At 67.2% G+C, this 55,203-nt stretch carries 57 protein-coding genes (2 of these 57 only partly in view); 12 read left to right on the top strand and 45 right to left on the bottom strand.

Annotated features, from left to right (window positions below; translation table 11 throughout):
* From J2X65_RS20970 to J2X65_RS20930, 9 genes are all read right to left on the bottom strand, one after another.
* Positions 1–595 carry the 5' portion of a lyase family protein gene (locus J2X65_RS20970; protein ID WP_310205259.1) on the bottom strand. 509 nt of this gene lie to the left of the window's left edge, so 595 of the gene's 1,104 nt are visible here — the first part of the coding sequence; its start codon is at positions 593–595; its stop codon lies beyond the left edge, outside the window.
* A 38-nt stretch (positions 596–633) separates the two neighbouring features.
* A complete protein-coding gene (pcaG, locus tag J2X65_RS20965; protein ID WP_310205256.1) occupies positions 634–1,329 on the bottom strand; it encodes a protocatechuate 3,4-dioxygenase subunit alpha in 696 nt (231 codons plus the stop codon).
* A complete protein-coding gene (gene pcaH, locus J2X65_RS20960; RefSeq protein WP_310205253.1) occupies positions 1,319–2,050 on the bottom strand; it encodes a protocatechuate 3,4-dioxygenase subunit beta in 732 nt (243 codons plus the stop codon). Before pcaH ends, pcaG begins: the two co-directional genes overlap by 11 nt.
* 45 nt (positions 2,051–2,095) lie before the next feature.
* Positions 2,096–4,000 carry a TIM barrel protein gene (locus J2X65_RS20955; RefSeq protein ID WP_310205250.1) on the bottom strand — a complete coding sequence of 635 codons (1,905 nt, stop codon included), beginning with the start codon at positions 3,998–4,000 and terminating at the stop codon, positions 2,096–2,098.
* Between the two features lie 12 nt (positions 4,001–4,012).
* On the bottom strand, positions 4,013–4,843 hold the full coding sequence (locus tag J2X65_RS20950; RefSeq protein ID WP_310205247.1) for a ThiF family adenylyltransferase: 831 nt from the start codon (positions 4,841–4,843) through the stop codon (positions 4,013–4,015).
* A 61-nt stretch (positions 4,844–4,904) separates the two neighbouring features.
* Complete coding sequence (locus tag J2X65_RS20945; RefSeq protein ID WP_310205351.1) at positions 4,905–5,681, bottom strand: amino acid ABC transporter ATP-binding protein; 777 nt, start codon at positions 5,679–5,681, stop codon at positions 4,905–4,907.
* A gap of 40 nt (positions 5,682–5,721) precedes the next feature.
* A complete protein-coding gene (locus J2X65_RS20940) occupies positions 5,722–6,555 on the bottom strand; it encodes a transporter substrate-binding domain-containing protein (protein ID WP_310205245.1) in 834 nt (277 codons plus the stop codon).
* Positions 6,556–6,605: 50 nt separating this feature from the next.
* Positions 6,606–7,247 (bottom strand): amino acid ABC transporter permease, encoded by a 642-nt coding sequence (locus J2X65_RS20935; protein WP_310205242.1) that lies wholly within the window; start codon positions 7,245–7,247, stop codon positions 6,606–6,608.
* Between the two features lie 7 nt (positions 7,248–7,254).
* Complete coding sequence (locus tag J2X65_RS20930) at positions 7,255–7,923, bottom strand: amino acid ABC transporter permease (protein ID WP_310205239.1); 669 nt, start codon at positions 7,921–7,923, stop codon at positions 7,255–7,257.
* Positions 7,924–8,138: 215 nt separating this feature from the next.
* Between J2X65_RS20930 and J2X65_RS20925 the strand changes: the two genes are divergently transcribed.
* Positions 8,139–8,801: a TetR/AcrR family transcriptional regulator gene (locus tag J2X65_RS20925; protein WP_310205235.1), complete on the top strand. Its 663-nt coding sequence runs from the start codon at positions 8,139–8,141 to the stop codon at positions 8,799–8,801.
* Between the two features lie 47 nt (positions 8,802–8,848).
* Here the strand turns inward: J2X65_RS20925 and aroQ are convergent, their stop codons facing one another.
* Genes aroQ through J2X65_RS20905 form a run of 4 tightly spaced genes read right to left on the bottom strand, consistent with a single transcriptional unit; the run spans position 8,849 to position 11,934 of the window.
* Positions 8,849–9,292 carry a type II 3-dehydroquinate dehydratase gene (aroQ, locus tag J2X65_RS20920; protein ID WP_310205232.1) on the bottom strand — a complete coding sequence of 148 codons (444 nt, stop codon included), beginning with the start codon at positions 9,290–9,292 and terminating at the stop codon, positions 8,849–8,851.
* A 31-nt stretch (positions 9,293–9,323) separates the two neighbouring features.
* A complete protein-coding gene (gene pcaF, locus J2X65_RS20915) occupies positions 9,324–10,529 on the bottom strand; it encodes a 3-oxoadipyl-CoA thiolase (protein ID WP_310205229.1) in 1,206 nt (401 codons plus the stop codon).
* Between the two features lie 11 nt (positions 10,530–10,540).
* The gene (locus tag J2X65_RS20910) at positions 10,541–11,230 is read right to left on the bottom strand and encodes a 3-oxoacid CoA-transferase subunit B (protein ID WP_310205226.1); all 690 of its coding nucleotides are present in this window, start codon (positions 11,228–11,230) and stop codon (positions 10,541–10,543) included.
* Entirely contained in the window at positions 11,227–11,934 is a 708-nt protein-coding gene (locus J2X65_RS20905; RefSeq protein WP_310205223.1) for a 3-oxoacid CoA-transferase subunit A, read from the bottom strand. Before J2X65_RS20905 ends, J2X65_RS20910 begins: the two co-directional genes overlap by 4 nt.
* 135 nt (positions 11,935–12,069) lie before the next feature.
* On the opposite strand from J2X65_RS20905, the gene J2X65_RS20900 reads away from it, so the two are divergent.
* Complete coding sequence (locus J2X65_RS20900) at positions 12,070–12,834, top strand: IclR family transcriptional regulator C-terminal domain-containing protein (RefSeq protein WP_310205220.1); 765 nt, start codon at positions 12,070–12,072, stop codon at positions 12,832–12,834.
* 36 nt (positions 12,835–12,870) lie between these two features.
* On the opposite strand, the gene J2X65_RS20895 is transcribed toward J2X65_RS20900, so the two are convergent.
* Positions 12,871–13,884, bottom strand: coding sequence for an LLM class flavin-dependent oxidoreductase (locus tag J2X65_RS20895; protein ID WP_310205216.1), 1,014 nt, complete (start codon positions 13,882–13,884; stop codon positions 12,871–12,873).
* A gap of 144 nt (positions 13,885–14,028) precedes the next feature.
* Between J2X65_RS20895 and J2X65_RS20890 the strand changes: the two genes are divergently transcribed.
* Positions 14,029–14,694 carry a helix-turn-helix domain-containing protein gene (locus tag J2X65_RS20890; RefSeq protein ID WP_310205213.1) on the top strand — a complete coding sequence of 222 codons (666 nt, stop codon included), beginning with the start codon at positions 14,029–14,031 and terminating at the stop codon, positions 14,692–14,694.
* A 48-nt stretch (positions 14,695–14,742) separates the two neighbouring features.
* Here J2X65_RS20890 and hydA read toward each other — a convergent pair whose 3' ends face one another.
* The 6 genes from hydA to J2X65_RS20860 form a co-directional block, all read right to left on the bottom strand.
* Complete coding sequence (hydA, locus tag J2X65_RS20885; RefSeq protein WP_310205210.1) at positions 14,743–16,200, bottom strand: dihydropyrimidinase; 1,458 nt, start codon at positions 16,198–16,200, stop codon at positions 14,743–14,745.
* A gap of 362 nt (positions 16,201–16,562) precedes the next feature.
* On the bottom strand, positions 16,563–17,351 hold the full coding sequence (gene hpaI, locus J2X65_RS20880; protein ID WP_310205207.1) for a 4-hydroxy-2-oxoheptanedioate aldolase: 789 nt from the start codon (positions 17,349–17,351) through the stop codon (positions 16,563–16,565).
* Between the two features lie 9 nt (positions 17,352–17,360).
* A complete protein-coding gene (hpaH, locus tag J2X65_RS20875; protein WP_310205204.1) occupies positions 17,361–18,143 on the bottom strand; it encodes a 2-oxo-hept-4-ene-1,7-dioate hydratase in 783 nt (260 codons plus the stop codon).
* A gap of 17 nt (positions 18,144–18,160) precedes the next feature.
* The gene (locus J2X65_RS20870; protein WP_310205201.1) at positions 18,161–18,997 is read right to left on the bottom strand and encodes a cyclase family protein; all 837 of its coding nucleotides are present in this window, start codon (positions 18,995–18,997) and stop codon (positions 18,161–18,163) included.
* The gene (locus tag J2X65_RS20865) at positions 18,994–20,256 is read right to left on the bottom strand and encodes an MFS transporter (protein ID WP_310205198.1); all 1,263 of its coding nucleotides are present in this window, start codon (positions 20,254–20,256) and stop codon (positions 18,994–18,996) included. The genes J2X65_RS20870 and J2X65_RS20865 overlap by 4 nt, the downstream gene beginning before the upstream one ends.
* Positions 20,253–20,498, bottom strand: a complete 246-nt coding sequence (locus J2X65_RS20860; protein WP_310205195.1) for a hypothetical protein — start codon at positions 20,496–20,498, stop codon at positions 20,253–20,255. The genes J2X65_RS20865 and J2X65_RS20860 overlap by 4 nt, the downstream gene beginning before the upstream one ends.
* Here J2X65_RS20860 and J2X65_RS20855 point away from each other — a divergent pair.
* The 3 genes from J2X65_RS20855 (at position 20,497) to J2X65_RS20845 (ending at position 23,127) form a co-directional block, all read left to right on the top strand.
* Entirely contained in the window at positions 20,497–21,429 is a 933-nt protein-coding gene (locus J2X65_RS20855) for a LysR substrate-binding domain-containing protein (protein WP_310205192.1), read from the top strand. The two genes, J2X65_RS20860 and J2X65_RS20855, sit on opposite strands and share 2 nt — an antisense overlap.
* Positions 21,430–21,601: 172 nt before the next feature.
* Positions 21,602–22,684 carry an SGNH/GDSL hydrolase family protein gene (locus J2X65_RS20850; RefSeq protein WP_310205189.1) on the top strand — a complete coding sequence of 361 codons (1,083 nt, stop codon included), beginning with the start codon at positions 21,602–21,604 and terminating at the stop codon, positions 22,682–22,684.
* Between the two features lie 155 nt (positions 22,685–22,839).
* Positions 22,840–23,127: a hypothetical protein gene (locus J2X65_RS20845; protein WP_310205186.1), complete on the top strand. Its 288-nt coding sequence runs from the start codon at positions 22,840–22,842 to the stop codon at positions 23,125–23,127.
* Between the two features lie 6 nt (positions 23,128–23,133).
* On the opposite strand, the gene J2X65_RS20840 is transcribed toward J2X65_RS20845, so the two are convergent.
* Together J2X65_RS20840 and J2X65_RS20835 are read right to left on the bottom strand one after the other, a co-directional pair.
* Complete coding sequence (locus J2X65_RS20840; RefSeq protein ID WP_310205182.1) at positions 23,134–23,325, bottom strand: hypothetical protein; 192 nt, start codon at positions 23,323–23,325, stop codon at positions 23,134–23,136.
* Between the two features lie 34 nt (positions 23,326–23,359).
* Positions 23,360–24,117 (bottom strand): IS5 family transposase gene (locus J2X65_RS20835; RefSeq protein WP_310205179.1). Its coding sequence is split into 2 segments (ribosomal slippage): positions 23,360–23,805 and positions 23,805–24,117, totalling 759 coding nucleotides; the frame shifts between segments, so codons are not numbered across the junction.
* Positions 24,118–24,453: 336 nt separating this feature from the next.
* On the opposite strand from J2X65_RS20835, the gene J2X65_RS20830 reads away from it, so the two are divergent.
* Complete coding sequence (locus tag J2X65_RS20830; protein ID WP_310205177.1) at positions 24,454–26,376, top strand: M10 family metallopeptidase C-terminal domain-containing protein; 1,923 nt, start codon at positions 24,454–24,456, stop codon at positions 26,374–26,376.
* A 457-nt stretch (positions 26,377–26,833) separates the two neighbouring features.
* Here J2X65_RS20830 and J2X65_RS20825 read toward each other — a convergent pair whose 3' ends face one another.
* The 13 genes from J2X65_RS20825 to J2X65_RS20765 form a co-directional block, all read right to left on the bottom strand.
* A complete protein-coding gene (locus J2X65_RS20825; protein WP_310205173.1) occupies positions 26,834–27,613 on the bottom strand; it encodes a cytochrome c in 780 nt (259 codons plus the stop codon).
* Between the two features lie 79 nt (positions 27,614–27,692).
* Positions 27,693–28,664, bottom strand: a complete 972-nt coding sequence (locus J2X65_RS20820) for a YncE family protein (RefSeq protein WP_310205170.1) — start codon at positions 28,662–28,664, stop codon at positions 27,693–27,695.
* Complete coding sequence (locus J2X65_RS20815) at positions 28,661–29,188, bottom strand: SRPBCC family protein (RefSeq protein ID WP_310205167.1); 528 nt, start codon at positions 29,186–29,188, stop codon at positions 28,661–28,663. Before J2X65_RS20815 ends, J2X65_RS20820 begins: the two co-directional genes overlap by 4 nt.
* 16 nt (positions 29,189–29,204) lie before the next feature.
* On the bottom strand, positions 29,205–30,182 hold the full coding sequence (locus J2X65_RS20810; RefSeq protein WP_310205164.1) for a VWA domain-containing protein: 978 nt from the start codon (positions 30,180–30,182) through the stop codon (positions 29,205–29,207).
* Positions 30,179–30,751 carry a hypothetical protein gene (locus J2X65_RS20805; RefSeq protein WP_310205161.1) on the bottom strand — a complete coding sequence of 191 codons (573 nt, stop codon included), beginning with the start codon at positions 30,749–30,751 and terminating at the stop codon, positions 30,179–30,181. Before J2X65_RS20805 ends, J2X65_RS20810 begins: the two co-directional genes overlap by 4 nt.
* Complete coding sequence (locus J2X65_RS20800; RefSeq protein WP_310205158.1) at positions 30,748–31,821, bottom strand: vWA domain-containing protein; 1,074 nt, start codon at positions 31,819–31,821, stop codon at positions 30,748–30,750. Before J2X65_RS20800 ends, J2X65_RS20805 begins: the two co-directional genes overlap by 4 nt.
* Entirely contained in the window at positions 31,818–32,720 is a 903-nt protein-coding gene (locus tag J2X65_RS20795; protein WP_310205155.1) for a nonribosomal peptide synthetase MxaA, read from the bottom strand. Before J2X65_RS20795 ends, J2X65_RS20800 begins: the two co-directional genes overlap by 4 nt.
* Positions 32,721–32,759: 39 nt before the next feature.
* Complete coding sequence (locus J2X65_RS20790) at positions 32,760–33,620, bottom strand: hypothetical protein (RefSeq protein ID WP_310205152.1); 861 nt, start codon at positions 33,618–33,620, stop codon at positions 32,760–32,762.
* Positions 33,617–34,648: a MoxR family ATPase gene (locus J2X65_RS20785; RefSeq protein WP_310205148.1), complete on the bottom strand. Its 1,032-nt coding sequence runs from the start codon at positions 34,646–34,648 to the stop codon at positions 33,617–33,619. Before J2X65_RS20785 ends, J2X65_RS20790 begins: the two co-directional genes overlap by 4 nt.
* 226 nt (positions 34,649–34,874) lie before the next feature.
* On the bottom strand, positions 34,875–35,192 hold the full coding sequence (locus J2X65_RS20780; protein WP_404977768.1) for a methanol dehydrogenase [cytochrome c] subunit: 318 nt from the start codon (positions 35,190–35,192) through the stop codon (positions 34,875–34,877).
* Between the two features lie 46 nt (positions 35,193–35,238).
* Positions 35,239–35,817, bottom strand: a complete 579-nt coding sequence (gene moxG, locus J2X65_RS20775; protein ID WP_310205145.1) for a cytochrome c(L), periplasmic — start codon at positions 35,815–35,817, stop codon at positions 35,239–35,241.
* Positions 35,818–35,906: 89 nt separating this feature from the next.
* The gene (moxJ, locus tag J2X65_RS20770; protein ID WP_310205142.1) at positions 35,907–36,794 is read right to left on the bottom strand and encodes a methanol oxidation system protein MoxJ; all 888 of its coding nucleotides are present in this window, start codon (positions 36,792–36,794) and stop codon (positions 35,907–35,909) included.
* 95 nt (positions 36,795–36,889) lie between these two features.
* Positions 36,890–38,794, bottom strand: a complete 1,905-nt coding sequence (locus tag J2X65_RS20765) for a methanol/ethanol family PQQ-dependent dehydrogenase (RefSeq protein ID WP_310205139.1) — start codon at positions 38,792–38,794, stop codon at positions 36,890–36,892.
* Between the two features lie 450 nt (positions 38,795–39,244).
* Between J2X65_RS20765 and J2X65_RS20760 the strand changes: the two genes are divergently transcribed.
* The 3 genes from J2X65_RS20760 to J2X65_RS20750 are packed head-to-tail and all read left to right on the top strand — an operon-like array spanning position 39,245 to position 41,900.
* Positions 39,245–39,793, top strand: coding sequence for a hypothetical protein (locus tag J2X65_RS20760; RefSeq protein ID WP_310205137.1), 549 nt, complete (start codon positions 39,245–39,247; stop codon positions 39,791–39,793).
* Complete coding sequence (locus tag J2X65_RS20755; RefSeq protein ID WP_310205132.1) at positions 39,790–41,241, top strand: ATP-binding protein; 1,452 nt, start codon at positions 39,790–39,792, stop codon at positions 41,239–41,241. The genes J2X65_RS20760 and J2X65_RS20755 overlap by 4 nt, the downstream gene beginning before the upstream one ends.
* A complete protein-coding gene (locus J2X65_RS20750) occupies positions 41,238–41,900 on the top strand; it encodes a response regulator transcription factor (protein WP_310205129.1) in 663 nt (220 codons plus the stop codon). Before J2X65_RS20755 ends, J2X65_RS20750 begins: the two co-directional genes overlap by 4 nt.
* A gap of 39 nt (positions 41,901–41,939) precedes the next feature.
* Here the strand turns inward: J2X65_RS20750 and J2X65_RS20745 are convergent, their stop codons facing one another.
* The 4 genes from J2X65_RS20745 to J2X65_RS20730 all read right to left on the bottom strand — a co-directional run bounded on the left by J2X65_RS20745 (position 41,940) and on the right by J2X65_RS20730 (position 46,398).
* Positions 41,940–42,641: a glutathione S-transferase gene (locus J2X65_RS20745; RefSeq protein ID WP_310205127.1), complete on the bottom strand. Its 702-nt coding sequence runs from the start codon at positions 42,639–42,641 to the stop codon at positions 41,940–41,942.
* Between the two features lie 382 nt (positions 42,642–43,023).
* The gene (zigA, locus tag J2X65_RS20740; RefSeq protein WP_310205124.1) at positions 43,024–44,244 is read right to left on the bottom strand and encodes a zinc metallochaperone GTPase ZigA; all 1,221 of its coding nucleotides are present in this window, start codon (positions 44,242–44,244) and stop codon (positions 43,024–43,026) included.
* A gap of 343 nt (positions 44,245–44,587) precedes the next feature.
* Positions 44,588–45,928, bottom strand: a complete 1,341-nt coding sequence (locus J2X65_RS20735) for a GAF domain-containing protein (protein ID WP_310205121.1) — start codon at positions 45,926–45,928, stop codon at positions 44,588–44,590.
* Positions 45,925–46,398, bottom strand: a complete 474-nt coding sequence (locus J2X65_RS20730; protein ID WP_310205118.1) for a pyridoxamine 5'-phosphate oxidase family protein — start codon at positions 46,396–46,398, stop codon at positions 45,925–45,927. The genes J2X65_RS20735 and J2X65_RS20730 overlap by 4 nt, the downstream gene beginning before the upstream one ends.
* A gap of 269 nt (positions 46,399–46,667) precedes the next feature.
* On the opposite strand from J2X65_RS20730, the gene J2X65_RS20725 reads away from it, so the two are divergent.
* Both J2X65_RS20725 and J2X65_RS20720 read left to right on the top strand, forming a co-directional pair.
* A complete protein-coding gene (locus J2X65_RS20725; RefSeq protein ID WP_310205345.1) occupies positions 46,668–47,513 on the top strand; it encodes an arylamine N-acetyltransferase in 846 nt (281 codons plus the stop codon).
* 338 nt (positions 47,514–47,851) lie between these two features.
* Positions 47,852–49,159 carry an amidase gene (locus J2X65_RS20720; RefSeq protein ID WP_310205115.1) on the top strand — a complete coding sequence of 436 codons (1,308 nt, stop codon included), beginning with the start codon at positions 47,852–47,854 and terminating at the stop codon, positions 49,157–49,159.
* A 2-nt stretch (positions 49,160–49,161) separates the two neighbouring features.
* Here J2X65_RS20720 and J2X65_RS20715 read toward each other — a convergent pair whose 3' ends face one another.
* The 6 genes in view from J2X65_RS20715 to J2X65_RS20690 are tightly spaced (at most 42 nt apart) and all read right to left on the bottom strand, a layout consistent with a single transcriptional unit that may run on beyond the window.
* On the bottom strand, positions 49,162–50,217 hold the full coding sequence (locus J2X65_RS20715) for a low specificity L-threonine aldolase (protein WP_310205112.1): 1,056 nt from the start codon (positions 50,215–50,217) through the stop codon (positions 49,162–49,164).
* A gap of 42 nt (positions 50,218–50,259) precedes the next feature.
* Positions 50,260–51,795 carry a hydantoinase/oxoprolinase family protein gene (locus J2X65_RS20710; protein ID WP_310205110.1) on the bottom strand — a complete coding sequence of 512 codons (1,536 nt, stop codon included), beginning with the start codon at positions 51,793–51,795 and terminating at the stop codon, positions 50,260–50,262.
* Positions 51,792–52,874 carry a DUF917 domain-containing protein gene (locus J2X65_RS20705; RefSeq protein WP_310205107.1) on the bottom strand — a complete coding sequence of 361 codons (1,083 nt, stop codon included), beginning with the start codon at positions 52,872–52,874 and terminating at the stop codon, positions 51,792–51,794. Before J2X65_RS20705 ends, J2X65_RS20710 begins: the two co-directional genes overlap by 4 nt.
* Positions 52,875–52,894: 20 nt before the next feature.
* Entirely contained in the window at positions 52,895–53,977 is a 1,083-nt protein-coding gene (locus J2X65_RS20700; protein WP_310205104.1) for an ABC transporter ATP-binding protein, read from the bottom strand.
* 3 nt (positions 53,978–53,980) lie between these two features.
* Positions 53,981–54,778: an ABC transporter permease gene (locus tag J2X65_RS20695; RefSeq protein ID WP_310205102.1), complete on the bottom strand. Its 798-nt coding sequence runs from the start codon at positions 54,776–54,778 to the stop codon at positions 53,981–53,983.
* A protein-coding gene (locus J2X65_RS20690; RefSeq protein ID WP_310205099.1) for an ABC transporter permease crosses the window boundary here: on the bottom strand, positions 54,775–55,203 show its 3' portion. Its footprint extends 453 nt past the window's final position; only the last 429 of its 882 coding nucleotides appear in the window; the start codon falls outside the window, past its right edge; the stop codon is at positions 54,775–54,777. Before J2X65_RS20690 ends, J2X65_RS20695 begins: the two co-directional genes overlap by 4 nt.

The following is a 55,203-nucleotide window of genomic DNA, read 5'->3' as shown; positions in this document are numbered from 1 at the left end:
CACCGCCCAGCCGGGCGGCGACGGCCGCGCCCTTGCCCTCCAGCCCCTCCCGCGTCCCGCCGGCGCCGCCGAACTGGAGCACCGCATGGCGGGCGACCTCGGCCTCAAGCCGCTCGGCGGCCGCGCAGATGCCGGCCCGCCACTGCGCGAGGCGCAGGCCGAAGCCGATCGGCCGCGCATCCTGCAGCAGCGTGCGGCCGAGCGCCGGAGTCGTCGCATGCCGCGCCGCCAGCCCGGAAAGGCAGGCCGTGATCCCGGCGACGTCCCGCCCCAGCAGCACGGCGCCGTCGCGAATCTGGCAGCACAGCACCGTGTCGGCGAGGTCCTGGCTGGTGGCGCCCTTATGCACCACCGCGGCGGCGGCCTGCGGCAGCCCGGCCCGCAACCGCGCGACCAGCGGAATGGCCAGCGTGCCGGCATGCGCCGCCTCGGCCGCGAGCTCCGCTGGATCGAGGGCTATGGTGGCGCACAGAAGGGCGATCGCGGCCGCCGCCTCGGGTGATACCAGTGCCTCGGCCGCCTCGGCATTGGCGAGAGCGGCCTCGAAGCCGAGGGCATGGCGCAGCGTCGACGTATCGTCGAAGATGGCTAGCATGGCGTCGGTGGTTGCCGGCCGGGTTCGCAACCACTGGCTCATAGGTCGAAGAACACGGTTTCGTTGTCCCCTTGCAGCACGATGTCGAACCACCAGACGCCATCGGACCGGCGTTGCGCAATCAGCGTATGCCGGCGTTCCTGCGGCACCAACGCCAGGATCGGGTCTTCCCCGTTGCCCTCCCCGTCGGCGAAATAGAGCCGGGTCGCCAATCGCTTCAGCAATCCCCGCCCGAGCACGGAAAGCGCGACATGCGGCGCCTGCAGCGCGTTGCCCGGGCCCGGCACCCGGCCGGGGCGGATGGTGCGAAAACGCCATATGCCGCTCGCATCGGCGGCGGCACGACCGAAGCCGACGAAATGCGGATCGAGCGGCACCTCCTCGCGCCCGTCCTCGGCGCTGGCATAGCGGCCGGCGGCATTGGCGTGCCAGATCTCGATCATGACGTCGTTCAGCGGCGTGCCATGGCCGTCATAGACACGGCCGGCGATCTCGATCACCTCGCCTTGCGGCGTGCCGGTCGTGCCGGATTCCGCGAGCAGGAAATGCTCCGGCGGCATGAGGTCGGGCCGCGCGCCCATGTCGGAACGGCCGACCAGATCGGCGCCCCCCTTCCAGGGCAATCCATAGTGAAAGAACGGCCCCACCGTCTGTGATGGTGTCTGGCCGAACAGCGCCGGATCCTGGTTGTCAAAACGCGGCGCGGCGTTGAGAGCTTCGAGATCAGTGGTCATCGTGATGCTCCTCGAACGGGGTCTGGCCACGGCCCTTGAGCACGATGTCGAAGCGGTATCCGAGCGCCCAATTCGGCTCGGTAATGCCGATGTCGAAGCGGGCGACCAGCCGCTGGCGATAGGGCATCGGCACCGCATTGGCGACAGGATCGATCTCGATCAGCGGATCGTCGGGGAAATACATCTGCGTGACCAGCCGGGTCGCGAAGGCTGGGCCGAGCAGCGAGAGATGGATATGGGCGGGCCGCCACGCATTCTTGTGGTTGCCCCAGGGATAGGCGCCGGGCCGGATGGTGACGAAGCGGTATCGCCCCTCGACGTCGGTGACCACCCGGCCGACGCCGGTGAAATTGGGATCGAGCGGCGCCGGCCAGTCGTCGCGGGCATGGATGTAGCGACCGGCGGCATTGGCCTGCCAGATTTCGATGATGGTGTGCGGCACCGGCCGCGCCCTCTCGTCGAGAACCAGGCCGGCGACCACGATGCGCTGCCCGTGGGGGGCGCCGCGATGCTGCACGGTGAGATCCGTCATCGCCGGGCCCATCAGCCGGTCCCAGGCTTCGTCGGGGCCGGTGACCTCGGTCAGCGTCGCGGGAATGGCGAGCGGGGCAAGCCGGGGGGCGCGCAGCACGGTGGAGCGGTAGTCCGGATGCAGCGAGGGCGGCGCGCCTGCGTCCTCTCGACTATAGGGAAGGATCAGTCGGCTGGTCACGAGGCTCATGGCACCACCTCCATCAAGCGGCCACGGGAAGGGAGCGGCGTTCGCTCATTGACCGGCAAATGCCGGGGGCGCGAATGCGTGCAGATTGGCCTGCGCGGTAAGGCGGATAGCGGCATTTGCCGCGCCATAGCCGGCATAGCCGTCGCGCTGGACGATCTCGAAGAAGAAGCCGCCATTGAGCGGCGCGGTGTAGGCGTGGCGGAACTCCCCCGTGGCATCGCGGTCGTAGAGGATGCTCAGCGTCCTGAGCTCGTCGATCTGTCCGACGGTAAGGTCGGATCGAGCCTCGAGATCGTCATAGTAGTTCTCGGGAATGGGCAGCATGGCCACGCCGCCGGCCACGAGGCGCGTCACGGTGGAGGCGATGTCGCGGGTAGCGAATGCGATGTGCTGCACGCCCGAGCCGAACAGCTCGTTGACGAAGCGGGCGGAAAGCGTGCGATGGCTCTGGGAGCCGTTGAGGATCAGGCGCAGCCCGTGGCCGGCGCCATCGACCGGGCCGCTCTCGATGACCTGGCTCTGCACCACCCCGCCGGGGTCGATCACCGCCTGTGTCGGCGATTTATGGGTGTCGAACAGCGAGGAATAGAACAGCAGCCAGGTCAGCATCTCCTCGTACTGCATGCTCTGCGAAACGTGGTCGACACCGAGAAGTCCGGTGCCCGGAACAGCTTCGCCGGTCGGCTCGAAATCCACCTCGGACCAGCGGCCGAGCGCCGAGGCGCGGTCGAGGAAATAAACCAGGCTGCCGCCGACGCCGCGCACGGCGGGAATGTCGAGTTCGCCGGCGCCGACGGCCCCGGCATGCGGCACGTCCAGCAGCGCCCGCGCCCTGAGCGTCGCCTCCTGCGCGTCCGGCACGCGCAGGGCCAGCGCGCAGACCGAGGTGCCGTGGGTGATCTGGTAGCTGTGCGCGAAGCCCTCCGCATCGCTGTTCAGCACGATGCGGATGTCGCCCTGGCTCCAGAGGTCGACATCCTTCGAGTGGTGCCGGCCGGTTCGCCCGAAGCCGAACGTGCGCAGCAATGTTTCGAGGCCGGGCCGCTCCGCCTCGGCCACCGCGAATTCGATGAACTCCACCGCCTCGACGGGCCGTGGCAACGGCATCGGCACCGCACCGGGCACCGGTCGGCCGAGACGGCGCGCGGTCGCATCCAGCAGCCAGATCAGCGAGCGATGGCCATCGAGCGCCACCGAGCGGGCCGATCCGGCGCGGAACCGGTCGTTGAAGATCTCCAGCGACAGCACGCCGTCATAGCCGGTCGAGACCAACGCATCCATGAAGCCGGCGAGATCGAGGTCGCCCTGCCCCGGCAGGCAGCGCCAATGCCGGCTCCAGGACAGCGGGTCGAGTTGCAGCAGCGGCGCATCCGCCATCTGCACCATGGCGATCTTGTCACGCGGGATAGTGCCGATGGTCGAGAGTTCGAGCTTGCGGGCCAGGATATGGAAGCTGTCGAGGACCACGCCGACCTCCTGCCGACCCGCACGCCGAACGATCTCCCACGCATCGCGGTAATCGTAGACATGCCGCCCCCAGGCCAGTGCCTCATAGCCGACGCGCAGGCCGCGCCGCCCGGCCCGGTCGCCGAGTTCGACGAAGTCGGCGGCCAGCCGGTCGATACCGCTCCGGGCCTCGGGGGAGACGTTGGAACAAACGAAAAGCAACTCGCTGCCGAGTTCCTGCAACAAATCGAACTTGCGTTCCGCCCGGTCGAAGATCCGCTGCCGGCGGGCTTCCGGCATGCCCTCGAAATCGCGGAAGGGCTGGCAGGTGACGATGGACAGGCCGAGATCACCGCAGATGCGCCGGACCTCGGCCGGCGAGCCGGGAAAGGCGATGAGATCGTTCTCGAAGATTTCGACCGCCGGGAAGCCCGCCGCCGCAATGGCCTCCAGCTTCTCCACGAGGGTCCCCGATACGCAGACGGTCGCGATGGAGGGGATCATGACGTGCTCCTTTCAGCGAAGCCGCGCGATGGCGCGCAAATCGTCCGGCGTTGTGGATGGCAGGCCGAAGAATTCGAGATAGGCGGGGATCTGCTCGAACAGCATGTCGGTGCCGATCTGGAAGGCGCAGCCGCGCGCGCGCGCCGCAGCGAGGAACGGCGTGATCTCATGCGTCAGCACCACCTCGCCGACGAAGGCCGAGGGGGAAAGCCTGGCGACGTCGACCGGCAGCGGATCGCCATGGCGCATCCCGAGCGGGGTGGCGTTGACGACGATGTCGTAGCCGGCCGGATCATTCGATCCGGTGACGACCCGCAAGGCGGGATAGTGACCGACGAGGCGCCGGCGGAGTTCGTCCGCCGCCGCCGCGTGGCTGTCGAACAGGCCAAGCTCGGCGATGCCGGCCCGGGCGAGCGACGCGGCGATGGCCGAGCCGACCCCGCCGGCGCCGACGACCAGCCCGCGCCGGCCGGCCACCTCACGCCCCTTGCGCAGCAGGCCGCGCACGAAACCCTCCCCATCGAACATCTCACCGATCAGCCGCCCATCCGCCTCCCTCCGGACCGCGTTGCAGGCACCGGCGATCGCCGCCGTCGGCCGCACCTCGTCGACAATGGCGAGGGTCACGACCTTATGCGGCATGGTAACCAGCGCGCCGAGTGCATTGGAAAGACAGAAGAATATCCTCAAGAATCCCGGATAGTCCTCGCTGCGGCAGCCCATCGGCACAACGATGGCATCGATGGCCTCGCGCTCGAAATAGGGGTTGTAGATCATCGGCGACTTGAAGCTCTCGGTCGGAAAACCGAGATGGCCGATGAGTTTGGTGGTCCCGGTGATCATCTCGCGTCTCGATCTGTGTCAGACGGCTCGTGCGACGGCGCGGCGTTGCGCGTGGCGAAGTTCAATGCGGGCGCAGGATCTCGCCGAGGAATTTGCGGGTGCGCTCGTGGCGCGGGTGCGTGAAGAAGGTCTCGGGCGGCGCCTCCTCGACGATCGTGCCGCCGGCCATGAAGATGACGCGGTCGGCGACCTGCCGCGCGAAGCCCATCTCATGGGTGACGCAGATCATCGTCATCCCCTCCTCGGCGAGGCCGATCATGGTGTCGAGCACCTCCTTGACCATTTCCGGGTCAAGCGCCGAGGTCGGCTCGTCGAACAGCATGACGCTCGGCCGCATGCACAGGGCGCGGGCAATGGCGACCCGCTGCTGCTGGCCGCCGGAAAGCTGCGCGGGGTATTTGTCGGCCTGCTCCAGGATCCGGACGCGGTCGAGCAGCCGCCGCGCCGTCGCCTCGGCCTCGCCGCGGCTCACCTTCAGCGCGCGCATCGGCGCCAGCATGCAATTCTCCAGCACGGTCATGTGCGGAAACAGGTTGAAATGCTGGAACACCATGCCGACCTCGCGTCGAATGGCGTCGACGGTGCGGCTGTCGTCGCCGAGCCTTGTGCCGCCGACGCGGATCTCGCCCTTCTGGCAGGCCTCCAGCCGGTTGATGCAGCGGATCAGCGTCGACTTGCCGGAGCCCGACGGTCCGCAGAGGACGATCTTCTCGCCCCGGCGGACCGACAGGTTGATCTCGGAAAGCGCCTTGAAGCCGCCGTACCACTTCTCGACATCGGCCATGACGATCATGGGATCCGTCGTCGCTTCTTTGGCGATGGAGACAGGTGTCGTCATGGCATGCGTCGTCATGGCCAGGGCTCCCATGGTGCCGTCGTCAGCTTGCCGAGAAGGGAATGCCTTCGAGACTGTCGGGGAACTGGTGCACCGGCACCTTCATCCACTTGTCGTAGAGCTTCTTCAGCTCGCCATTGGCCCTGATCTTGTCGATGAAGGCGTTGAGCGAGGCATTGACCTCCTTCTCGCCGAGGCGTGTGCAGGCGCCGTTATAGAGCTTCTGGAACTCGAGCTTGTTCTCGAACTCGCCGGGGCGGGCCTGCTCGATGCGCTGCAGGTAGAAGATGTTGCCGCCAATGGCCTCCACCTGGCCGGAGACGAGCGCCTGGATGCTCGGCGCATCGCCGTCATAGCGGCGGATGGTGGTGCCGGCCGGGGCGTTCTTGGTCACCTGGGTGTCCTGCGCAGCGCCCTTGGCGACGCCGATCGAGACCTTGGCCATGTCGGCATTGGTCTTGATGTCCACCTTCTTCGGCGCGATCAGCACGATGGCGTTGGCGACATAGGGCTTGCTGAACTGCACCGCCTTGGCGCGCTCGGGCAGCATCGCCATGGTGGCGAACAGCACGTCGACGCGGCCGGAGGTCAGCGCCGGGATGCGGTTGCTGACCTCGAGCGGCACGAACTCGACCCCGACACCCAGTTCCTTGGCATAGAGACGCGCCATGTCGGCATCGAGCCCGTCCTGCTTGCCGTCACTGGTCACGAAGCCCCAGGGCGGGTTGTCGCCCTGGATGCCGACGATGATCTTGCCCCGCGCCTTGATCTCCTCGGGAGTGATGGCGGAAGCGGAATGTGTGGCGAGCGCCGGCAGGGTCAGCGCCGCGACAGCGGCGGCCAGCACAAGGCGGCGGGTCGGCGTAAAGCGGATCATGTTTCTCTCCCTTGATAGTGGCGTTTTCGGTTTCTTATTTGGCTGCACCATCACCGCGAGGCGACGGCGAGACGGTTTTCGAGGTGCGAGCCGTAGAGCGACAGCGGCCAGCACATCAGGAAGTAGAGGATGCCGACGATCCCGAAGACGAGGAGCGGCTGGAAGATCTGGTTCGAGACGATGTTTCCGGCCCGTGCCAGCTCGGTGAAGCCGACGATGGAGGCGAGCGAGGTGCCCTTGATCAGCTGCACCAGGAAGCCGATGGTCGCCGGCAGCGAGATGCGGATCGCCTGCGGCAGCACCACGTCCTTCATCCGCGAGGCGTATTTCAGGTTCAGCGCGCTGGCGGCCTCGGTCTGGCCGCGCGGCACCGCCTCTATCGAGCCGCGCCAGATCTCACCGAGATAGGCGCTGGCATGCAGGGTGAAGCCGATGGAAACGGCGACCCAGGCGCTGAGATGCAGGCCGACCAGCGCCAGCCCGTAATAGACCACGAACAACTGCATCAGCAGCGGCGTGCCCTGGAACAGCGCGATATATCCCGCCGCCAGCCGCTCCAGCCCCCGCATGCCGGAGGTGCGCAGCAGCGCGATGGCGAGTCCGCCGACCGAGCCGCAGACGAAGCCGATCGCCGACAGGGCGACAGTCCATTTCAGCCCGGTGAGCAGGAACAGGAATTCGCCGAGACCCATCTTTCCCTCATTTCACCGGATAGCTGAAATAGCGGGTCGAGATCGTCGAGAAGAAGCTCATCATCAGCCAGGAAATGCCGAGATAGAGCAGCGTGATGACGCCGAAGACCTCGAAGCTGCGAAAGCTCTCGGACTCGATGCGCTGCGCCACCGAGGTCAGCTCATAGGCCGAGATCGCCGAGGCGACACTGGTGGTCAGGGTGAGCAGGATGAATTGGCTGGCGAGCGAGGGGAAAACCGCCCGTAGCGCCGGCTTCAGCACGATCAGGCGGAACACCAGCCCCTTGTGCAATCCCAGCGCCAGCCCGGCCTCGACCTGGCCGCGGCTGATCGACTGCACGCCGCCGCGAATGATCTCGATCGCATAGGCGCCGCCATTGATGCCGAGGGCGAGAATGGCGGTCGGCGTCGGGTCGAGCCGCAGTCCGGCCAAAGGCAGCGCGAAATAGATGAAGTAGATCTGCACCAGGAACGGCGTGTTGCGGATCAGCTCGACAAAGCCTTTCACCGCCCAGCGTATCGGCTTGCGGCGGGAGTCGCGCAGTATCACCCCGCCGATGCCGATGATGATGGCGATCGCCATCCCGCCCAGCGCGAGCAGCAGGGTGCCGAGGCAGCCGGCAAGCAGATCCGGCAGCCCGTCGAAGACGGGCGTGAAATCGAGCACGTAGTTCATGGCGTTTCCTCGACAGCCGACCTTCTGCGGGTCGGTCCGCTTGCTTGTCCGGCGCCTCTGCGGGCGGCTCGGCCGATGCGATCGCGTGGCTTGCGCGATGTTTTTGGCGAATGATAAAATGTACCAACTAGTTCATTTGGTCAAGCCGAATGGACCAGACGGTACATTTCAACACGACCTTCCGGCAGCGCCGCCGCGCGCCCTTTTGGTGCTTGATGGACAAGACAGACACTCCCGTTCGAGCCGACAGGAAATCGCTGTCGTGGACCCAGGATCCGGAAGGTGTACGGCGCAGCATTCTCGACGCCGCGCGCATCGAATTCGTCGAGCACGGGCTCAGCGGCGCGCGCGTCGACGAGATCGCCGCCAAGACGGCGACCAGCAAGCGGATGATCTACTACTATTTCGGCGACAAGGAGGGCCTGTACCGGGCCGTCATCGAGGAGATGTACGAGCGCATCAGGCGCTTCGAACGCAGCCTCGATCTGGCCACCCTGCCCCCGGACGAGGCGATGACCAAGCTCACCGGCTTCACCTTCGATTACCACGCCGACAACCCGGATTTCGTGCGAATGGTGATGATCGAGAACATCCACCATGCCCGCCACCTCGCCAGTTCCTCCAAGATCGCCACGCTCAACCTGTCGATCATCGGCGTGATCCGGGAGATCTATGAACGCGGCGTCGCCGAGGGGCTGTTTCGGCCGGGCATCGAGGCGCTGGACATCCACCTCACCATCAGCGCGCTCAGCTTTTACAACGTGTCGAACCGCGCCAGCATCCGGCAGGTATTCGGCCATGACATGGGCGCGCCCGACGTGCTGCCACACCGCCGCCAGGCCGTCATCGACACGGTGATGCACATGCTGCGTCACTGATCTCGCCTCCCCTCGGCCAAGCCGCGTTCCTGGGGCCGCCTCCGCCCTCAGGCCTTTCCGGTCAAGGCGGCCATCGCCTGGATCGCCAGTTCGTAGCCCCCGGCGCCGAAGCCGATCATCACGCCGGTCACCACCGGCGAAATCAGCGATTTGTGATAGACGCTCTCCCGCGCATGCACGTTGGAGATATGCAGCTCGATCTTCGGCCCGTCGAACATCTTCAACGCGTCCATGAGCGCGATCGAGGTGAAGGTGTAGCCGGCCGGATTGATGATGATGCCGCACGCCTCGCCGCGCGCCTGCTGCACGCTCTCGACCAGCTCGCCTTCGAAGTTTGTCTGCCGGAACTCCACCTCGAACCCCAGCGCCCCGGCCTTGGCGATGCAACGTTCCGCGATCTGCGCCAAGGTCGTGGTGCCGTAGACCGCCGGCTCGCGCTCGCCGAGCAGGTTGAGGTTCGGTCCGTTCAGTACATGAATGCGTTGCCCCATCGTCCGTCTTCCCGTGTTGGCTGCCGCCCGCCTAGACGCGCTCCAGCGCCATGGCGATGCCCTGCCCGACGCCGATGCACATGGTGGCAAGCGCGAAGCGCCCACCGGTGATGCCGAGTTCCAGCGCCGCCGTGCCGGCTATGCGCGCGCCGGACATGCCGAGCGGATGGCCGAGCGCGATCGCCCCGCCATTGCGGTTCACGCGTGGATCGTCGTCGGCGAGGCCGAGCAGGCGCAGGGTGGCCAGCGCCTGCGAGGCAAAAGCCTCGTTGAGCTCGATGACATCGAAGTGGTGCGGCGCGAGTTCCAGCCGCGCCATCAGTCGCTGGCTTGCCGGTGCCGGGCCGACGCCCATTACCCGTGGCGGTACGCCGGCGACGGCGCCGCCAAGGATGCGGGCGAGCGGCGTCAGGCCCTGCCGATGCGCCGCCGCCTCGGTGGCCACGATCAGCGCCGCCGCACCGTCATTCACCCCGGCGGCATTTCCGGCGGTGACGGTGGCGCCGGCATTGGCGTTGATCGGCTTCAGCTTCGCCAGCGCGTCGAGGCTGGTGGCACGCGGATGCTCGTCGCGGTCGATCGTGAGCGGCTCGCCCTTCTTCTGTGGCAGCATCACCGGCGCGATCTCCCGCGCCAGCCGGCCGTTCGCCTGCGCCGCCCTTGCCTTATGCTGGCTGCACAGCGCGAAAGCGTCCTGGTCCTCGCGCGAGACCCGATGATGGATGGCGACGTTGTCACCGGTCTCCGGCATGGAATCGACGCCGTACTGCGCCCGCATCAGCGGATTGACGAAGCGCCAGCCGATGGTGGTGTCGTGGATCTCGGCCTTGCGGGAGAAGGCGCTGTCGGCCTTGGGCAGCACGAAGGGCGCCCGGCTCATGCTTTCGACCCCACCGGCGAGGATGAGTTCCGCCTCCCCCGCCTTGATGGCACGAGCGGCGGTGACGACGGCATCCATGCCGGAGCCGCACAGCCGGTTGATCGTGCTTCCGCCCACAGAGACCGGCAGGCCCGCCAGCAGCGCGCTCATGCGGGCGACGTTGCGATTGTCCTCGCCGGCCTGGTTGGCGCAGCCGAGAATGACATCGTCTACCGCCTCCCGATCCAGCGACGGGTGCGCGGCCATGAGCGCCTTGAGCGGGATCGCGCCGAGATCGTCGGCGCGGACACCCGACAGCGCGCCGCCGAAACGGCCGATGGGCGTGCGCAGATAGCCGCAGATGAAGGCTTCGGCCATCCGCCCGCTCCTCAAAGGTCCGGCGCGACGAGGTCGGCGACCTCGCCGTGGACATGCAGCATGGCGCCGGTCATTGCCTGCAACTCGGCAAGCGCCAGCCCCGGCAGCTTCTCCCGCAGCACGAACATCCCATCGGCGATGTCGACCACCGCGTGGCTGGTATAGATCCGGGTGACGCAGGCGACTCCGGTGAGCGGGAAGCTGCACGCCTCGACGAGTTTCGGCTCGCCGGCCTTGGTCAGATGCTCGGTGACGACGAACACCTGCCGGGCGCCGTGCACCAGGTCCATGGCGCCACCCACCGCCGGCACGCCGGTAGTGCCGACCCGCCAATTGGCGAGATCGCCCTTCTGCGACACCTGGTAGGCGCCGAGGATCGCCACGTCGAGATGACCGCCGCGTACCATGGCGAAGCTGTCGGCGTGGTGAAAGAACGCAGCACCCGGCTTCAGCGTCACCGCCTTCTTGCCGGCATTGATGAGGTCCCAATCTTCCTCGCCCTCCGCCGGCGGCTCGCCGAAATTGAGAATGCCGTTCTCGGTGTGGAAGATGGCCACGCGCCCCGGCGGCTGGTAGCTCGCCACCCTCTCGGGGAAGCCGATGCCGAGGTTGACATAGGCGCCGTCGGCGATGTCCTGCGCCGCGCGCCAGGCGATCTGGGCGTTGGAGAGCCTGCTGTTCGGCCGGGCGTGTCGGGTCATGCGCAAGCCGCCCCGGCGCGGACGAGATCTTCTTCCTGCTGCGGATGCGGCACCTCGACCACCCGGTCGACGAAGATGCCCGGCGTGACCACGTTCTCGGGATCGATGTCGCCGGCCGGCACCAGCCGCGACACCTGCACGATGGTGGTCGCCGCCGCCATGCACATCAGCGGGCCGAAATTGCGCGCCGCCTTGTTGTAGGTGAGGTTGCCCTGCGGATCGCCGAGATGCGCCTTCACCAGCGCGAAATCGGCCTTCAGCCAGCGCTCCTGCACATAGTGGCGGCCATCGAACTCGGCGATGACCTTGCCCATGGCGAGCTCGGTGCCATAGGCGGTCGGCGTGTAGAAGGCGGGTATCCCGGCGCCGCCGGCACGAATACGTTCGGCCAGCGTGCCCTGCGGCACCAGTTCCAGCTCGATCTCCCCGGCCAGGTATTTTTCCGTGAAGGCGCGCGGATCGGAGGAGCGCGGAAAGGAACAGATCATCTTGGCGACCATGCCGGCATCGATCATTGCCGCCAGGCCGACCCGGCCGGTCCCGGCATTGTTGTTGATGACTGTGAGATCTCTTGGCCGCTTGTCGATCAGCGCGTGGATCAGCTCGATCGGCGCGCCGGCGCCGCCGAAGCCGCCGATCATCACCCGCGCGCCATCGCCGATCCCGGCGACCGCGTCCGCGACACTGCCGACCCTCTTGTCCACGACGTCACTCCCTGGGCCGTGCCCTCATGGTTCGGGGCACCTTGAGCAAGGGATAGAGGCGGGATGGGTCGACAGCAAGACATTTGTGCGATATTTGATATTTGTTCATAATACGCACAAATTTGGAGAGCGAAGGTGAAGCAGACCGACTTCGTCGGCAGTCTTGCAAAGGGATTGCAGGTCATCGAGGCCTTCGACGCCGCGACGCCCAAACTGACCATCACCCACATCTCCGAAACCACCGGTCTCGACAGGGCGACGGCGCGGCGTTGTCTTCTGACGCTGGTCGAGCTTGGCTATGCCCGTCATGACGGCAAGCATTTCGAGCTGACACCGAAGGTGCTGCGGCTCGGCCACGCCTATCTTGCCGCCACCCCGCTTCCCCGGCTGATCCAGCCGCATCTCGACACGCTTTCCGAGGAGGTGGGCCAGAGCGCTTCGGCCAGCGTCCTGGAGGGAACGGACATCGTCTACATCGCCCGTGCGGCGCAGAAGCGGGTGATGTCGATCAGTCTGATGCCCGGTTCGCGGTTGCCGGCCTGGTGCGCCTCGATGGGGCGGGTCCTTCTGGCGGCCCTGCCGGAAGCGGAGGCACGCGCGATCCTCGAGCGTTCGCAGTTGCGCGCGCTCACGCCCTTCACCCGCACCGGCGTGGATGCGGTCATCGACGAATGCCGGCGCGTGCGCGAGCAGGGCTATGCCGTCATCGATCAGGAACTTGAGCTTGGGCTTTGCTCCATCGCCGTGCCGCTCGTCGACGCGCGCGGTCGCGTGGCCGCGGCGCTGAATATCGGCGCCTCGGCCTCACAGATCCCCGCCGCGCAGATGCCGGAACTCTATCTTCCGGCGCTGCGGCGGGTTCAGGCCGCGCTTCGCCCGCTGCTGCACCCGCCCGTATGACCGAAGACCTCAGCGGCCCTCGGGCGCCGGCTTCGGCTAGGCGGCAACGACCGCCGCCGTCTCGGCCTGGAGGCCCGCCGCCTGGGCGATCAGTTCCACCGAGCGCAGCCGCTGGGCATGGTCGTAAACGTCCGATACCACGATGAGCTCGTCGGCCTTGGTCTCGGCGACCAGCGCGGCAAGGCCGGCACGCACCGTCTCGGGCGAACCGATGATGGAACGGGCAAGCATGCGCATCGCCTGCGCCTTCTCCATCGGCGACCAATAGCTCTCGATGTCGTCGATCGGCGGCCGGCTCAGGCCGCGGGCGCCGCGGAAGATGTCGGCGAACGACATTTGCTGCGTCGTCGCCAGCCGGCGCGCTTCGGCATCGGTCGGGGCGGCGATGACGTTGACGCCGACCATGGCATAGGGACGGCTGAGCTGCGCCGACGGCTTGAAGCGGCTGCGATAGATATCGAGCGCCGAGAGCAGCATCTCCGGCGCGAAATGCGAGGCGAAGGCATAGGGAAGGCCGAGCTCGGCTGCGAGCATCGCACCAAAATTGCTGGAGCCGAGAATCCATAACGGCACTTCGGTTCCCGCCGCCGGCACGGCCTGGATCCGCTGGCCGGGGCCGGCCGGCGCGAGGAAAGCCTGCAATTCGAGCACATCCTGGGGAAAGCTCTCGGCGGACTCGTTGGTGCGGCGCAAGGCGCGCAGCGTCGTCTGGTCGGTGCCCGGCGCCCGGCCGAGCCCGAGGTCGATGCGGCCGGGAAACAGCTGCGCCAGCGTGCCGAACTGCTCGGCGATCACGTAGGGCGAATGATTGGGCAGCATGATGCCGCCGGCGCCCACCCTTATGCGCGTCGAGCCTGCGGCGATGTGGGCCAGCACCACCGAGGTCGCGGCGCTGGCGATGCCCGGCATGTTGTGATGCTCGGCCACCCAGATGCGGCCATAGCCCAATTTCTCCGCATGGGCCGCGAGGTCGCGGGCATTATCGAGCGCACCCCGCGCATCGGTTGCTTCGGTGATGCGGACGAGTTCGAGAATGGACAGTGCCGTCATGGCTTGCTCCGAGCGAACCGCAATCGGACGGCGGGGACCGAGGCCCCTGCTGCCGCCAGAAAACGGAGATTGTCTCCACTTATCTCGGTGCTATATGGAGACTGCCTCCGTATCTAGTCAACCGCATCAAGCAGCCGAACGCGCATGGATACCGACGTTGTGAGTGGTGAACCGTCCCGGCTGCGCGCCGATGCCCGGCGCAATCGCGATCGCATCCTGCGCACCGCCATGCGCCACTTCTCCTTGCATGGCATCAACGCGTCGCTTGACGAGATCGCCCGCGAGGCCGAGGTCGGCACCGGCACGCTGTACCGTCATTTCCCTTCACGCGAGGCGTTGCTCGCCGCGGCGCTGGAGGACCAGCAGAAGGAATTGCTTGCCTGCGCGCAGCGGGCCGGAAAGCTGACCGATTCCGGCGCGGCGCTCGGCGCCTGGCTGGCGGCGCTTCAGGATTATCTACGCAGCTTCAACGGGTTGCCGGCGCCAGTTCTGGCAGCAGTTGAGGAACGGGAATCGCCGCTCTGCCTTTCCTGCAATGCGCTGGTGGCGCTGACGGAAGACTTCCTCGTCCGCGCGCAGCAGGACGGGCGCGCCCGGGCGACGGTGACGGCGAACGAGCTGTTCCTCAGCGCTCTCGGCATGGCCTGGGTGCTGAACCGGGCGGAAGCCTGCGGTACCACGCGGCAGGCGCTGGAGAAGGTGCTGGCCCATGGCTATCTCGCGGATGGCTACCTGGTGGACGGCTGCCTCGCGGATGGCCACCTCGCGGCTGCGGACGAGCCGCCGGCGCCGAAGCCTCCCGCAGGCTGAGCCGCCCGCGGGAGGCGTCCACTCCCTGCCGTCTGCGGGACGCCTTGGCTACACCCCGATCGGCATCAGCGCCGGATCACGTGGCACGGCGCGTGGCGCCACCAGCGCCTTCCAAGTCGAGAGCGCCCGGTTTGGCGCCGGGAAGGCCGGCCGCGGGATGAAGCGCCCCCGTCCCGGCCGCGGCGCATCGTTGCGCCCCTGCGAGAACACCACCTCGCCACGCGACAGGGTGAAGCGCGGCAGGCCGCGCACCTCGACCCCCTCGAACACATTGTAGTCGATGATCGACTTCTGCCCGGCGGCGCGGATGGTCTTCGACGCCTTGGGATCCAGCACCACGATGTCGGCATCGGCGCCGGGCACGATGGCGCCCTTGCGCGGATAGAGATTGAGGATGCGGGCGATGTTGGTCGAGGTCACGGCGACGAATTCGTTCGGCGTCAGCCGGCCGGTCTCGACGCCCCGGGTCCACAGCACCGGCATCCGGTCCTCCAATCCGCCGGTGCCGTTGGGAATGCGGGTGAAATCGCCCAGGCCCATGCGCTTTTGCACGGTGGTGAAGGCGCAATGGTCGGTCGCCACCACCTGCAGCGAGCCGGCGGACAGCCCGGCCCACAGGCTGTCCTGGTGTGCCTTGTCGCGGAACGGCGGCGACATCACCCGCTGCGCCGCATAGTCCCAGTCGGGATGCTGGTAGACGCGCTCGTCCAGCGTCAGATGCTGGACCAGGGGCTCGCCATAGACCCGCATGCCCTTCTGCCGCGCCCGGCGGATCGCCTCATGCGCCTGTTCGCAGGAGACGTGCACGATATAGACCGGCACGCCCGCGGCATCGGCGATCATGATGGCGCGGTTGACCGCCTCGCCCTCCACCTCCGGCGGGCGCGAATAGGCGTGCGCTTCCGGCCCGCGAACGCCCTCGGTGAGGTATTTCTGCTGCAGGGCGGCAACGATGTCGCCGTTCTCGGCATGCACCAGCGGCAGCGCGCCGAGCGCGGCGCAGCGCTGGAACGAGGCGAACATCTGGTCATCATCGACCATCAGCGCGCCTTTATAGGCCATGAAATGCTTGAAAGTGTTGATGCCGCGCCCGACCACCGCCTCCATCGCCGTGAAGATCGCCTCCGACCAGCCGGTGACGCACATATGGAACGAATAGTCGGCGCTGGCTTGCCGGCTGGCGCGCGCGCCCCAGGCGTCGAGTGCCCCGATCAGATCGTCGCTGTCGGGAATGACGAAATCGACCACCATGGTGGTGCCGCCCGACAGCGCGGCGAAGGTGCCGCTTTCCCAGGTCTCCGCCGCCGTGGTGCCCATGAACGGCATTTCGAGATGGGTGTGCGGATCAATGCCACCCGGCATCACATAGGTGCCGCCGGCATCGAGCACGGTGTCGCCGGAAAGCCCCTCGCCTATCGCGGCAATGGTTTCGCCCTCGATCAGCACGTCGGCCACATAGGAGCGGTCGGCGGCGACGATTGTGCCGCCCTTGATGACGATGGACATGCCTGCTTCTCCTGACGTCACCACCCGCCCCCCGGCAAGGGCTAAGCACCAGGCGGCGAGCACCACTTCCTTCATGCAGCAAGCTTCGTGCCCGCCGGCCGGTAACGCCCCGGACCCCGGTCCGCCGGGCGTCTGCCCGATTTGCAGGCAGCCGCAGAGCGAACGATAGCATGCATATCCTGCGATAGCCGGGATCGCGATGGGTGCGCTCATGCCAATGCCGCCCGTAGGCGCCCGCGAGATGAGGCCGGTCAGGACCCCGCGCGCCGGATGCTTCGAAAAGCGGATACCGGTTCCCCCGGAGGCGCCGATCGATGAGTGGCGCTACGCCCGTTCGCGACGGCGCTGGTACCGACTTGGGCTCAGCCGCCGCCGGGCCGGAACGCGGCAGCGAGCGACTCCGTAGAGCGTGCCAGCAGACCGACATCCACGCCAACGGCGGTGAACACCGAGCCGAGTTCCATGCAGCGCCGAGCCAGCGCCGCGTCGGCGGTGAGCACCCCGGCCGGCTTGCCGCTCGCGGCGATGCGGGCAATGGCATTGGTCACCGCATCGATCACCGCCGGATGGCCGAGCTCGCCGATATGTCCCATGCTGGCGGCGAGATCGCCGGGACCGACGAACACGCCGTCGATGCCCTCCACCGCGGCAATGGCGTCGATCGCGCCGAGCGCCTCCTCGGTCTCCACCTGCACCAGCACGCAGATCTCCTGTGCCGCGTGCCGGCCATAGTCGGGAACGCGGCCGAACTGCGTCGCCCGCGTCAGTGCCGAGACGCCGCGCACACCTTCCGGCGGGTAGCGGGTAGCAGCGACGGCGGCGCGAGCCTCCTCGGCGTTCTGCACATAGGGGATGAGCAGCGTCTGCACGCCGATGTCGAGATAGCGCTTGATCAGCACCGGGTCATTGCTCGCCGGCCGCACCACCGGCGCCACCTTATGGCCGGCCAGTGCCTGCAACTGCCCGAGCACGGTCAGCACGTCGGCTGGCGAATGTTCGGTGTCGAGCAGCAGCCAGTCGAAGCCGGAACCGGCGACGACCTCGATACCGAAGGCGCTCGACAGGGTGCACCATAAGCCGAGCTGCTGGCGCCTCTCGCGAATGGCCTGCTTGAAGCGGTTGCGCGGCAGGCCTGCGGCGACATGTGCCATGGTGATGCCTCAGGTGAAGGCGACGCTGATCGCGCCGACCGAGCCGTAGTCAGCGGTGATGACGTCGCCGGCGGCGACGTCCACCGGGCGGGTGAACGAGCCGGCGAGCACGATCTGCCCCTTCTTCAGCCCCGTACCGACGGCGGACAGCTTGTTCACCAGCCAGGCGATGCCCGCCGCCGGGTGCCCCATAATGGCGGCGGAGACGCCGGATTCCTCGATGATGCCGTTCTTGCTCAACGTGGCGCCGACCCAGCGAATGTCGATGTCCATCGGCCGGATCACCCGGCCGCCGACGACGATGGCGGCGAAGGCGGCATTGTCGGCGATGGTGTCGACGATCGCCCGGGGCACCTCGGTGCGGTAGTCGATGATCTCCAGCGCCGGCACCACATATTCGGTGGCGCGCATCACGTCGTAGATGCGGCAGCCCGGCCCTTCGAGGTCCTCGCCCATGATGAAGGCGAGCTCAACCTCCAGCCGCGGCTTGATGAAGCGGCCGGCCGGGATCTGGGCGCCGTCGTTGAACAGCGCGTCGTCGAGGATGCGGCCATAATCCGGCTCGGTCATCTTCGAGGCCATCTGCATGGCGCGGGAGGTCAGGCCGATCTTGTGGCCCACCATGTGGGCGCCGGCGGCGATGCGCGCCTGCGCCCACAAATCCTGTACCCGGTAGGCGTCCTCGATCTCCATCGCCGGAAAGGCGCGGCTCGGCTGCACGATCGGCTTGCCCTCGCGCTCGGCGCGCAGGATATCGTCCGCCGTCTGGCGGCGTTGCTCGTCGGTGAGCATGGCATGTCTCCTGGAGATCAGATGAGGGCGATCGGCCGGATCGGCGAGCCGGTGGCGCCGCTGATCCGCACCGGCAGGGCGACGAAGGCGAAGGCGCCGGCGGCCGCGCCGCTCAGCTCCTCGAGGTCGAGGTTCTCGATTATGTGGATGCCGTTGCGGGCGATCAGGATCATGTGCACTTCGAGGGTGATGTCGTGGTGGTTCATCACTTCGAAGGCGGAGGTGTCGGAGCCGACCGAGAACGGCCGGCGCTCGGCCAGCCAGCGGCCGGCGGCGACGCCCGGCCCCGGCGCGCCGGCGGAATCGAGCCCGAGATAGCGCGGCGAGTCCGCCCAGAAGCGCGCCCAGCCGGTGCGCACCAGCGTGATGTCGCCCGACCGTACCTCGGCGCCCGCCGCCTTCTCGGCGGCTTCGAGATCGGCGACGCTGATCTCATAGGCCGGCTCCAGCGCCTCGACGCCGAGCGTTTTCGCCACGTCGAGCAGCACCGCCCGCCGGAAGATCGGGCCGATGGTCTCGGCGCCATGCACCTTGAACAGGCCGGTTCCCTGCTGCTCCTCGGCGGCGATGTGCTTGCCGTAGAGCGCGCCATGCTCGGAGACATGGCACAGCGCGTCGATATGGGTGGAGGAATGGGTGCTGGTGACCATCAGCTCGTTGGAGGAGGAATGGCCGCAGCAGCGCAGCACGTCGCCATGCCGGTTGTTGAGGGTGATGTGGAAGGGCGGATGCGCCGGATGGATCGGCATGCCCTTCTGCATCGGATGGCTGAGGTCGATCTGCCGGGCGCCGGCGGCGGCGGCGAGCCACTCTTCCATGCGGAATGGCGGCACGACGCGGGTTTCCATGTTCATTTAAGCTCGGCTCCCTTGGTTTCGGGCAGGAAGACGAGAACGATCAGCCCGGCCAGCAGGAAGAAGCCGGCGGTGAAGGCAAGCGCGCCTCCGAGGCCGAAGCTCGTCGACAGGATGCCGACGGCGGCGGGAGCAAGGGCGCTCACGGCGCGGCCGGCATTGTAGATGAAGCCTTGGGCGGTCGCCCGGATATTGGTCGGGAACAGCTCGGCGAAGGTGGGCGCGAAGCCGCTGTAGAAGCCGGTGCCGAAGAAGGCCACCACCGGTCCGACGGCGAGCAGCATCGTCGGCGACGACACCAGCGTGTAGACCGGCACCGCCAGCGCCGAAAGCAGGAAATAGATCACAAAGGCGGCCTTGCGCCCCAGCGAGTCGGCGACGTAGCCGAAGGAGATGAAGCCGAGCCCAGCCCCCACCTGCATGATGACGATCCAGGTCGTGGACTTCACGAGATCGAGACCCGGGCCGCCATTGGCCACCGGGGTGGCGAGCCAGGTCGGGATCCAGGTGAACAGCCCCCAATAGCCGCACATCGCCGCCGCGGTGAAGGCGAAGCCGACCGCCGTGCTGCGGCCGTGGTCAGTCAGCAGCATGCGGAGGGTGCCGCCAAGCGACAGCCTTTCGGTCTGCTGCTTCCAGATCTCCGGTTCCGGCGTATGGCGACGGATCCAGAAGGCGAGCAGCGCCGGGGCGATGCCGAAGAAGAACACGCCGCGCCAGCCGATGATCGGCAGGAACACCGCCGCGACGATGGCCGCCAGCGCATAGCCGCTGGCGAAGGCGCTCTGCACCCAGGCCATGACCTTGCCGCGATGGCGAGCCGGCCAGGTTTCGGTGATCAGCGCCGCGCCGGCCGACCATTCGCCGCCGACGCCTAGGCCGACGATGATGCGGAACAGCAGCAGTTGCGTCACATCCTGCGACAGGCCGCACAGCAACGTGCCGACCGAGTAGCACAGGATCGACAGCACCATGGAGCGGGTGCGGCCGATGCGGTCGGCAAGGAAGCCGAAGATCAGCCCGCCAAAGGCGGTAGCGACCAGGCTGGCGGAGGCGATCATGCCCGCCGTCGAGCGCGACATACCGAGATCGGCGCTGATGTGGCTGAGCAGCATCGCGAACAGCAGCAGGTCCATGATGTCCAGCGCCCAGCCCAGATAGGAGGACCAGAACGCCTGCCATTGGGCCTTGGTCGCGCCGACATACCAAGCTGTCTTCGGAGCGGGCGCAGTTGTAGTGTCGGCTATCTCGATCGTCACGAAGTCCTCCCAGATATTTTTGTCTTTTTTATTTGGCGATAGGCCGCGTAGAACGTCGAGCTCTGCGCGGCTGGTGCGTCCAGCGCGACGGCCGGAGCGCGGTATTTGTTTTCCTGTTTCATAGGCAGCGCGGTGGCGGGTCGCAATTGACCAATTTTCAACCCGGATGTGAGGCGAATTGACAGCGCAACGCTACGGCCGCATCCCTGCGGCTTCCGCTCGGTGTGCCACGGTGCGCTCATGACGCCCCCCTATCGTTCACTTCCCTCCCTGCAGGCGCTGCGCTGCTTTGAAGCCGCCGGCCGTCTCGGCAGCTTTTCGCTGGCGGCGGAGGAGATGTGCATCACCCACAGCGCCATCAGCCACCAGATACGCGGGCTGGAGGAAGCCATCGGCCAGCCGCTGTTCCTGCGGCAGGGCAACCGCATGGCGCTGACCGAAATCGGCCGGACCTTGGCGGCGGAGACCCGGCGCGCGCTCGATTATCTCAGCCACGCCTATGCGGTGGCCCATGAGACGGCGGTGCCGCGCCCCGCCGTGCTCAATCTGGCGATGCAGATCGGGCTGATGGAGCACTGGCTGATGCCGCGCCTGTCCGAGTTCACCCGCCGGCTGGACGGCGTCGGGCTCCGCATTCGCAGCCTTGCCGATCTTTCCGAAGCCTGTCCGGACGACGTCGAGGTCGCCCTGGTTTACGGAACCGGCGACGTGCCGGGCATGATCTCGGAGAAGATCGCCGAGGAGGAGGTGTTCCCGGTCTGCAGCCCGGATTTCCTGGCCCGGCATCCCTCCATCCGCCTGGAGCGGATGCACGAGGCACCTTTGCTTCTGCACTCGCGGGTGACGTGGAACCTCTGGCTCGAACGGGCCGGGCTGCCGATCGTGTATCCTCGCCAATCGATCATGCTGGACGATGTCGCACTGACCGTGCGCGGGGCGCTGGCCGGTCAGGGCATCGCCATGGCGCGGTCGCTGCTGGTGCGGGACTATCTGGCGGATGGCACCCTGGTGCGGCTGTTCGAACTCTCGGTGCCCGGCATCTTCAGCTACCACCTCGCCTGCCGCTCGCACGAGATCCGCGAGCGCTACCGCGAACCTCTCGACTGGATCTGCACGACGATCCGCGTGGCAGCCCGCACGCCGGCCGCCCTGCCGCCGGAAGCCATGTCCTGACGTAGAGTTTGCGCACGGCCAGCCGGCCGCCCCGGCCAACGAAGGCCGGTCCGCGACGCAGCCGCGAGAGCGGCGCGGCGACTGCATCTTCGCGGCATGAGAGAAGCTTGAAGGCCACGCTCTTTCTGGCCATGATGGATCGCATCTTCCCCAATGAAAGCGAAGCATCGCCATGAAGATATTGGTGGTCGGCGGGTCGAACTCGGTGATGAAACCCGGCTATCTCGATCACGTCAACGCATCGTTGAAGCAGAACGGGATCAAAGCCCCCACCTTCAGGAATCTCAGCGTCGGGACCAACAACTGCCTGATCGGGCTTGAAAATATCCGGTTGTTCGACGGCCTTGAGCAATACGACAAGATCATCATCGAATTCGCCGTCAATGATCTGTCGCTGATAGCGGCCGACGCATTCGAAACCTGGCAATGCGCCTATGAGGGACTGATACGCCACGTCCTGCGGCAGGCGCCCCGGATTCAGGTCTACAACCTCATTCTGGGGCGGCGTCCCGAACGCACCCGTGCGCTGACCGAGCGCATCCGCACGGGCCTGCATGAAATTGTCGGCCATTACCAAGACCGTTACGACATCCGGATCGTCGATTTCGACAAGCACCTGCGCGACTCGCTGCAGAACGAGCAAAAGCGCATCGAGCAACATTACCGCGACGGCGTTCATTACGACCTGGAGATCGGTGCGCCCCTTCTTGGCCGCTACTTGGCGCAGCACCTGCTCGCAGGGCCGCTGCCGGCGACGTCGTCCTGGCCCGCCTCGCTATGCGCGGCGTCTTTCGACCGGGCCGAATTCTGCGTCTTGCCGGAGGCTTCGACCGATTTCGAAACCCATGAATTCAAGAACGCCCGGTTCTGCAAGAAGGCGGTGGAGATGCGGGCGGGCGAAAGCCTCACCGTCGATCTGCCGGGTCCGCTGATCTGCCTCTCGTTCCTGGCGACAGTGGCGTCCCGGCCATTGCTGGTCGAGGAGGAGGGAGAAAATCCCATCCTGCTCTATACGTCCCATGCCGGGCTCGAAAAGACGCCGGAGAAGTTCATCATCAAGAACTTCGCCTTCGAGTGGAAGAAATGGTCGTCGCTCGAGCGCCGGGGCCGGCGCAAGGTGACGTTCAGTGCCGTGGAACGTGCCGATGTCGGGGGTTTCCAGCCTTATCTGGTCAATCGCTACAACATGGTCCCCGGCTGGGACGAGGGCCGTGGCCCCTATCTCAGCAACCTTCTGTATCTGCCGCTGCAATAGGGCCGCCGAGACCGCGGCCAGTCCGCCGGTCTCGCACTCTCGTCGCGCCGGCCCTGCGTTCCTCGGCGGGAGCGGGCAATCTCGCTCCCACCGGCACGCGGTGCCCCGCTCATGGTGTAAGCTGAGCAATCCAAGCCGTACCAATGGGAGGGACGATGACGATGAAACGCGGGATTGTGCTGGTGGCTTTGGCGCTCGCGGCAGCTGGCGGCCAGGCTGTCGCGCAGACGGCCAATGATCCGCTCAACGCACCGGTACCCGGCTCCCTGCAGACGATCGACCCCGGCCAGCCGGCATACGATCCCTCGGCGCCGGATTCGATGACCGGGCAGATTCAGCCCCCGCCCGGGCTACCCCCCGAGGGGCAGGCCGCCGAGATCAAGCTGCCGGACTGCACGCCGCCCAATTGTGGCGTCCCCGACATTATGGGGCCGCCCAAATAGCACGGATCAGTTGCCCGCAAGGCGGTCCAGCTCGCGCCGGGCCGCCCGCATCTGTTCCCAGGATCTGCGGCTCGCCCGCACGAGCCGCAGGCGCTCATCGGGCGTGAGTACCTTCCGACGGGCTTTTGCAAGCGCCACCGCCTGCACATCCAGGGCCGTCTCGAAATCCGACAGCAATTCGTCGATCGTCTGCATCATGGTCTCCGTCGCCTGGGGCACCTAGGCAGCGGACTCATAACGCATTGATCCAGATGCGGACTGCGGCGAGCTTGAGGGCTGCGAGGAAGTTGTCCGGCCGCCGGTCGTAGCGGCTTGCGAGGCCCCGCATCTGCTTGATCCTGTTGAAGAAGCGCTCGACAAGGTTCCTTTGGCGGTAGAGGCACGGGCTGAAGGCGAAGCTGCGCGTTCGGATCGTACGAGGCGGTACATCGGCGAATCCGCCACGCTCCGCCGTCTCGGCTCGGATGGCGTCGGTGTCATAGGCCTTGTCGGCCAGCAGGATGCCGCCCGGCGCGAGCCGCGCCAGCAGTTCACGCCCGGCCGGTGCGTCGCCGGCCTGCCCGGCGGTGAGCAGGAAGTGGATTGGACGCCCCTCAGCGTCGACCAGAGCGTGGATCTTGGTGGTCAGCCCGCCCCGGGAGCGTCCCATGCAACGATCGTCAGCGCCCCCTTTTTGATCGCGGCGCCGTGTTGGTGAACGCGAACACAGGAGCTGTCGATCATCACGATGTCGCCGTCATAAGCGGCGGAAACCGCTTCCAGCAGCCGATCCCAGACCCCGGCGGCCCGCCAGCGCACGAAACGGTTGTAGAGGGTGGTGCGCGGACCGTAGCGCTCCGGCACATCCCGCCACGGCGCGCCGGTCCGGAACCGCCAGAGAATGCCATTGATCACCCGGCGGTCATCCACCCGCGCGACCCCGCGCGGCTTGTTCGGCAACAGCGGGGCAATGATCGCCCATTCCTCGTCGCTCAGTTCGTGACGGCGCATCTCTCTCTCCCCTATCAAGAGGGGTTGAATCACGCTCCTAGCCGGCCGGCAAATTTAGGGGGCCACTGCCTAACTGACGTGGCGCGCCATCGGGCAAGGTCAACCCCGGCCCTGCCGGCCCCCAGCTCGCGCGGCGCGGCCGGACTGCCGGCGAGGCGCTGCGATGCGGATCCGGACGCCCGGTGACGCTTTCTTCTCTTTCGGCATGGTTCGAATCGGGCCGCGCAGTTGAACGTCCTCGTTCCAACGACGAGCCACCTCTGCTAGCTTGCCCCGGCGCGCCAGCCTGGGTGGAGACGCGGAATGGCAGCATCCCTGGAGGCCGGGAGGACGATCATGCCCAGCATTGCGGCGGTCGAGGCCACCGGCAATCCTTATATCGATGGGGTGTTGGGCGACACGAAATGGTCCGGAACGGTCACATTTACGGTTGGCGACTGGTATGGATCCAATGACGATCCCGCTATCCTCGACACGTCGGAGCAACAACGTCAGGTCATCCGGTCATTCCTCACCGGACGAAGCTATTATACCAACGTTGACAATGTCCAGAAATACAATCGGGTTTCCGGATTCACCAATATAAGTCTGGAAGAAAACCCCTACGAAGGCGGGGATATATTCATCTATAATTCGGAGGCGGCCAATCCTTTCGCGACCACCTCGCCGCCCTCCGTGAATGGAGCCGAAGTGGCTTTCGGCACCACCCTGGATGGTACGCCGCGAAATCTCGAAAATCCGCGCCTCGGCAACTATGCCTATCTGATCCATTTGCAGATGGTGGGCGGGGCACTGGGCCTGAAGTCGGCCAGCACGCTCGGCGGCGTCGCCGATGTCGCGGTGCCGGCCGACCGGGATTCGCTCGAATATACGGTGATGAGCCAGCGCTCCTATCCCGGCGGCGTGCCGAGCACCGACTACACCACCGGCGCCTGGGACAATCCGCAGACCTACATGGCACTCGACATCCTGGCGCTGCAGACGCTCTACGGTGCGGACTACTCCTATTTCGCGACCGATACGACCTATCGCTGGGATCCTGCCACCGGCCAGATGTCGGTGGACGGCGACGGCAAGGGCATACCCGGCGGCAACAAGATCTTCATGACGATCTGGGACGGCGGCGGCACGGACACCTATGATCTGTCGAACTACACCGGGCCGATGTCGATCGACCTGTCGCCGGGCGGCGCCAGCCTGTTCTCGCAAACGCAGCGGGCCTCGCTCGGCGACGGCGTGTTTGCGCGCGGCAATGTCTACAACGCCTATCTGTTCGACGACGATCCGGCCTCGCCGATCGAGAACGCCATTGGCGGCTCGGCAAACGACACGCTGCGCGGCAACAGCGCCAACAACGTGCTGAACGGCGGCAGCGGCGCCGACACGATGGCCGGCCTCGCCGGCAATGACAGTTATGTCGTGGATCATCTCGGCGACGCCATCGTCGAGAGCGCCGGCCAGGGCACCGACACCGCTTATGTGCGGGTGAGCGGCTATGTATTGCCGGTCAATGTCGAGCAGGCCAAGATCGAGGAAGGTTTCGGCAATCTGGAAGTACGGGGCAATTCAAGCGCCAATCTGCTGGCCGGCAACGCTGCAGATAATGCGATCTACGGCAATGCCGGTGGCGATAAGCTCTATGGCATGGACGGCAACGATCATCTCGACGGCGGCACCGGACCGGACCAGATGATCGGCGGCAAGGGCAACGATACCTATATCGTCGACAGTCTTTCCGACGTGGTCTACGAGGCGCCGAGCGAGGGCACCGACACGCTGTGGACCTCGGTCAATCGCGGCCTCGACAATGATTTCGAGAACATCGTGCTGTTCGGCACGGCGACCGACGCCGGCGGCAACGGCAAGAGCAACATCGTCTCCGGCAACGGGCTGAACAACAACCTCTATGGCGGCGGCGGCTCGGACAGCCTGTACGGCCATGACGGCAGCGACCGGCTGTTCGGCGAGGACGGCAACGACTACATGACCGGCGGCAAGGGCACCGACGCCTATTATGGCGGGCTGGGCTACGACTACGCGATACTGGAGGAAGGCGGCGGGGTCGACTATTTCGTCGACTGGAACGTCACCCGCGACCGGGTGGTGTTCGACAGCGCGATCTTCTCCTCGATCGGCGCGGTGCTGACGGCCGCGTTCCAGAACGGCACGGACGTGGTGATCCGGGACGGCAGCGACGGCATCGTGCTGCAAAATGCCAAGCTCACCGAGCTGACCACCAGCAATTTCCTGTTCGTCTGAGATTCCGAGGCGGAGCCCACCCAGCCGGTATTGACCACCGCGTTCAAGCCCTTCGGCGACGGCTACCGGGGCGGCGTCTCGCTCGCCACCGGCTAGCTGGCTCACGTGCTGGGTGACGCCAAGCGCATCGTCGTCGGCCATCTCTGGGGAGCCCGCTCTCCGCCGATGCTGCCGGCACCTCCCGCCGCTTCGGATCTGGCCGCGCCGCTGCGGCGGCAACATCGCTCACTCCAAACGTGTCGGCAAGGTCGCAGCAGGAAGCGCCGCCCCGGTCGGCCTCGGCGAGGACGAAGGGCTTGCGCACCCGACATCGGCGGCGATGCGGCCGCGAGCACGTCATGCAAACGCGTGGCGTGATCGCGCAACGGCGGCGACGAGGGGCGTCGTACCTGGAGGCACACTGACGCCTCCGAGAAGCCGACGCTGCTAAATGTACAAAACCTATACCAGCACGGCATCAGTTCTCCGGAAGACGTCTCAGCCACACGACAAGGGCCGCGATATCGTCCGGGCGCAGCTGCGCATAGGCCTTTGCCTGCATCGGCGCCGCAAGCTTGCGCCCATCGGGAGCCACGCCTTCGACGAGCGAGCGTCGAATATCCGCGTCGCTCCATCCGGCAAGCGCGCGCGGGGTGATATCCGGCGCCACCACCACCCCCCATGGCCCCTCGAAGCTCGCTCCGCCCTTCCCCATTCCGCCGACGAGATCGGGTTCTCCGTCGGCTCCCGGCGTCGAGTGGCAGCTGAGGCACCGCGCGAGCGTCGCGAGATAAAGGCCGCGTCCGGTATCCTGCCCGGAAGCCGGCACGCCCGCGGCCGGCACCGGCGCGACGGCATATAGGGGGGCGGCGGTCTGGTTCCTCACCGGCGCCAGCGTGCGCAGATAGGCGACGATGGCCGCGCGGTCGGCGTCGGTCAGCACGGCGTAGAAATTATACGGCATGGCGGTCGACATGCGGCTGCCGTCGGGGCGCTGACCTTGGGTGATGGCTCGCCCGATCTGCTCGTCGCTCCATAAACCGATGCCCGTCTCGGGATCGGGCGTTATGTTGGAACCTTGAACCTTGTAGGCTGAGGTCTCGATCACCCGCCCGCCGGCGAACGGTTTGTTGCCCGGCCCCGGCGTGGTGTGGCAGCGCCCGCATATGGCCAGGGCGTCGACGAGGTAGGCTCCCCGCGCTGCCGCGGTTTCCTCTGCATGGCCCGCCGCCGGAATCGCGGCTGCGGCAGCAATCATGATGACGCTCAGAACTCTCATCGGCCCCCCTCCCCGCTCTTGCTTGTTGTCGATGCAGCATATCCCCGTTCGGCTGCTTCTAGGGATCGGGCAGCACCACGAGGCTGCGCGGGCCGGCGCCGACCGGCACCTGCGCCACCACGCGAGCCTGGGCGATGTCGATGATCGTCACCTTGTCCTCGGCCCAGGCCACCGCCGCGGCCCGCCCCTGCGGGAGCGCCACGATGCCCTCCGGATAGGCGCCGATCTTCGGGCGGGCCACGATGGCGTGGGTGGCGCCGTCGACGACAGCCAGCGTACCGCTTTGCTGATTGCTGACCAACACCTGCGAACGGTCGGTCGTGACCGCCACGCCATAAGGCATCAGGCCGATCTTGAAGCGGCTTGTCTCCTCCAGCCGGCCGGTGGCGATCACCGACAGATCGCCACTTTGGACGTTGGCGACATAGAGAGCGTCGCCCCCCGGCGCCAGCGCGAGCGCGAAGGGGGCCTTGCCGGTCGGCACCACGGCGAGGCGGGTCATTGTCGCAAGGTCGACGACGCTCACCTGATTGCTTTCGCGGTCCGCCACATAGGCGCGGCGGTCCGCCGCGTCGACCACCAGCCCGGCCGGCGCGCGGCCGATCGCGACGCGGCCGGTCTCGCGGCCGGTGGCGGCATCGATGCGGATCAGCGCATCCGCGCTCCAGTCGCTGACGAGCAGGGCGCGGCCGGCCTCGATGACCGCGATGCCGAAGGGCTCGCGCCCGGCGCGAAAGCTCGCTTCCACCCGGCGGCTCGCGAGATCGAGGCGCGAGATGAGTCCGAGATCGGGATGGGTGACATAGAGCATGCGCCCGTCCGGCGCGGCGGCAAGGCCGGCGGGCACGCGCGGCACCGGAATTTCCGCCACCGCCGCCGCCTTGTCGATATCGATCAGCGTCACCACGCCGGCCTGTTGCGAGACGACGGCGATCAATGGCTCGGCCGTGCTTGCCCCTGCCATGAGCGCGCCGGCGGCAAGACCGAGGGCAATGCACAACCGGCTCGCCATCGCCGCGGTGGCGATCACTGTCCGCTGGCCTGGCTCTTGAGGCCCTCCAGCCCCTGCCGGATGAAGTCTCCCATTACGGCGATGGCGGCGGCATCGTCGAGTCCCTCCGGCGGTTCGTTGGTGGTGTCGGCGCGATAGAAGCGCGCGTCCCAGACCACCTCGCTCCCACCGCCGGAAGGCTTCACCTCGATGGTGGCGGTGTAGAAGCTCACTGGAAACGCCTCGGCATTCTCCTTCACCAGGCGATAGGAGAGCCGGCGCGCCGCCGGATCGATCTCGTCCAGCCCCTCGGCGATCTCGCCCCTCTCCAGCGTGAGGACGCGCTCCGCGCCGGCGGCATCGCCCCCGGTCACGCTGACCTTCTTGACCAGCGGATTCCAGTCGCCGATTCCGCCGAAGCGCGCGAGCAGCGCCCACACCTTGTCCGGCGCGGCCGCGATCGTCACGCGCTCCTCGGCGCGCTGCGGCGTCGGGCCATGGGCGGCCAGCGGCGCAAGGCCCATGAGGACGAAGGCGAAGGCGAGCATCAGTCTCTCGATCATGTCGGTTTCCTTGGCATCAGGCGGGAAGTCGTTCCGGCCGGCGGCCAGCAAGCGCGCCAATGCCGAAAAGCGCGGTCAGGGCGAGAAGCGCGAGGGCAGCCGGAATGCCGGCCATATCGACGCGAACCTCGACGGGATGGGCGCGGGTATCGGCCTTTACCGCCTCGGGCAGCGCGGCGGGATCGCGCAATGCCGCGAAGCCAAGCCCGGTCTGTGCCGCGAGGCGACGCAGCCCTTCCTCCCGCATGGCGCTGAGGTGTTCGGTGCCGGTCGCCGGCTCGCCGCCCCAGGGGGCGTTTCGCGGGTTCCAGCCGGCACGTGAGGGCGCGTCGGCCGGCGGCGGGCCGCTGCGGTTCTCCTGCGGCACGTCCTGCTCGGCGTAGAAGCCGATCTCGCGCCCGTCCTCATTGTATTTCGGGATCGGCGAAGGCTCTGTCCCCCCGACGCCAACCAGCAGCCCGGCGACCTTTCCCGGCTCGCCCTCATAGGCGGGCAGTTCGCCGCCGGCCAGCGGCGGGGCTTCCTGTCCGTCGGTAAGGAACACCAGATCGGCGTAAAGGCTGTCGGCGATGGCGAGCGCCGAATGCACGCCGCGGGCGACATAGCTGTCGCCTTCCCAGGCCATGCGCCAGTCGATCATATCGATGGCGCCATCCATGGCGGCAAAATTCTCGCAGACCTCCGCCGGCTCGAACAGCAGGAAGCTGCGCCGCTCGGTGAAGATGGCAAGGCCAAGGCGCGACTGGCAGGGCAGATCCGCCAATAGCGCCCGCGCCGCCCGCTTCGCCGTGGCCAGGCGCGAGGCCGGCTCGCCGCCCTGCGTGTAGTCGCGCACATTCATGCTGCCGGTGACGTCGATCACCAGCAGCAGGTCGCGCGCCTGCCGGGTCAGCGTGAGGCGCGGCATGACCAGCGCGACCGCGAGCGAGAGGCCGGCGACGGCGAGCAGCCAGAACCGCCAGTCACGCAGGACATCGAGGCCCCCGCGGCTCATGGCAGCCCCCTCGGCACGCCAGGCAGATCGGTCCACAACCGTTTGGCTGCCTCCGGCGGTATTTCCTCCCCGGATGTCTCGATCTGCGGAAAATCGCGCACCAGCCGCATGGCAATGTCGAGATTGTATTTCGCGTCCCAGAAGCCGGGGTCGAGCGTGAGGGCGCGGCGATAGCCCTCCTTGGCGAGCCGGACCAGCGGTACGGCCGGGTCGATCTCGTTGCTTTCGAGATGAGCGAGGGCGACCCTCAGCCTCGCATTGGCAAGGTCGTAGAACGCCGCCGCCGCAAGCCGAGGGGTGGCGGAGGTGGCGATGCGGTTCATCAGAGGCTGGGCTTCATCGAACCGGTCGCGGGTGGTGAGGAACACCAGCCGGGCGAACAGCGGTTCGAGACGGGCATCGGAGGCTATGGGAATATCGTGCCCGGCGGCGAGAGCGGCGATATCGCCATTGGCCCGTCGGTCGAGGATTAGGCGCACGCCGAAAAATCCGGCGGCACACAGGCTGGCGACCAGCAGAAGGCTGGCGGCGACGAGGATGAAGTCGCCGCGGCGCGTAGCCCGCATCATGCCGCCCTCCGCAGGACAGGCTCCCGCCCGGTCGCGGCCGCTGCGGAAGCCGGTCGCACGAGGGAGCGCTCGGCGAGCTTGGCGAGCAGCAGCAAAGCCAGCGCCGCGGCGGCCACCGCGAAGGCCGGCCGTGCCAGGTCGCGCCGTGGCACCCGCTCGACATAGGTGATCGGCCGGGTTTCCTGCCGGTCGATCTCGGCAATGGCCTGCTCCACCGCCTGCGAACTGGTCGCCTCGAAGGCCCGGTAGGGCACGCCCAGACTCTGGAAGAACAGATGCAGATGCCGTTCCGGATTGGCCTGCGGCGTGTTCTCGCCAGGCGGCGGCGCCTCGAAGAGGCCTTTGGAACCACGCGAGCGCAGGAACAGCCAGTAGAGATGCACCGGCGTGCGCGCCACCGCGTCACGCAGTGTCTCCTGTACCCGGCGGTCGATGAGCGCGGCGCCGTCCGAAACCAGCAGGATCGCCCGCGACGCTTCATCCGTGTCGTCGGCAAAGGAAGACAGGGCCAACGCCAGCCCCCGCCCGACATCGGTGAAGGCGAGACCGGGCCGGTCGATCGCGGCGATGGCGGCCCGCACCACCTCGTGATGGTCGGTCAGCGGCAGTACCGGCATCGGCGAGGTGGAGAACGCCGCCACTCCGATGCGGTCGCGCGCGCGCCTGGCGACGAAATCGTCCAGCAGGCGCTTGGCAACCACGGATTTCGCCTCCTGGTCGCCGCTCGGCGCCCGATCGGCGAAGCTGTTGTCCATGCTGGACGAGCGGTCGAGCAGCAGGACGAGATGGGCGCCGGTGCCCTGTCGCGCGATCACCTGTTCGCGCCTGTGCAGCCCGGCAAGGCCGAGCACGATGGCCGCAATGGCGAGCGCGCCGGCAAGGCGCAGGCCGAGGCTCACCGCGCGGGACACGCCATCCGCCGGCGCAAGGCCGATCGTCGGGATGCCGCGCCGGACGAAGGCCGACGCGATGAAAGGCAGGATGGCGAGCAGCAGCAGCGCGAGCAGCAGGGGATGATCGAAGCCCCAATCCGCCGTCATCCGCCGCCACATCCCGGAGGCTCCGCTCATCGTCCGCCCCGCTCGACGGCCTTCAGCCGCCCCGCGAGGGCAAGGAGTTCGGCCGGCGGCAATTCCCGCGTCGCCGCCACGAGGTCGTCGCCGAAGAACAGGCGGCGCGACGCGGCGAACAGGCGGCGTATCTCGGTCTCGGCGAGCACGAAGCCCGGATGCGCGGAAAAGAAGCCGGGCAGATCCTCGGCGAACACACCTTTCCCGGCCGTCGCGTCGAAGGCGCGGTGCAAGCTGAGAAGCGCCTGGCGATAGGCGGGCGATGATGGAGGCGCCTTTGATGAGGCAAGCGCGGCCCGCACCGCCCGCGCGGCCTGGGCGAAGGGACGGCCCCGGCGCCGCGCGAACGGTCCCCAACCGGCCTGCCAGGCGAGGACGACCAGCGCGGCGAGCCCGCACCCCAGCGCGACCAGCAGGCTGCGCAGGGTGCCGGAGACGGGGATCGGCCGTGGCGGTGCGTCGGGACGCAGCGCCATGGTGGCGCCTTGCCCGGTGGAGACGATCTCGCGCAGGGGCGAGGTGAGGAAGGACCACCGCGGAACGGCGAACTCCAGCCGCCGCGTGCCGTCGGTGGCAACGAGCTGCAGCGGGGGTATGTCGAGCCGCTTCGGCTCCAGCGGCGCGTAGAAGGTCTGGTAGGTGAGATCGAGCGTGTAGCGTTGCGCGTCGCCGCTTGTTCCGCGATCCGTCAGCCGGACATCGACCAGCTCCAGCCAGTAGTTGAGCGGGCGCGCGCGGGGCAGCGAGGCCGGATCGAGCCGGAATGGCGCGTCGAGAACGATGTCGGCCGAAAGTACGAGGGTGTCGCCGATCACGTGGCCGAACGGACGCGGCGCATAGAGCTCCACCGAACGCAGCTGCGCGCCGGCCGGTACCGAGACGACGACAAGCGCGGCCATCGACAATATCCGGACAAGCCATCGGGCGGCGGCGTGCATTCAGCCCTCCCTGAGCCGCTCGGCCAGCGCGTCGACATCCAGCGCTCCCCGCAGCTCGAAAGGACGCAGGCCCCGTTCCGCAAAGATGCGCTGCAACGCCTGCCGGCGTTCGCGCGCCTGCCGTCGCCAGCGCGCGCGCAAGGCTGGCCGCATGACGACGAGGCGCGCCACGCCGGTTTCGAGGTCGGCAAGTTCGACCAATCCCCAGCTCGGCAGCGCGTCTTCAGGCGCGTCGGCACCGACGAGGACGGGCACCACGTCATGCCGCCACAAGGCGTCGAGCAGTCGCTCGATCTCCGCCATCGGCATCAGGAAATCGGAGAGAAGGAAGACGAAGGCGCGACGCTGCGGCAGCCGTCCGGCCGCCTCGATCAGCCCGGTCGCCGTCATCCCCGAGGGACGGGCACCGGCGAGCCGCCGGCGCACCTCCGTCTCGATGCCGCGCCGCCGGGCAAAGGGCAGGCTCGCCTCCTCGCGCACCTGTCCATCGCACCCGAACAGCGCGAAGCTGTCACCCGACCGCGCGGCCGAAAGCGCCAGGAGCGCGCAGAGATCGGCGACTCCGCCCGCCACGGCATCGCTGAACCGCATCGAGCCCGACAGATCTACCAGAGCCGCCACCGGCACCGCCCGCCGCGGGGCGAACTGGCGCACATGAAGCGCGCCATGGGGATCGCATAGCGACGCCCGCAGATCGAGCCGGCGCGGATCGGGATGGCGCAGCAGCGGCACGTGGCGACGGAACTCGCCCTCGGCGCCCTCGCCATGTCCGGGATGGGCGCCGGGCAGCACGCCCTGCGGGCGCCAGCGCAGCCGGTAAGGCAGCGGCTGGAGCGCCGTTTCGTGCGCCGCGCCGGTCATGGCGCCGGCACCCGCGCGAAGAGGCCGGCGATGAGTTCGCCGACCAGCTTCTCGCGGCGCATCTCATAGACCGGATCGACGAAGATGCGGTGCGCCATCACCTCGGGAAACACGGCGCGCACATCCTCGGGCACGATCACGTCGCGGCCCTCGAGCCAGGCCCGCACGCGCGCGGCGCGCACGAGATAGCTGAGGCCGCGCGGGCTGGCACCGCCCTGGACCAGCCGCTGCATATCCGCGCCCTCGACCGTCACGCCATGGCTCTGTGGGTCGCACAGGGCGTCCCAAAGGGTGAGGACATAGGCTTCCAGGGTCGGGCTGGCGTGGATGCTGATCTGGATCATCCGCGCAACCGTCTCCAGCGCCTGCGGCTCCAGCACGCCGGGCTCCACACCCATCAGTAGCGAATCCACATTGTGGAAGCGCGGATCGAAGACGAGGCTGCGCCGGGCCTCCTCCCCGGCCGGCGCCGCCACCTGCACTTCCATGAGGAAGCGGTCGCGCGCCGCGGCCGGAAGCTCGAAGGTCTCCTCGCGCTCCACCCGGTTGCGATCGGCGAAGACCTGGACATGGGGAAAATGATGGTCGCGATTGAAGGCCGAAACCGAGCGTTCCGCCATCAGCCGCAGCAGCAGCGAATGCACCTGCGGCCGGGCGCGGTTGATCTCGTTGAAGAAGAACACCGAAAGCCCCTCGCCCTGCCTCAGCAGGGGGCCGGGGTCGATGCGCGGCTTGCCGTCCTCATCGAGATGGGCGTGGTAGATCAGGTCGGCAGGCATCAGGTCAATGGTGCCCTCGATCCGTTCGAAGGCGCCCCCGATCGCCCGCGCCAGCGCGCGGAGGATCGTCGTCTTGCCGACGCCGACGTCGCCTTCCAGCAGCACATGGCCGCGCGCGAAGGTGGCGATGGTCAGCAGGCGGATGACGCGCGCCTGCCCCAGCACGGCCTTGCCGATCTCCGCCTCGAAGCGCAGGGCGCGGTCGCGCCAGTCCGACAGGATGGAATCGGTCTCGCGGGCGAGACGCATGCGGAAAGTCCTCCACCTTGCGGCGACATGGCCGGCGGTCGGGCCACGCACCGATCCGCGGCCGCGATCGGCCGACGAAGAGGACACGACCGGCGCCCGCGATGATCGCGCGACGCCGGCCGTGCCAGTTGCCCACAACCGACAAGTGCCGGAGGAACGCGGACGGAAAGGAGATAGGCTTCCGACCACACGTGGGTTCGTGAAGGTTCTTCGCTCGGCCGAGCTATCAGTTTGCAGCGGGAATCTTGCTCACGTCGTAGACGAACTTCCCGGTCTTCTGGAAATACTCGACGCGCTGGGCATTGCGCGCCTCCATGCCTTTGATGGATTCCGCCTGCTTGTTGACTTCCTTGGGGTCGTGCTTGGGATCGTATTTCGATCCCGCGACCTTTTCGGGATAGCCGGGCTTGGGTTCCCAGCAATTGCCGGGCGCCTTGCAGTTGGTGCCGTCATAGGCGGCCGCCCCGACCACCATGGCGAGGCCGAGCGCGCCGGCGCCGGCGAGGAGGGCAATGGTCTTCACGCTGTGGTCGATGATGGTCATGCTCGGTCTCCTTGTCGGTTTCCACGGGTGCTTCTTGCCGCCGGCTTCAGCCGGCCGGCCCGCCGCACTTCGGAGGCATCACGTCGGACGGCTCGATGTGCTTGGCGTTGGCGTCGAAAGACTTGAATGCGCTGCGCTGCTCGCTGGTCAGCCAGGTCGCGCCTTTCGGATCGTCCTTGTAGAGATGCCGGACCCAGGCCATGACGAGCAGCATCTCGTTCATGTTCAGTGCGCCATACATCGGGCCCATCTGGCCCTGCGCCCCGCCGAAGATCGTCTCGAACAGGCCCTGGTCGGTCTCGTTCTTCGGATAGGTCCAGTAGCTGTCGTTCAGTCCCGGCCCGATCTTGCCCTCGGCGTAATGGCCATGGCAGCCTGAGCACATGGACAGGTACAATTCATGGGCCTTGGGCAGGCAGACCGGGTCCTCGTTGTAGATATTCGTACCGGACTCCAGGAATTTCAGCACGGCCGGGGTGTCGCGTCCCTCCTCCGGTGCCTCGGAGAGTTCGAGTGGCTGGCCGGTTACCGTGTTGGTGAGCATGATCGCCGCGCGCGTGCCGAACGCGAGGGCACCGAGCGTCACGAGCACGGCTACCGTCCTGATGAGAACTGTCTTTTTCATCGAACCTCTTCGCAGAAGCGTTTCGCGTCATGGGATCGCCGCCGCACCGGCCGCGCGGCGACGACCGCCGGTGCCTTTCGCGGACCGCGTCAGGTGTTCGGATCGAGAAGGGGGATGCCTTCGGTAATCAGGATCTGCTCGATCTGCGGCTTGGCTTTCTCGAGTGCGGCGTCGATTTCGGCGAGCAAGGCCGGATCGTTCTTCCGCACCCCGATCGACTGGTCGTAGTGCATGGGTATCGGCTTGTCGTTCGGCCGGTCGATCCCGGTGCTGATCACCGTCATGCGCAGCGGCGTCGTGGACGCCTTCACATAGCGCGCGACCTCGGGAGCGAAGGCGATGGCGACATCCGCCTCGCCGGTGGCCACTTCGGTGGCCAGCCGGTCGCCTGGCACCTGCGTCCACTGGTTGCGGCGCGAGACGAAATTGACCAGCGAATACATGTAGGCGGCATTGTCCTCGAACCGGCCGATCCGCTTCAGCATGGTCTCGGCCGGCGAATAGAAACGGACGGCAAAGCGGGTCTGGTCCTTGATCTGCTGGTCCTGCCAATCGCTGGTGGTGATGTTGCGATCCGCCTTGGTCACCAGCACGTAGCCGGTCCGGTAATAAGGCTTGGAGGTCAGCACGCGCGCGTCGCCGGCATCGACGCCCATCACGACGTCGCAGGTGTTCTTGTCGAGCTGGTCGCGCACCAGATAGATGCCCGGCTTGTCGTTGCGCACGAACACCGGCTTGCGGCCCATCGTCTGCGCCAGCACCACGGCGATGCGGTCCTCGAAGCCGGTCGACTCCTTGTTGGAGAACGGGGCCTCGACATTGGAGGCGCAGATGCGCAACTCGTTCGGATTCGCGCCGGCCGCTTTTTCGGCGTCTACCGTGGCGGCGCCGGCGGCGGTGGTGAGAACGGCAGCCAGGCCCGCCGAAAGGGCGAGACGGCTGGCCGAGGCGAGCTTCGACAACGTGAATGTCGACATGGTGGTTCCTCCGTGCGGACGGACGGGGTTCGGGACGATCATCGGGAAGGTCGGCCGCCCGGGTGCGGCGAGCGCGGCGGGCGGCCGATGCGGCGTCAATTGCTGGCGCGGATGATCTCGGTGGAGTATTCGCCCACCTTCGGGTCGTCATAGGGGCCCTTGCCGTCGAGCGAGAACACCATCACGCCGCCACCCATCTGGGTATAGTGCTGGAGCTGCTTGAAGGCGCCCACCGAGCCGAGGCCGGCGGTCGGGTCGTTGAGGTCGAAGACGAGGCCCACCCCCGGCCAGCCGCCGACGCCATAGTAGATGGCGACGTACTGGGTCCCGTTGTGGGTGTAGGTCATCGGATGGCCGATCACACCGGAGGGCAGCTTGAACTTCCACAGCAGTTCGCCGGTGTCGCTGTCGCGCGCCTTGATGAAGCCGTCCAGCGTTCCGTAGAACACCACGCCGCCGGCGGTGGCGAGCGTGCCGCCCCAGGCGGCGAAGCGCTCCATCACTTCCCATTTGTACTTGTTGTTGATGGCGTCATAGGCCTTCACCTGGCCGAGGCCTTCATATTTCTGCCGGTCGCCCTTGGGGCCGGGATACATGTTCAGCGTCGCGCCGACGAAGAACTGCCCCGCCCGGTAGGGCAGCATGAAGGGCTCCCAATCCATGCAGATGTGGTTGATGCCCATGAAGAACGACTTGCGCTCGGGGTCGTAGCTGTCGTGGCCCTGGTTGTGGTAGCCCATCGCCGAGGGACAGATGTCGCGCCCGACATGGTCCATGCGGGTGGCATATTCCGGGTCGCGCTGCGGCAGGCCGGTCTTGAGGTCGACCTGCTTCACCCAGTTGACGGTATCGTCGATCTTGTCGGCCGAGATCAGATCGCCATTGGTGCGGTCAAGCGTATAGACGATGCCGTTGCGGTCCGGGTGGGTGAGCAGCTTGCGCATCTTGCCGGATTTGTCCTGCTGCTCGGAGAGCATCATGACGTTGACGCCGGCATAGTCCCATTCGTCGTGCGGGGTCTTCTGGTAGCCGAACTTGGCCATGCCGGTCTCGGCATCGCGGCCCCAGATCGTCATCGTCCACTTGTTGTCGCCCGGACGCATGGTCTCGTTCCACGGCGCCGGGTTGCCCGAGCCGTAATAGAACAGGTTGCTGTCGGGATCATAGGCGTACCAGCCCCAGTTGGTGCCGCCGCCGATCTTCCAGGCCTCGCCTTCCCAGGTGGCCTGGCCGAGGCCCTTCTGGCCGTAATGCGGATTGGCGCTGTTGAAGTCGTCGGCGAGGCGCACGTCGCCGTCCGGGCCGGTGGCGTAGGCGCGCCACTTCTGCGCGCCGGTGGCGATGTCGTAGGCGGTGACATAGCCGCGCACGCCGAGCTCCGCGCCCGAGGAGCCGATCAGCACCGTGTCCTTCACCACATAGGGCGCGATGGTGAGCGTGGAGCCGACCTTGATGTCGGAATTCTCCAGCTTCCAGTATTCCTCGCCGGTATCGGCCTTGAGCGCGACGACATTGCCGTCGAGCTGGGTCTTGATGATGAGCGGACCGACATTCGCATTGCCCGGCCAATAGGCGAGGCCGCGGTTGACCACGTCGCAGCAGGCCACCGCGCGGGCGGTGGGGTTCTGCTTCGGCTTGTGCTGCCACAGGATCTTGCCGGGCTCGTCGAGCGAAACCGCGAAGGTGGTGTTGGGGAACGGAGCGTGGATGTACATCACGCCGTTGACCACCAGCGGGGTGCCTTCGTGCCCGCTCAGCACGCCGGTGGAGAACGACCAGGCGGCCTTGAGCTGCTTGACGTTCTCCTTGGTGACCTGGTTCGCCTCGCTGTAATTGTTGGCGTTGTAGTTCTTGCCGGTCATCGGCCAGTTGTCGGTGCTCTTCGACAGCTCCACGAGCTTGTCATTCGCAACCGCCGGCGCCAGGGCGGCGAGGCTGACCGTAGCCGCCATCGCGACGGCGACGGTCAGCGCTGACACGGAAGAGTGCAGTCGGCTCATTGATCTTCCCTCACGTTTCCATTCCCAGATCGTCCTGCATCCGCTCCGGCTCGAGCCGGCAGCGCCGCGAACTCTTGCTTTCTTTGTTGGCCTTCGCGCTCGCAGCATTCTGCTCTAGATTGGCGCGATATACGTGTTATTTCTTATAAATCTCTGATTATTCAGATCGCTATGTACCGATTATTCTCTTTGCGCTTTGCAATTGTCTTTAGGTAATTTGGAAAAATTGATCGGGAACTAGTTCCCGAACTATCGGAAAATGCGCCACGCCGGCGTCGAAGCTTTGCCGATGCCTCTGGAAAACGGCTTGTTTTCATGATGTTGTAGGGAAAGCAGAGTCCCCGCCCAAGCCGGAGCCGGCGGCAAACAGGAGCATGGAGGTCGGAGATCCAGTAGAAAACGACGAGATGTCACACGTCACAACGCAATGATAAGAAAGTAATAATAGGCATGGGAAACGGCCTGTCTTCCTTCTCCCGCACTGTCGGCAGTGCCGGCATTGCCCTTACCCTCGCGGCTTGCCCGGGCGAACAGCCGTCCGAGCCGCGCGAGCGCGTCGCCGCCTCGCCCGTCAGCGTGGTGGCGGGCAAGCAGTGGCTGCAGCCATCGGATGCGACCGAGCCCGATATCTGGCTGGCCAGCCGCGCGGCAGGCCACGACCTCGCGGCCGGCGACCCGGCGGCGGCGCATTGGCGGGCCGTCCTTGCCGATGCCGACGAGCGTTTCGGCGAGAACGCCCGGATGATCGCCAACCGGGCGGTGCAGCTCGAAACCATGCTGCGCGAAATCGACATCGAGGAAACGGTACCGGACATCCTCGCCGATTTCGCCCCCTTTGCGGAGAAGGGCTCGCGCAGCGGCTTCAGCGATCTGTGCCAGCACTATTACAATCTGCGCTCGCAGGGATTGACGCGGGAGGCGGCGCTTGCCGTTCTGCGGCAGCAGGCGCCGCCGTCGCGCGCACCCGCCGAGGCCGGGGCAACGGACATCCGTCCATGACCGCCTTCGCCAGCGGTTCCGCGGCCGGTGCGGTCGACTACAGTTTCTGGGGGCGGCGCTCGCTGCGCTGGCAGGTGATGGCGGCCGTGATCGTCATCAATCTGTGCGCGGCGCTGGTCGCCTTCGTGGTCGTCATCCTCAACGCACAGAGAGCGACCCGGCTCGAAATGCTTTCTTCGGTCGCCATTGCCGAGCGCCTGGTGCAGGAGACCGCCGAGCGTCTCGCCAAAACGGTCGGCGCCTCGGTTTCGCTCACCCAGCTGCCCCTGCACATCACCGGGCTGCGGCATGTGCGCATCCATATCGAGGACCTGACCGGCAAGATCATCGCCGAGGCACCCTCTGCGAGCGATGCTGGCGACGAGGACGAGACCGATGAAGTGCCTGGCTGGTTTGCCGATCTCGTCACCGTCGATCGCGCCGAGACGGCGATCCCGGTCGTCGAGAATGGGCGACCCATAGGCGTCGTGCGGATCAGCGGCGAGGCTTCGGACGAGATCGCCGAGGTCTGGTCGGACATGTCCGATCTCGCTCTGCTGGCCGCGGTGGTGAACCTCACCATACTGGCCGCGCTCTACCTTGTGCTCGGCCGGCTGCTGCAACCGCTCCACACGCTGTCGGCCGGGCTGCACGAACTGGAGGAAGGTCGTTTCGATCACCGCCTGCCGCTACCGAGGGTGCGCGAGCTGGCGCGGATCGTCGAGCGCTTCAATGCGCTCGGGGCCGCGCTCCGGATGGCGCGCCAGGACAATCTGCGGCTGAACGAGCGCCTGGTGCGGGTGCAGGACGACGAGCGGCGGCAGATCGCGGCGGATCTGCATGACGAACTCGGCCCGTGCCTGTTCGGCCTCCGGGCCAATCTCGAATCGATTGGCCGGGTTCTGGCGCGGCTCGAATCGGAGCCCGCCCACCGGATCGGCGAGCGCGTCGCCACCATGAGCGAGATCCTGGACCGGGTTCAGCAAGGCAACCGCAGCCTGCTGCGCCGAATCCGGCCAATGGCGCTCGGCCATGTCCCGCTTGCCGCCGTCATCGCCGAACTGCTCGCCGATTTCGAGCGGCACTCCCCGGACCGGCAGTTCCGCCTTTCGCTGGAGAATGTGGCGGAGCACTATGGCGACAGCATCGAGATCACCGTCTATCGCTGCGTGCAGGAAGCGGTGACCAATGCGCTGCGCCATGGGCAGGCCGGCCGGATCGCCGTCTCGCTGCGCGAGGAGATGGCCGGCGATCGCCTGCGCCTCGCCGTCGAGGATGACGGCGTCGGCCTGCAACCGGACAGCACGCCGGGTTTCGGGTTGATCGGCATCGAGGAGCGGATCGGTGCGCTGGGAGGCGGCTGGCATCTGGCACCGGTCGCGCCGCGCGGCATGCGCATAGAAATCACCCTGCCGATCCGCCCGGATGACGCAGCAACAGTCTCCAGCGAGAGGGCAAAGACGATATGACCAGCGTTCTGGTGATCGATGATCATCCCATCGTGCTTCAGGGCTGCCGCTGCCTGCTGGAGGATTGGGGCGTCGAGCGGGTGCTGGAAGCCAACTCGGTTCTGTCGGGCTACCGGCTGTTCCGCCGCGAGAAGCCCGACATGGTCATTGTCGATCTCGCCTTGCAGGGCAGCGGCCTGAGCGGCCTGCTTCTGGTCCGCCGTCTGAGGGCGCAGGATGGCCGCCTTCCGATACTGGTGCTGTCCATGCATGGCGATCCGGTCATCGCCAGCCGAGCTCTCGAAGCCGGCGCGGATGGCTATGTGCAGAAGGACACCTCCTCCGGCACGCTGTTCGAGGCGTTCGAGCGGGTGCGGCGCGGCCAGCCCTATATCGGCCACGAGCTCGCCATGCAGGTTGCGCTGCTGGGCGCCCGCAAGGATACGCCGCTGGGCGATGTCACCCAGCGGGAATTGCAGATGCTGGCGTTGCTCGCGGACGGGCGCGACTATACGCAGATCGCCGACGAGCTCGGCCTCAGCTACAAGACAGTGGCCAATACCTGCTCGCAGCTCAAGGCGAAGCTGGGCGCGACGTCCCTGCCGGAACTCGTGCGCCGCGCCATTCAATATGTCTCCACCTCGCCGGGCACGGGCGCCCGCCTGGGTCGTGGGGGATGAGGAGAAGCCGTTGCCCCGTCGCCCTTTCGATGCCGCCGCCTAGCTCCCCAGCACACGCCTCAGCGATTTCTCGATCTCGCCGCCGCAATACGCCTGCCCATACTGCTCGAACGATCTCGCCCGCAGCGCGGCAAGCGAAGGGGTCGCCTGCATGCGCCGGGTCAGGGCAGCCGTCCGTGGAGCGGTTGCCTCAAGCATTGTCTGGAGGGAGGGAAACCGGTCCCCCATCGTCGACCACAAGGTGCTCGTGACGATGTCGGCCACGCCGGCCTCCCTCGTGCCGAGCAGGTAGCCGCCATCGTCCACCACCCCATGGCGGGCCGCCGCCGCCTCCCAGATCGCCATCCATTTCCCGAGCCTGGGCAGGAACTGCTCCCACCGGGCCTCGGTCCACATCTGGCGGCCGCCATCCAGCGTCACTTCGTCGATGACGTCATTCGCATCATTGACCACCTTGGCCGTCATCGCCCTGAGCCCGGGGTCGTCGGCGATGAGGCCGAGCCTGTCGCCGAGATAGAGGGCGATCGAGGGCATCTGCGAGAGCGCCAGGTGGGATTGGGTGTCGATCAGCACCGGCGGACCCATGAAGCCTATTGGCTGATCGGCGGGTTCGAGGTTCATCAACCGCTCGATCTCGCCGGCGTCGTGCTCCTGCCAGTCCTTTCCGGCATAGGCCAGCAGGGCGCGGATGAACTGCCCGCGAAATGGCACCGGCCAGTAGAAGAGTTCATAGTCCGCCACGGCAGCCGCTCCTTATCCGATCCGACCGGCGCGCCGACCGGCACGATCATCGAAAACGCCGGGAGCGGCCGCTGGTTTCAAGCCCGCGCAGCTCAGCGATGGAGCCAATGGGAAAATCCGGCGTCATCGGCAAGGTGAATCCACCGGCGTCGGGCTGACTGGTCACCCGTTCGGTCCGCCGCGTAGGTTGACGCGTTGGGCAATTTACCCCACCGCCGGGCACCATGAGTCGCCCGCGCGCCGGCCTTGCCGAGGCGGCTCGCCCGGCGCGCAACCCGGCCGGCTGGCAGCCTGTTGATGTGCGTCAGCCGCTCATACAGCTCCCGCGACATCGCCCCCCGTTTCAGTTTGCCGCTCGGGGACCGGCCCGAGCGCCGCAGGCTCAGGCCCGTTCCAACTCGCGTTCCCATACAGGGAACGGATCCGCCAATTGCCTGAACGGCGCCGGATCGAAAATGGTCGGCTTCAGCGGGCCGACGAGGCAATCGTCAAGCGCGGCGCGGATCGCTGCCTCTTCCATGTTCACGCCGATGAAGACCAGTTCCTGCCGACGGTCGCCATAACCGGGCGTCCAGTGCGAGCGCAGCCAGCTCCGCCAGTCCGGTTGCGTCGGCCAGTGCTCGTGCGGGATCGCGGCCCACCATCTGCCGATCGAGCCAGTGCGGCAAATGGCACCGGCGAGCGACATCTCCCCCACCCGGCCCGGGCGCGTCGCCAGCCAGAACAACCCCTTCGCCCGCACCAGCCCCGGCCAGCTATGCGCAAGGAAGGCATCGAATTTTTCCGGGTGGAATGGCCGACGCGCCCGGTAGACGAAGCTCGTCACCCCATATTCCTCGGTCTCCGGCGTATGGTCGCGAAAGCCGTTGAGCTCCTTGAACCACAGCGGGTGCTCATGCGCCGCCTCAAAATCGAAGCGGCCGGTGCCGAGAATGTCCTTGATCGGCACATTGGCATGGTCAGTCTCGATGATCCGCGCATCCGGGTTGAGCGCCTTCACCACCGCGCGCACGTCGGCACGTCGGGCCGGCGCGACGTCCGAGACCTTGTTGAGCACGATGACATCAGCGAACTCGATCTGGTCGGTGAGGAGATCGACCAGAGTGCGCTCGTCCTCCTGGCCGGCGGTTTCGCCGCGGTCGCGCAGAAAATCGCGGCTACCGAAGTCCTTCAGGAGGTTGGCGGCATCCACCACCGTCACCATGGTGTCGAGCCGGGCAATGTCGGAGAGCGAGAAACCTTCCTCGTCGCGGAACTCGAAGGTGGCAGCGACCGGCAGCGGCTCGGCAATGCCGGTGGATTCGATCAGCAGATAGTCGAAGCGCCCCTCGCCGGCCAGCCGCCGCACCTCGGCGAGCAGATCGTCGCGCAGCGTGCAGCAGATGCAGCCCTTGGTCATCTCCACCAGCTTCTCCTCCGTCTGCGACAGGTTGGCCCCGCCCGAGCGCACCAGCTCGGCATCTATGTTCACCTCCGACATGTCGTTGACGATGACGGCAACGCGCAGCCCTTCCCGGTTGGCCAGCACGTGATTGAGCAGGGTGGTCTTGCCCGCGCCGAGAAAGCCGGACAACACCGTAACCGGAAGACGTAAATCGGACATATGCACGCTCTATTTGCATATTGATATATTATATCATTTGCATAGAGCGGCAGGACCGATCAAGCCCCCTGGACGGCTCGCCTGAAAGAAAACCATATATTGCTGCCCCGACATCAGAGACGACCAAATGTGGGCGTATGATTCATCGAAATGAGAGTGGGTGGGCTAAGAGGCAAGCCGGTGTGAGCCCAGAGGCGCCCACCGCAACTGAAGCGGCGAGCCTTTGTCCATGCTGCGTCACTGAGGTGATCGACCTCGGAATGGTCGCCGGCGCCATGTCCCCTATCGCGAGAAGCGGGCGTGCGGATTGACCGTCGGGTGGAAGCCCATCGGCCCTCCCCGCCTATTCCTGTGCGGCATCGAGCGTGAGGGACCCTCTTGCCTCCAGGCGAACGCGGCCCCGGCCGATTCGAACGAGCTGGATCGGCGCCTGCTTTTCCTCGAGCCGGCGGCGCAGTAGCAGCAGCCGGGTTTCGAGATTGTCCTTGATCTCGGGCATCCGGCCGCCCACGGCCAGCCGCATCTCCCGATTGGTGAATACCTCGCGCCCATCCTTCAGGTGCCATTGCAGCATCAGGCGAAGCAGCGCGCCGGCAACGCCTTTCACGATATAGGTGCCGTCGACGAAGACACTGTCGTCGATGCGGTGATGTACCACGCGAATCTCCCGGCCGCCGGAAGCGAGCCGAGGAGCCGGCGCAGTCTGTTCAGGCCGGGCCGCCGCCGCGGCCTGTTCGCTGCCCCGCAGGGCGCTGGCGGCCTGCGCCGCCAGGATCTCGAGGGCGGCCTCGTCCTCCGCGCGGAAAGCCAAGCGCTCCGTGCTCTCGATGAAGAGCACCCCGGTCACGACGCCGCGTGCGACCATGCCAATGGCGATCTGGCTCATCGCCATTGGCAATTGCGGGAAGGTGACGACGCGCGTGGCGTCTTCCGATGTTTCTCCCTCCATGCCGATCGCCTCGCCGAAGCGTCGCACCCGGCTCATGTCATTGACCTTGATCGTCTGCCCGCTCGCCGCCGCCGCGCCGATCAGCCCCTCGCCACAGGCGATTTCCGATCCCAGTCCCGAGCGTTCATAGCCGATGCTGCCGGTGGTGATCAGGCGGCCGCGATCGCCGTCGCGGATCAGCACGAGCGCGTTTCGATATCCGAGCACACGCCGGACGGCGGAGAGCAGGCAATCGATGATATCGTCCGCCTCCGCCTGCCGCTCGATCGCCCGTATCGCCTCGGAAAGCGCCGGCAGGCTGATGGGATCGCGGCCCGGGGCCGGCGCGATCTCCACCGGGCTCGGTACCTTCTCGATCCGGTGCACCCGGAAAATATCGGCGCTCCGCAGTCGCATCACCTCCGACATGCCCACCTGCGCGCTGCTCGCCTTGAGCTGGAGGGCGATCTTGTCGAACAGAGGGCCGGTGTCGACCGAACGCACGAACTCGATGTCGAACAGGAACTGGTCGCCGTTGAAGCCGTCGACGAGAATCAGCGTGACCTGGGTATTGGCGCGTATGTTCGCCGCGGTCTTGGCGAAGAACTGGTTGGAGAGCGCGACATGGTCGTCGTCGACCCGTACCACATGCGAGAGGTAGGAGATGTTGGGCGTCCCATCGGCCGAAGCGGTGGCGATGATCGAGGGAATGACGCCTTCGAAACAGGCAGACAGGTCGGCAAGCCGAAGCCTCATTGCAATCTCGCGCCGGCCAGCATGCCGGCGAGCGGGCCGGGCGTCTGGATGTAGATTTCGCTGACCGTGATCCGGGTGACCCGCGCGTCGCGGGGGGTCAGCCATGACCCGATGATGCCCCGGGGCACGCCGAGGGATTCGAGTTCATCCGTCGCCGCCTTTATGAAGCGCGCCGCGCGATCGAGGGCAGGCGCGCCCGTGTCCTGCAAGGTGGCGGCCCCCTTCAACTGGAAGCTGACATAATCGGAAGGGCTGACGAAGGTAGCGGCAACCCGCCCGGTCTGCCGGATATCGGCCTCAAGGCGCGGCCACTGCCAGGCGGAGAAGATGACGTCGATCGTCTCCCTGTCCTCCAATACGTCAAAGCCGACGCCCCGCCCCGCAGATGGACGCCCGACCGCATCGGCCCCGGCGATGATGCACATCAATGGCCGCCTGAAAAACTCCAGAAGCTTGTCGTCGAGCCGCATCGCCGCCCCCACCGCCCATATGAGGCTGCTTAGCAAACTTTTAGGATGTCCGGCATGTCTTGCACATTCATTTAGGAACGCCCGCGTTCCCGGCGCGCTATAGAGACGCCGCACCGGCCGGACGGTGTGGACAGCAAATAAAGCCAAATATTCACGGCGGCACCTCACCCAGTCGTGCCGCCTCTCACAACGTCGCCATGTCCGGCGGCACGTCATTTTGCAGCACAGCATCGAGAATTCAACAACGGTCCACAAAAGGAGGCCGAAGGATGACGCACGCACCCGCAAACGAAAACGAAATGCCCCTCACCGCGGACCAGATCGAGTCCTATCTTGCAAGGATCGGCATGGAGCGGCCGGAGTCTCTCGACATATACAGCCTTTCAAGGCTTCACCGCGCCCACCTGATGACCTTCACCTGGGAAGCGCTGGATGCCTTCATGGGGTGGCCGTCCTCCATCACCCCGGCATCCGCCTTCGCCAAGATGGTGGAAGGTCGGCGCGGCGGCTGGTGCTACGAAATGAACGGTCTCTTCGGAGCCGCGCTCGCGGCGCTCGGCTTCCGGGTAACCCGTCTCTGCGGCGGCGTCGATCGGGAGAAGCTTGGCGACCTTGCTATCGGCAACCATCTGACGCTGCGCGTCGATCTCGACCGCGCCTATCTTGCCGAGGTCGGCATCGCGGATGCCATCGTCGAGCCGGTGCCTCTTGCCGCCGGGCCGATCCGCCAGCGCGGCTTCGATTTTTCGATCATTCCGGTGGAAGGCGGCTGGCTGCGCTTCGTCAACCATGTCCGCGGTATCGCGAAAAGCGTCGATTTCCATCCCGACTACAGCGACGAGACCACCATGACGGCAACGCATGGCTGGCTGATGCAGGATCCCGGCTCGCCGTTCACCCAGGCGCTCGCCATCTTCCGGCATACGACGGACGGCTATGTCGCGCTGCGGAACGACTGCCTGCGCCGCGTGACGGCGAACAGCTTGAGCGAGCAGCGCATCACCAGCACCGACCATCTTGCAGACACCCTTGAGACGGTTTTCAAACTCGACGTGCCCCAGCCTCGCCAGGTCTGGGACAGGCTCCAGATCATAAGCCGCGACCAGGCCGCCTGAACCGGCAGCCAATCCCCCCGCGCATCCACGGCGCGCATGGAGCCCCCTGCCCCGCATGGCGCATCGCCACTGCCGCCGGCGATCCGTCGTCCGGCGGCAGATGACACGGGTGAAAGGCGCCGTGATACGGCAACGTCTGCGCATGACCACGGCAACCGCATCGAGCAGTTCGCCAGGGCGGATGCACGGTCGTTCCTCGTTCCGGATCATATCGATGCGGAACATTCCCTTGCTCTTCCGCCCTGGAGAGGACAAGCGCCGCATAGTGACTGCAGTCCTCATTGCCGGCGCAGGGATCCGGCCGTAGGGGGTGACGGCACACCGCCGGAGCGCGCAACATGGTCGACCCCTTAGCCTTCCTGTCCGTGCGCGCCCTGGCGGAGGGATACCGCGCCGGGCGGTTCACGCCTAACGACGTTTGCCGGTGTGCCATGGATCAGCTGCGCGGCTGGGAACCTCGGCTCAATGCCTTCATCGACCCGATGACCGATGAGATGATGCGTCAGGCGGACGAGGCCACTCGCCAGCTCGCTCGCGGCGAGGACAAGGGGCCGCTGCACGGCATTCCCGTCGCCATCAAGGACATCATCGACGTCGCAGGATTCGCGACGAGCTATGCGACCAAGGCCCTCACGCCGCGTCTTGCTGCACGGGACGCCGATTGTGTGCGCCGCCTGCGGCGGGCGGGCGCGATCCTGTTCGGCAAGACCAACCTGCTGGAATTCGCCTACGGCATCGCCCACCCCGCCTTCGGCCAGACAAACAACCCGTGCGATCCCTCGCGTACCGCGGGTGGGTCCAGCGGCGGATCGGCCGCGGCCGTGGCGGCGGGCATCGTGCCGCTGGCGCTCGGAACCGACACTGGCGGCTCGGTCCGCGCTCCGGCCGCCTATTGCGGGGTGGTGGGGCTGAAGCCGAGCTATGGCCTCCTATCCCTGGACGGCGTCTACCCGCTCTCGCCGAGCCTCGACCACCTCGGCATACTCGGCCGCAACGTGCAGGACGTGGCTCTTGCGGTCGCGGCACTGGCGCCGGCGCTTTCCGAGAGCACGGAGCCGGCGCGCCCGTGTCTCGGCATGGCGCGCCACCAATGGGAACATCCGGCGATGCAGCCCGAGGTGCGCATCAGCATGGAAGCGGCGGCGCGGCGCCTGCGCGAGGCCGGGGTCGAGATCATAGAAATCGATCTTCCCGCACCGGAGGCGATGGCGACGGCGCTTCTCGACATCCTGCTACCGGAAGCGGCGCTGGTGCATGCAGAGACGTTCCGGCAGGCGGAAGCTGGTTATGCGCCCGGCACCGCCGCGCAGATCCGCGCCGGGATGAGCCTGCCCGCCCTGCGTTATCTCGCGGCGAAGGCGCAGCAGGAGCGGTGGACGGCGGAACTGAACGGCATCTTCGCCGCCGTCGATGCCGTCATCGCCCCGACCGTACCGTTCGTCGCTCCGGATACCGACCCGGCACTGAGCGCCGAAGGCGACGACGAGATACTCACCCTCACCCATGCCAACCTCACCGGGGCGCCGAGCGTCTCTGTTCCCTGCCGGCGCGAGGGCGGTCTCCCGGTCGGACTGCAGTTCACCGGGCCGCGCGGCGGCGACGCGGCGCTGCTTTCGCTGGTGCGCCGGCTGGAGCCGCTGCTTTAGCGCTACGAGACCGCCGCAAGGTGCAGCCGGGCGGCTTCGCGGATATCGGCGGCGAGCTGTTCGACGTGCCGCGGATCGGCGTCCCATGCAAACATGAAGCGCGCCCCGCCGCCGATGAAGGTGTAGAAGCGCCAGCCGCGCGCCCGCAACGTCGCCAGCACCGGCTCCGGCGCCTTGACGAAGACCGAATTCGCCTCGACCGGGAACAGAAGTTCGACCCCCTCGACGGTGGCGACCGCCTCGGCCAGCCGTGCCGCGCAGGCATTGCCGTGCCGGGCATTGCGCAGCCAGGCGCCGGTCTGCAGCAGGCCGATCCAGGGGGCTGAGAGGAAGCGCATCTTGGAGGCGAGCTGCCCCGCCTGCTTGCAGCGGTAGTCGAAATCCGCCGCGAGCGAGCGGTCGAAGAAGATCACCGCCTCGCCGACGGCCATGCCGTTCTTGGTGCCGCCGAAGCACAGCACGTCCACGCCGGCCTGCCACGTCATCTCGGCCGGCGTGCAGCGAAGGCTGGCGCAGGCATGGGCAAAGCGCGCCCCGTCCATGTGCAGCTTCAGTCCCAGCTCGCGGCACAGGGCGGCAATGGCCCGTATTTCGTCGAGGCTGTAGACAAGCCCGGTCTCCGTCGGCTGGGTGATGGTCACCACCCGCGGCTTGGGGAAGTGGATGTCGGAACGGCTGGTGGCGAGCACGCGGATCATCTCCGGCGTCAGCTTGGACCTGCCGGGAGGCGCGACCAGCAACTTGGAGCCATTTGAGAAGAATTCAGGCGCGCCGCATTCATCGGTTTCGACATGCGCCGAGGCCGTGCAGATCACACTGTGAAAGGACTGGCAGAGTGAGGCCAGTGCCAGCGAGTTCGCCGCCGTTCCGTTGAAGACGAAGAACACGTCGCAATCGGTGGCAAAGAGTTCCCGGAAGGCATTCGCCGCTTCGCTCGTCCATTCGTCATCGCCATAGGCGACGCAGGAGCCGTCATTGGCACGGGCCATGGCCGCCCACGCTTCGGGACAGATGCCGGCATAATTGTCGCTGGCGAATTGCTGCGGTGACGGCACCATGTCCCCCCTTTCAGCCGTTGCTGTCATCTGCCGTTGGCGCGGTCATCCGGCGAGGTCGCCGACGACGCGAACCCGTACGCGCAGCGGATCGCCGGGAATGTAGGACATCGGCGTGTCCTCGATGTCGAGCACGTCGAGCGTCGCCTCATCCGCGCCGGCGGCGACCGCTTGCGCTCGGGCGGCGGCGAGCGTCTCGGAAATCGCCCGTTCGCGCGGCACGCCGTAGAAGATGCGCTCGCTCTCGCCGCTGACCTGCGCCATCGCCGCCCCCACGGCGTTGGCGACGCCGGCATGCTCGACCTTGAGGACGGTCGAGACACCGGGAAGGCTGTCCGGCACCAGGAAGGCGCCGCCGCCCACGGCGATGACCGGCAGATCGCCGGCGCTGGTCTTCATCCGGTCGACGAGATCGGCAAGCCGGCCGGTGATCCAGCGCTGCGCCATGTCCGTGAGGGCGGCGGGCAGGTCCGCCAGCCGGCCCGCATCGCCGAGTTCGATCAGGCCGAGACGCACCCCGATATCGGTCAGCGTCAGCGTGTCGCCGCCGGCGACGCGCGCCTTTTCGAGCAGCCGGAAGCCGACGCTGTCGGGCCCGACGGCGAAGGGCTCGTCGCGCACGACGGTACCGCCGCCGAGGGCCACCGCCACCACGTCCGGCATGCGGAAGAAGGTCCGCACGCCGCCGATGTCGACCTGCGTGTTGGCCTGGCGCGGAAAGCCGGCCCGCAGCATGCCGGCATCGGTGGTAGTGCCGCCCACATCGAGTACCACGGCATCGGCGAGCCCGGAGAGAAGATGCGCGCCGCGCATGCTGTTGGTCGGCCCGGAAGCGAAGCAGAGCACCGGAACGCGTTCCGCCTCCTCGGCCCGCAGCACCGTGCCGTCGTTCTGCGTGAGGTAGAGCGGGCCTTCGAGCCCGGTTTCGGCGATGGCCTGCCGGAAAGCGGCCACCGTCCGCCCCGCCAGCCCGTGCAGGGCGCTGTTGAGGATGGTGGCGTTCTCGCGCTCGATCAGCCCGATGCGTCCGAGATGGCTGGAGAGCGTGACCGTCACCTCGGGCGCGACCTCGGCGAGGATCGCCGCCGCCTCGGCCTCGCAGTCGGCGATCAGCGGGGAGAAAACGGCGGTGATCGCGGCGGCGGTGACGCCGCTGTCGCGGATTGCCTGGGCTGCCCGGCGCATGCCCGCCCGGTCGAAGGCGACGATGGGCCGCCCATCGAATTCGTGGCCGCCCTCCAGCAGGAAGACCGGCCCCTCCACGGCGCGGCGCAGATCGTCCGGCCAGTCGGCCAGAGGGGGGATCGAGGAGGCCGCCGGCAGGCCGATGCGGATGACGGCGACCCGCGACAGCCCGCGCCGTTCTATCACCGCATTGGTGAAATGGGTCGTCCCGATCATCACCGCCCGCACATCCCGCACGGCGCCGTCCGCACCGCCGAGGACGTGCGCAAGCGCGTTCTTCACGCCCGCCGTCACGTCCGCCGTGGTCGGGGTCTTGATGGAGCGCAGGATCGTGCTGTCGTCGAGCAGCACGGCGTCGGTGTTGGTGCCGCCCACATCGATGCCGATGCGCTTCATGGGACCAGTTCCTCGAACGGGCGGTAGTCGAAATCGTAGCCGAAGGCGCGCGGCCCCACGACCGCCAGCCCCTCCGGGCTGCGCATGATCGGGTCGGCAGCCAGCACGATCACCGCCACGCGCTGGCCGTAGCGGATCACCTCGGCGCCGATCGCCTCGGCGCTCTCCTCGTCGAGCACGGTGATGAGGTCCGGCACCGAGGCCACCAGCGTGCCGTCGCGGCGGGCGACGGAGAACTCGTTCTGGAAGTCGATGAGCATCTCCCGCCCCTGATGCGCGCCGCCACCGGCAAGCCGCACCGTGCCGCGCACGAAGCCGCCTTCCGTCCGCCGCGAGACGTCCTCCACCTTGCCCGTGAAGGCGAGCCGGGCCTGCGCGCCGCCCGCCACCGCAGCCACCGGGTCGGCACCGGCGGCCCTGGCCGCCTGGATGCTGCGCCCGATGGCGATGGCACGCGACACCGAGCGCAGGATGGCATGCGCCTTCACCTCGGCACCCGAGCGGGGCGCGGTGCAGGTACCAGCGATGGAGCCGAGCTCCACCACGATGCGTCGGCCGATCCGCTCGACGCGAGTGGCGCTTTCGGCGCGCGGGATCAGCACCGCGTTGTCGCGGATGTCGGCGATGGCGAAGGGCGCCACCTCCAACCCGCGAATGGCGAAGCTGGCCATCTGGGCCTCGGGGAAGGCGCGGCCCATCGTGTCGGCATCTACCACCGGCAGGCCGAGCTCCATGCCGACCAGCATGGCGAAGAAGGCGTTCTCGCCGCCGATCTCGATCGACATGATCGCGTCGAACGGCGCGCCGGTATGCGCCTCCATGAGCCGCACGGCGCGGCAGATCGACTGCGGCTCCGGCAGCCGCTCCTTGGTGACCAGCGGCGCGCCCATGATGCACACCACGGCAACGCGGGCGTCGTCCGCGAGCTCGTCCGGGTCGATGAGGCGGATGCGCCGGCCGCGGCGATACTCCGCCTGCGCGCACATGAGTTCGAGATGCGGATGGTTGCCGCCGCCGGTGCCGAGCACGCCCGCGCCGATGGCGAGCGCCTCCAGTTCGTCATAGTCGAGTTCACGCATGAATCTGCTGCCTTGAAGGGTCAGGCGTCGACGAGCCAGACGGACTGGCTCGGCCAGGAAAACACGGCGCTCGCCCCTCGCTCGGGCGCGGGAACCGCGGCGCTCTGGTGGGCGGTGATGCGCCTTCCATCCGGCAGGCGGCCGACGATCTGCTGCACCGCCCCGGAGAACATGATTTCCTCGATCCGCGCCTCGATCCGCCCGTCATGGCTCTCCGGGGCGGTGGCGCCGACGGCGATGGTCTCCGGCCGCACCACAAGCGCGACCGGCGCGCCGGCTGGGCGGTTGCCGCGCTGGGCGGGATTGAGGAACAGGGTGAGCGGCAGGCCGGTCGCCTCGACCCGGCCATCGCCGCCGAGCTGCGCGTCGAACAGGTTGGCATTGCCGACGAAGTCCGCGACGAAGCGCGTGGCGGGCCGGCGGTAGAGATTTTCCGGCGTGTCGAACTGCTCCAGCGCGCCGCTATTCATCACGGCGATGCGGTCGGAGAGGGTCAGCGCCTCCTCCTGGTCGTGGGTGACGGCGACGAAGGTGAGGCCGAGCTCGCGGTGGATGGTCTTCAGCTCCGCCTGCATCTGCTTGCGCAGCTTGAGGTCGAGCGCGCCGAGCGGCTCGTCGAGCAGCAGCACGGCCGGCCGCACGATGAGCGCCCGCCCGAGCGCCACGCGCTGGGCCTGCCCGCCCGAGATCTGGCTGACGCGGCGCTCGCCGAAGCCCTTGAGGTTGACCAGCTCCAGCATGGCCTCGACCCGGCGGGCGATCTCCGCCTTGTCGACCTTGCGCATGCGAAGGCCGAAGGCGAGGTTCTGCGCGACCGTACGGTGCGGGAACAGGGCGTAGTCCTGGAACACCATGGCCGTGTCGCGCTCATAGGGCGTGGCGCCGGCGACGGAGACGCCGTCTATGAGCACATCGCCGGACGAGGGCGTCACGAAGCCGGAGATCATCCGCAGCAGGGTGGACTTGCCGCAGCCGGACGGGCCGAGAATGGTGACGAAGGCGCCGCGCGGTATCTCCATCGAGATTTCGCGCACGGCCGTGGACGCGCCATAGACCTTGCTGACGGCCCGCAGTTCCACGGCATTGGGAGGAAGGTCGCTCATCGCTTACGGCTCGCTTTCGCGCCGGCTCTGGCCGAGGATCCAGATCTGCGCGGAGACGCTGACGGCGAGCGTCGCCAGGATCACCACGGCGGAGAGCGCGTAGATCTTGGGGGAGATGACCTGCCGCAGCGAGGTCCAGATGGCGATGGGCAGGGTCTCGGTGAAGCCGGCGAGGAACCACGCCACGACGAACTCGCCGAAGGCGTCGGTAAAGGCCAGCAGCAGCACGGCGATCAGCGCCGGCGCGATCAGCGGCAGCACCACTTCGCGGAAGGTGACGAATTCGTTCGCCCCGAGATTCATCGCCGCCTCGATATAGCTGCGGCGGAAGCCGAGAAAGCGCGAATAGAGCATCAGCGTCGCATAGCTCGACGTCATCGTCGTGTGCGCCAGCACGATGGCGGGTTGGCCGATGAGGTCGGGCGCGGTGCGGAACAGCACCACCAGCCCGAGACCGAGCACCAGCTGCGGCAGCACCACCGGCCCGAGCACGAGGCAGAGCAGAAGCGACTTCATTCGCACCGGCCGCCAGGCCAGCACCATGGCGGCCGGCATGGCGAGCGCGGTCGAGAGCACCGCCGCCAGTAGCGCGAGCCGGATGCTGGTGAGAAGCGAGCCGATGAGCCGCGCATCCCCGAGGCTGGCCGAAAACCAGCCGGTGGTGAAGCCGTCCAGCGGCAGGCCTGGGATCGCCTTCGCGTCGAAGGCGAACAGCACGATCACCACGATCGGCAGGTAGAGAAAGGCGTAGAGCAACACCGAATACGTCGGCAGCGCCCAGCCGAAGGACCAGCGGTTCACGAGCCGGCCTCCCCGCTCGCGCGCCGGATCCATTTCATCGACACGGCCAGGGCCACGAAGACGAGCACGAGCAGCACCACCGACATGGCCGCGCCGCTCGGCCAGTCGAGCCGGCGCTGGAACTCGTCCTGGATGACCTGCGAGAACATCAGCTGCTTGCCGCCGCCGAGCAGGGCCGGCGTCACGAACTCGCCGAGCCCGAACACGAAACAGAACACGGCGCCGACCACCAGTCCCGGCGCGGAGAGCGGCAGGATCACCTCGAAGAAGGTGCGGGCGGGGCTGGCGTTCAAGTCCATCGCCGCGTCGATCCAACTGTCGTGGATGTTGCTGATGGCGGCGTAGAGCGGCAGCACATAGAGCGGCAGATAGGCGTAGACAAGCCCGATCGCCGTCGAGACGGGGGAATAGAGCAGGAAACTCAG

This window comes from Ancylobacter sp. 3268 (assembly GCF_031456575.1).
Taxonomy (GTDB): Bacteria; Pseudomonadota; Alphaproteobacteria; order Rhizobiales; family Xanthobacteraceae; genus Ancylobacter.
Note: the sequence above shows the minus strand (reverse complement) of the source record. Positions and strands in the feature narration are given on the sequence as shown.

Bases quoted from the DNA above. Each gene is read 5' to 3' on its own strand.
- J2X65_RS20810 (WP_310205164.1), bottom strand. From the start codon at position 30,182: ATGAGCCGCGGGGGCCTCGATGTCCTGCGTGACTGGCGGTTCTGGCTG.
- pcaF (WP_310205229.1), bottom strand. From the start codon at position 10,529: ATGGCCGAAGCCTTCATCTGCGGCTATCTGCGCACGCCCATCGGCCGT.
- J2X65_RS20870 (WP_310205201.1), bottom strand. From the start codon at position 18,997: ATGAACATGGAAACCCGCGTCGTGCCGCCATTCCGCATGGAAGAGTGG.
- J2X65_RS20805 (WP_310205161.1), bottom strand. From the start codon at position 30,751: ATGATGCGGGCTACGCGCCGCGGCGACTTCATCCTCGTCGCCGCCAGC.
- hpaH (WP_310205204.1), bottom strand. From the start codon at position 18,143: ATGCTCACCGACGAGCAACGCCGCCAGACGGCGGACGATATCCTGCGC.
- hydA (WP_310205210.1), bottom strand. From the start codon at position 16,200: ATGTCCATCGTCATCAAGGGCGGCACAATCGTCGCCGCCGACCGCTCC.
- J2X65_RS20930 (WP_310205239.1), bottom strand. From the start codon at position 7,923: ATGAACTACGTGCTCGATTTCACGCCCGTCTTCGACGGGCTGCCGGAT.
- J2X65_RS20790 (WP_310205152.1), bottom strand. From the start codon at position 33,620: ATGACCGGCGCGGCGCACGAAACGGCGCTCCAGCCGCTGCCTTACCGG.
- J2X65_RS20940 (WP_310205245.1), bottom strand. From the start codon at position 6,555: ATGATCCGCTTTACGCCGACCCGCCGCCTTGTGCTGGCCGCCGCTGTC.
- J2X65_RS20720 (WP_310205115.1), top strand. From the start codon at position 47,852: ATGGTCGACCCCTTAGCCTTCCTGTCCGTGCGCGCCCTGGCGGAGGGA.
- J2X65_RS20945 (WP_310205351.1), bottom strand. From the start codon at position 5,681: ATGACGACACCTGTCTCCATCGCCAAAGAAGCGACGACGGATCCCATG.
- J2X65_RS20860 (WP_310205195.1), bottom strand. From the start codon at position 20,498: ATGAGCGCACCGTGGCACACCGAGCGGAAGCCGCAGGGATGCGGCCGT.
- J2X65_RS20895 (WP_310205216.1), bottom strand. From the start codon at position 13,884: ATGACGGCACTGTCCATTCTCGAACTCGTCCGCATCACCGAAGCAACC.
- J2X65_RS20800 (WP_310205158.1), bottom strand. From the start codon at position 31,821: ATGAGCGGAGCCTCCGGGATGTGGCGGCGGATGACGGCGGATTGGGGC.
- zigA (WP_310205124.1), bottom strand. From the start codon at position 44,244: ATGTCCGATTTACGTCTTCCGGTTACGGTGTTGTCCGGCTTTCTCGGC.
- J2X65_RS20845 (WP_310205186.1), top strand. From the start codon at position 22,840: ATGACGATGAAACGCGGGATTGTGCTGGTGGCTTTGGCGCTCGCGGCA.
- J2X65_RS20705 (WP_310205107.1), bottom strand. From the start codon at position 52,874: ATGCGTGAACTCGACTATGACGAACTGGAGGCGCTCGCCATCGGCGCG.
- J2X65_RS20760 (WP_310205137.1), top strand. From the start codon at position 39,245: ATGGGAAACGGCCTGTCTTCCTTCTCCCGCACTGTCGGCAGTGCCGGC.
- J2X65_RS20735 (WP_310205121.1), bottom strand. From the start codon at position 45,928: ATGAGGCTTCGGCTTGCCGACCTGTCTGCCTGTTTCGAAGGCGTCATT.
- aroQ (WP_310205232.1), bottom strand. From the start codon at position 9,292: ATGGGGCAACGCATTCATGTACTGAACGGACCGAACCTCAACCTGCTC.
- J2X65_RS20910 (WP_310205226.1), bottom strand. From the start codon at position 11,230: ATGACCCGACACGCCCGGCCGAACAGCAGGCTCTCCAACGCCCAGATC.
- J2X65_RS20890 (WP_310205213.1), top strand. From the start codon at position 14,029: ATGGATACCGACGTTGTGAGTGGTGAACCGTCCCGGCTGCGCGCCGAT.
- J2X65_RS20840 (WP_310205182.1), bottom strand. From the start codon at position 23,325: ATGATGCAGACGATCGACGAATTGCTGTCGGATTTCGAGACGGCCCTG.
- pcaG (WP_310205256.1), bottom strand. From the start codon at position 1,329: ATGACCACTGATCTCGAAGCTCTCAACGCCGCGCCGCGTTTTGACAAC.
- J2X65_RS20825 (WP_310205173.1), bottom strand. From the start codon at position 27,613: ATGATTGCTGCCGCAGCCGCGATTCCGGCGGCGGGCCATGCAGAGGAA.
- J2X65_RS20850 (WP_310205189.1), top strand. From the start codon at position 21,602: ATGAAGATATTGGTGGTCGGCGGGTCGAACTCGGTGATGAAACCCGGC.
- J2X65_RS20730 (WP_310205118.1), bottom strand. From the start codon at position 46,398: ATGCGGCTCGACGACAAGCTTCTGGAGTTTTTCAGGCGGCCATTGATG.
- J2X65_RS20715 (WP_310205112.1), bottom strand. From the start codon at position 50,217: ATGGTGCCGTCACCGCAGCAATTCGCCAGCGACAATTATGCCGGCATC.
- J2X65_RS20785 (WP_310205148.1), bottom strand. From the start codon at position 34,648: ATGCGTCTCGCCCGCGAGACCGATTCCATCCTGTCGGACTGGCGCGAC.
- J2X65_RS20950 (WP_310205247.1), bottom strand. From the start codon at position 4,843: ATGATCACCGGGACCACCAAACTCATCGGCCATCTCGGTTTTCCGACC.
- hpaI (WP_310205207.1), bottom strand. From the start codon at position 17,351: ATGGCACATGTCGCCGCAGGCCTGCCGCGCAACCGCTTCAAGCAGGCC.
- J2X65_RS20935 (WP_310205242.1), bottom strand. From the start codon at position 7,247: ATGGGTCTCGGCGAATTCCTGTTCCTGCTCACCGGGCTGAAATGGACT.
- J2X65_RS20795 (WP_310205155.1), bottom strand. From the start codon at position 32,720: ATGGCCGCGCTTGTCGTCGTCTCGGTACCGGCCGGCGCGCAGCTGCGT.
- J2X65_RS20925 (WP_310205235.1), top strand. From the start codon at position 8,139: ATGGACAAGACAGACACTCCCGTTCGAGCCGACAGGAAATCGCTGTCG.
- moxG (WP_310205145.1), bottom strand. From the start codon at position 35,817: ATGAAAAAGACAGTTCTCATCAGGACGGTAGCCGTGCTCGTGACGCTC.
- J2X65_RS20765 (WP_310205139.1), bottom strand. From the start codon at position 38,794: ATGAGCCGACTGCACTCTTCCGTGTCAGCGCTGACCGTCGCCGTCGCG.
- J2X65_RS20725 (WP_310205345.1), top strand. From the start codon at position 46,668: ATGACGCACGCACCCGCAAACGAAAACGAAATGCCCCTCACCGCGGAC.
- moxJ (WP_310205142.1), bottom strand. From the start codon at position 36,794: ATGTCGACATTCACGTTGTCGAAGCTCGCCTCGGCCAGCCGTCTCGCC.
- J2X65_RS20700 (WP_310205104.1), bottom strand. From the start codon at position 53,977: ATGAGCGACCTTCCTCCCAATGCCGTGGAACTGCGGGCCGTCAGCAAG.
- J2X65_RS20755 (WP_310205132.1), top strand. From the start codon at position 39,790: ATGACCGCCTTCGCCAGCGGTTCCGCGGCCGGTGCGGTCGACTACAGT.
- J2X65_RS20815 (WP_310205167.1), bottom strand. From the start codon at position 29,188: ATGATCGAGAGACTGATGCTCGCCTTCGCCTTCGTCCTCATGGGCCTT.
- J2X65_RS20710 (WP_310205110.1), bottom strand. From the start codon at position 51,795: ATGAAGCGCATCGGCATCGATGTGGGCGGCACCAACACCGACGCCGTG.
- J2X65_RS20750 (WP_310205129.1), top strand. From the start codon at position 41,238: ATGACCAGCGTTCTGGTGATCGATGATCATCCCATCGTGCTTCAGGGC.
- J2X65_RS20780 (WP_404977768.1), bottom strand. From the start codon at position 35,192: ATGACCATCATCGACCACAGCGTGAAGACCATTGCCCTCCTCGCCGGC.
- J2X65_RS20855 (WP_310205192.1), top strand. From the start codon at position 20,497: ATGACGCCCCCCTATCGTTCACTTCCCTCCCTGCAGGCGCTGCGCTGC.
- J2X65_RS20955 (WP_310205250.1), bottom strand. From the start codon at position 4,000: ATGATCCCCTCCATCGCGACCGTCTGCGTATCGGGGACCCTCGTGGAG.
- pcaH (WP_310205253.1), bottom strand. From the start codon at position 2,050: ATGAGCCTCGTGACCAGCCGACTGATCCTTCCCTATAGTCGAGAGGAC.
- J2X65_RS20830 (WP_310205177.1), top strand. From the start codon at position 24,454: ATGCCCAGCATTGCGGCGGTCGAGGCCACCGGCAATCCTTATATCGAT.